Annotated in this window: 52 protein-coding genes, 1 tRNA gene and 1 pseudogene (1 of these 54 running past the window's edge); 30 read left to right on the forward strand and 24 right to left on the reverse strand. The window is 71.9% G+C overall.

The genetic code is table 11. The features are described 5' to 3' along the window. Window positions 1-153 precede the first annotated feature (153 nt). Window positions 154-2,709 (reverse strand): ABC transporter permease, encoded by a 2,556-nt coding sequence (locus ACZ4W5_RS07520; protein ID WP_465653503.1) that lies wholly within the window; start codon window positions 2,707-2,709, stop codon window positions 154-156. 44 nt (window positions 2,710-2,753) lie between these two features. Further along, window positions 2,754-3,566 (reverse strand): ABC transporter ATP-binding protein, encoded by an 813-nt coding sequence (locus ACZ4W5_RS07525; protein WP_465653504.1) that lies wholly within the window; start codon window positions 3,564-3,566, stop codon window positions 2,754-2,756. A gap of 256 nt (window positions 3,567-3,822) precedes the next feature. Between ACZ4W5_RS07525 and ACZ4W5_RS07530 the strand changes: the two genes are divergently transcribed. From ACZ4W5_RS07530 to ACZ4W5_RS07540, 3 genes are all read left to right on the forward strand, one after another. Beyond that, window positions 3,823-3,904, forward strand: a tRNA-Leu gene (locus tag ACZ4W5_RS07530). A gap of 142 nt (window positions 3,905-4,046) precedes the next feature. Beyond that, entirely contained in the window at window positions 4,047-4,913 is an 867-nt protein-coding gene (locus tag ACZ4W5_RS07535) for a Bax inhibitor-1/YccA family protein (RefSeq protein ID WP_465653505.1), read from the forward strand. A gap of 90 nt (window positions 4,914-5,003) precedes the next feature. Further along, window positions 5,004-5,372, forward strand: coding sequence for a hypothetical protein (locus ACZ4W5_RS07540; protein ID WP_360231087.1), 369 nt, complete (start codon window positions 5,004-5,006; stop codon window positions 5,370-5,372). Window positions 5,373-5,513: 141 nt separating this feature from the next. Here ACZ4W5_RS07540 and ACZ4W5_RS07545 read toward each other — a convergent pair whose 3' ends face one another. From ACZ4W5_RS07545 to ACZ4W5_RS07555, 3 genes are all read right to left on the reverse strand, one after another. Beyond that, window positions 5,514-6,470 (reverse strand): hypothetical protein, encoded by a 957-nt coding sequence (locus ACZ4W5_RS07545; RefSeq protein ID WP_465653506.1) that lies wholly within the window; start codon window positions 6,468-6,470, stop codon window positions 5,514-5,516. 290 nt (window positions 6,471-6,760) lie between these two features. Beyond that, the gene (locus ACZ4W5_RS07550) at window positions 6,761-7,981 is read right to left on the reverse strand and encodes an acetyl-CoA C-acetyltransferase (RefSeq protein WP_465653507.1); all 1,221 of its coding nucleotides are present in this window, start codon (window positions 7,979-7,981) and stop codon (window positions 6,761-6,763) included. A 64-nt stretch (window positions 7,982-8,045) separates the two neighbouring features. After that, a complete protein-coding gene (locus tag ACZ4W5_RS07555; protein WP_465653508.1) occupies window positions 8,046-9,125 on the reverse strand; it encodes an SGNH/GDSL hydrolase family protein in 1,080 nt (359 codons plus the stop codon). A gap of 231 nt (window positions 9,126-9,356) precedes the next feature. Here ACZ4W5_RS07555 and ACZ4W5_RS07560 point away from each other — a divergent pair, with 231 nt between their 5' ends. The 3 genes from ACZ4W5_RS07560 to ACZ4W5_RS07570 all read left to right on the forward strand — a co-directional run bounded on the left by ACZ4W5_RS07560 (window position 9,357) and on the right by ACZ4W5_RS07570 (window position 13,119). Next, window positions 9,357-10,757, forward strand: coding sequence for a cystathionine beta-synthase (locus tag ACZ4W5_RS07560; protein ID WP_465653509.1), 1,401 nt, complete (start codon window positions 9,357-9,359; stop codon window positions 10,755-10,757). 552 nt (window positions 10,758-11,309) lie between these two features. Next, window positions 11,310-11,642 (forward strand): hypothetical protein, encoded by a 333-nt coding sequence (locus ACZ4W5_RS07565; RefSeq protein WP_465653510.1) that lies wholly within the window; start codon window positions 11,310-11,312, stop codon window positions 11,640-11,642. A 187-nt stretch (window positions 11,643-11,829) separates the two neighbouring features. After that, window positions 11,830-13,119, forward strand: a complete 1,290-nt coding sequence (locus ACZ4W5_RS07570; RefSeq protein ID WP_465653511.1) for a L,D-transpeptidase — start codon at window positions 11,830-11,832, stop codon at window positions 13,117-13,119. A gap of 81 nt (window positions 13,120-13,200) precedes the next feature. Here ACZ4W5_RS07570 and ACZ4W5_RS07575 read toward each other — a convergent pair whose 3' ends face one another. Both ACZ4W5_RS07575 and msrA read right to left on the reverse strand, forming a co-directional pair. Continuing rightward, entirely contained in the window at window positions 13,201-13,563 is a 363-nt protein-coding gene (locus ACZ4W5_RS07575) for a cupin domain-containing protein (protein ID WP_360231067.1), read from the reverse strand. 170 nt (window positions 13,564-13,733) lie between these two features. Beyond that, entirely contained in the window at window positions 13,734-14,411 is a 678-nt protein-coding gene (gene msrA, locus ACZ4W5_RS07580; protein ID WP_360231064.1) for a peptide-methionine (S)-S-oxide reductase MsrA, read from the reverse strand. Window positions 14,412-14,548: 137 nt separating this feature from the next. Between msrA and ACZ4W5_RS07585 the strand changes: the two genes are divergently transcribed. Next, the gene (locus tag ACZ4W5_RS07585; protein WP_360231061.1) at window positions 14,549-15,703 is read left to right on the forward strand and encodes a cystathionine gamma-synthase; all 1,155 of its coding nucleotides are present in this window, start codon (window positions 14,549-14,551) and stop codon (window positions 15,701-15,703) included. Between the two features lie 3 nt (window positions 15,704-15,706). Here the strand turns inward: ACZ4W5_RS07585 and ACZ4W5_RS07590 are convergent, their stop codons facing one another. Further along, window positions 15,707-16,189, reverse strand: a complete 483-nt coding sequence (locus ACZ4W5_RS07590) for a MarR family winged helix-turn-helix transcriptional regulator (RefSeq protein WP_360231058.1) — start codon at window positions 16,187-16,189, stop codon at window positions 15,707-15,709. A gap of 122 nt (window positions 16,190-16,311) precedes the next feature. Here ACZ4W5_RS07590 and ilvA point away from each other — a divergent pair, with 122 nt between their 5' ends. The 3 genes from ilvA (at window position 16,312) to ACZ4W5_RS07605 (ending at window position 19,636) form a co-directional block, all read left to right on the forward strand. Further along, the gene (gene ilvA, locus ACZ4W5_RS07595; RefSeq protein ID WP_465653512.1) at window positions 16,312-17,523 is read left to right on the forward strand and encodes a threonine ammonia-lyase; all 1,212 of its coding nucleotides are present in this window, start codon (window positions 16,312-16,314) and stop codon (window positions 17,521-17,523) included. Between the two features lie 168 nt (window positions 17,524-17,691). Beyond that, on the forward strand, window positions 17,692-18,777 hold the full coding sequence (locus ACZ4W5_RS07600) for an ATP-binding cassette domain-containing protein (RefSeq protein WP_465653513.1): 1,086 nt from the start codon (window positions 17,692-17,694) through the stop codon (window positions 18,775-18,777). 1 nt (window position 18,778) lies between these two features. Then, window positions 18,779-19,636 carry an ABC transporter permease gene (locus tag ACZ4W5_RS07605; RefSeq protein ID WP_465653514.1) on the forward strand — a complete coding sequence of 286 codons (858 nt, stop codon included), beginning with the start codon at window positions 18,779-18,781 and terminating at the stop codon, window positions 19,634-19,636. A gap of 170 nt (window positions 19,637-19,806) precedes the next feature. Here ACZ4W5_RS07605 and greA read toward each other — a convergent pair whose 3' ends face one another. After that, complete coding sequence (greA, locus tag ACZ4W5_RS07610) at window positions 19,807-20,307, reverse strand: transcription elongation factor GreA (protein ID WP_360231046.1); 501 nt, start codon at window positions 20,305-20,307, stop codon at window positions 19,807-19,809. A 317-nt stretch (window positions 20,308-20,624) separates the two neighbouring features. Next, window positions 20,625-21,038: a DUF4307 domain-containing protein gene (locus ACZ4W5_RS07615; protein ID WP_360231043.1), complete on the reverse strand. Its 414-nt coding sequence runs from the start codon at window positions 21,036-21,038 to the stop codon at window positions 20,625-20,627. A 238-nt stretch (window positions 21,039-21,276) separates the two neighbouring features. Here ACZ4W5_RS07615 and mca point away from each other — a divergent pair, with 238 nt between their 5' ends. The 5 genes and pseudogenes from mca to ACZ4W5_RS07640 all read left to right on the forward strand — a co-directional run bounded on the left by mca (window position 21,277) and on the right by ACZ4W5_RS07640 (window position 23,492). Further along, window positions 21,277-22,182, forward strand: coding sequence for a mycothiol conjugate amidase Mca (mca, locus tag ACZ4W5_RS07620; RefSeq protein WP_360231040.1), 906 nt, complete (start codon window positions 21,277-21,279; stop codon window positions 22,180-22,182). A 48-nt stretch (window positions 22,183-22,230) separates the two neighbouring features. Continuing rightward, the gene (locus ACZ4W5_RS07625) at window positions 22,231-22,422 is read left to right on the forward strand and encodes a hypothetical protein (protein ID WP_360231037.1); all 192 of its coding nucleotides are present in this window, start codon (window positions 22,231-22,233) and stop codon (window positions 22,420-22,422) included. Window positions 22,423-22,582: 160 nt separating this feature from the next. Next, window positions 22,583-22,741 (forward strand): annotated as a pseudogene (locus ACZ4W5_RS07630) (DUF255 domain-containing protein); the annotation flags it as partial. Between the two features lie 74 nt (window positions 22,742-22,815). Beyond that, a complete protein-coding gene (locus ACZ4W5_RS07635) occupies window positions 22,816-23,178 on the forward strand; it encodes a type II toxin-antitoxin system RelE/ParE family toxin (RefSeq protein WP_465653515.1) in 363 nt (120 codons plus the stop codon). After that, window positions 23,175-23,492, forward strand: coding sequence for a helix-turn-helix domain-containing protein (locus ACZ4W5_RS07640; RefSeq protein ID WP_465653516.1), 318 nt, complete (start codon window positions 23,175-23,177; stop codon window positions 23,490-23,492). Before ACZ4W5_RS07635 ends, ACZ4W5_RS07640 begins: the two co-directional genes overlap by 4 nt. Before the next feature lie 97 nt (window positions 23,493-23,589). On the opposite strand, the gene ACZ4W5_RS07645 is transcribed toward ACZ4W5_RS07640, so the two are convergent. After that, window positions 23,590-24,483: a hypothetical protein gene (locus tag ACZ4W5_RS07645; RefSeq protein WP_465653517.1), complete on the reverse strand. Its 894-nt coding sequence runs from the start codon at window positions 24,481-24,483 to the stop codon at window positions 23,590-23,592. Between the two features lie 898 nt (window positions 24,484-25,381). On the opposite strand from ACZ4W5_RS07645, the gene ACZ4W5_RS07650 reads away from it, so the two are divergent. Beyond that, window positions 25,382-27,433, forward strand: a complete 2,052-nt coding sequence (locus ACZ4W5_RS07650; RefSeq protein ID WP_465653518.1) for a thioredoxin domain-containing protein — start codon at window positions 25,382-25,384, stop codon at window positions 27,431-27,433. A 39-nt stretch (window positions 27,434-27,472) separates the two neighbouring features. Continuing rightward, complete coding sequence (locus tag ACZ4W5_RS07655; protein ID WP_465653519.1) at window positions 27,473-28,336, forward strand: GNAT family N-acetyltransferase; 864 nt, start codon at window positions 27,473-27,475, stop codon at window positions 28,334-28,336. A gap of 48 nt (window positions 28,337-28,384) precedes the next feature. Here ACZ4W5_RS07655 and ACZ4W5_RS07660 read toward each other — a convergent pair whose 3' ends face one another. Beyond that, window positions 28,385-28,711: a hypothetical protein gene (locus ACZ4W5_RS07660; RefSeq protein ID WP_465653520.1), complete on the reverse strand. Its 327-nt coding sequence runs from the start codon at window positions 28,709-28,711 to the stop codon at window positions 28,385-28,387. A 127-nt stretch (window positions 28,712-28,838) separates the two neighbouring features. Here ACZ4W5_RS07660 and ACZ4W5_RS07665 point away from each other — a divergent pair, with 127 nt between their 5' ends. Together ACZ4W5_RS07665 and ACZ4W5_RS07670 are read left to right on the forward strand one after the other, a co-directional pair. Then, entirely contained in the window at window positions 28,839-30,509 is a 1,671-nt protein-coding gene (locus tag ACZ4W5_RS07665; protein WP_360231025.1) for an alpha/beta hydrolase, read from the forward strand. Further along, window positions 30,506-31,126 carry a hypothetical protein gene (locus tag ACZ4W5_RS07670; protein ID WP_465653521.1) on the forward strand — a complete coding sequence of 207 codons (621 nt, stop codon included), beginning with the start codon at window positions 30,506-30,508 and terminating at the stop codon, window positions 31,124-31,126. Before ACZ4W5_RS07665 ends, ACZ4W5_RS07670 begins: the two co-directional genes overlap by 4 nt. Before the next feature lie 10 nt (window positions 31,127-31,136). On the opposite strand, the gene ACZ4W5_RS07675 is transcribed toward ACZ4W5_RS07670, so the two are convergent. Beyond that, on the reverse strand, window positions 31,137-32,105 hold the full coding sequence (locus tag ACZ4W5_RS07675; RefSeq protein ID WP_360231303.1) for a hypothetical protein: 969 nt from the start codon (window positions 32,103-32,105) through the stop codon (window positions 31,137-31,139). A 214-nt stretch (window positions 32,106-32,319) separates the two neighbouring features. Between ACZ4W5_RS07675 and ACZ4W5_RS07680 the strand changes: the two genes are divergently transcribed. Further along, window positions 32,320-33,000, forward strand: coding sequence for a papain-like cysteine protease family protein (locus ACZ4W5_RS07680; protein ID WP_465653522.1), 681 nt, complete (start codon window positions 32,320-32,322; stop codon window positions 32,998-33,000). Window positions 33,001-33,008: 8 nt separating this feature from the next. Next, on the forward strand, window positions 33,009-33,875 hold the full coding sequence (locus tag ACZ4W5_RS07685; protein ID WP_465653523.1) for a hypothetical protein: 867 nt from the start codon (window positions 33,009-33,011) through the stop codon (window positions 33,873-33,875). Window positions 33,876-33,926: 51 nt separating this feature from the next. On the opposite strand, the gene ACZ4W5_RS07690 is transcribed toward ACZ4W5_RS07685, so the two are convergent. Beyond that, window positions 33,927-34,583 (reverse strand): TetR/AcrR family transcriptional regulator, encoded by a 657-nt coding sequence (locus ACZ4W5_RS07690; protein ID WP_402487073.1) that lies wholly within the window; start codon window positions 34,581-34,583, stop codon window positions 33,927-33,929. An 8-nt stretch (window positions 34,584-34,591) separates the two neighbouring features. Further along, window positions 34,592-36,124: an MFS transporter gene (locus ACZ4W5_RS07695; RefSeq protein WP_465653524.1), complete on the reverse strand. Its 1,533-nt coding sequence runs from the start codon at window positions 36,122-36,124 to the stop codon at window positions 34,592-34,594. A gap of 315 nt (window positions 36,125-36,439) precedes the next feature. Between ACZ4W5_RS07695 and ACZ4W5_RS07700 the strand changes: the two genes are divergently transcribed. Continuing rightward, window positions 36,440-37,027, forward strand: coding sequence for a hypothetical protein (locus ACZ4W5_RS07700; protein WP_465653525.1), 588 nt, complete (start codon window positions 36,440-36,442; stop codon window positions 37,025-37,027). Here ACZ4W5_RS07700 and trhA read toward each other — a convergent pair. Then, on the reverse strand, window positions 36,998-37,690 hold the full coding sequence (gene trhA, locus ACZ4W5_RS07705; RefSeq protein WP_360231008.1) for a PAQR family membrane homeostasis protein TrhA: 693 nt from the start codon (window positions 37,688-37,690) through the stop codon (window positions 36,998-37,000). The two genes, ACZ4W5_RS07700 and trhA, sit on opposite strands and share 30 nt — an antisense overlap. 285 nt (window positions 37,691-37,975) lie before the next feature. On the opposite strand from trhA, the gene ACZ4W5_RS07710 reads away from it, so the two are divergent. After that, the gene (locus ACZ4W5_RS07710; RefSeq protein WP_465653526.1) at window positions 37,976-39,802 is read left to right on the forward strand and encodes a phosphoenolpyruvate carboxykinase (GTP); all 1,827 of its coding nucleotides are present in this window, start codon (window positions 37,976-37,978) and stop codon (window positions 39,800-39,802) included. A gap of 181 nt (window positions 39,803-39,983) precedes the next feature. On the opposite strand, the gene ACZ4W5_RS07715 is transcribed toward ACZ4W5_RS07710, so the two are convergent. Next, the gene (locus ACZ4W5_RS07715) at window positions 39,984-41,198 is read right to left on the reverse strand and encodes a pyridoxal phosphate-dependent aminotransferase (RefSeq protein WP_360231004.1); all 1,215 of its coding nucleotides are present in this window, start codon (window positions 41,196-41,198) and stop codon (window positions 39,984-39,986) included. 294 nt (window positions 41,199-41,492) lie between these two features. On the opposite strand from ACZ4W5_RS07715, the gene ACZ4W5_RS07720 reads away from it, so the two are divergent. Further along, on the forward strand, window positions 41,493-42,215 hold the full coding sequence (locus ACZ4W5_RS07720; protein ID WP_465653527.1) for a prepilin peptidase: 723 nt from the start codon (window positions 41,493-41,495) through the stop codon (window positions 42,213-42,215). A 105-nt stretch (window positions 42,216-42,320) separates the two neighbouring features. Here the strand turns inward: ACZ4W5_RS07720 and ACZ4W5_RS07725 are convergent, their stop codons facing one another. Continuing rightward, on the reverse strand, window positions 42,321-43,916 hold the full coding sequence (locus ACZ4W5_RS07725) for a chitinase (RefSeq protein WP_465653528.1): 1,596 nt from the start codon (window positions 43,914-43,916) through the stop codon (window positions 42,321-42,323). Between the two features lie 376 nt (window positions 43,917-44,292). Between ACZ4W5_RS07725 and ACZ4W5_RS07730 the strand changes: the two genes are divergently transcribed. The 4 genes from ACZ4W5_RS07730 (at window position 44,293) to ACZ4W5_RS07745 (ending at window position 49,931) form a co-directional block, all read left to right on the forward strand. Next, window positions 44,293-45,087: an isoprenyl transferase gene (locus ACZ4W5_RS07730; protein WP_360230998.1), complete on the forward strand. Its 795-nt coding sequence runs from the start codon at window positions 44,293-44,295 to the stop codon at window positions 45,085-45,087. Window positions 45,088-45,402: 315 nt separating this feature from the next. Further along, on the forward strand, window positions 45,403-46,737 hold the full coding sequence (locus ACZ4W5_RS07735) for a PhoH family protein (RefSeq protein WP_465653529.1): 1,335 nt from the start codon (window positions 45,403-45,405) through the stop codon (window positions 46,735-46,737). A 450-nt stretch (window positions 46,738-47,187) separates the two neighbouring features. Beyond that, on the forward strand, window positions 47,188-47,928 hold the full coding sequence (locus ACZ4W5_RS07740; protein WP_360230994.1) for an aggregation-promoting factor C-terminal-like domain-containing protein: 741 nt from the start codon (window positions 47,188-47,190) through the stop codon (window positions 47,926-47,928). 533 nt (window positions 47,929-48,461) lie between these two features. After that, on the forward strand, window positions 48,462-49,931 hold the full coding sequence (locus tag ACZ4W5_RS07745) for an AI-2E family transporter (protein ID WP_465653530.1): 1,470 nt from the start codon (window positions 48,462-48,464) through the stop codon (window positions 49,929-49,931). On the opposite strand, the gene ACZ4W5_RS07750 is transcribed toward ACZ4W5_RS07745, so the two are convergent. From ACZ4W5_RS07750 to ACZ4W5_RS07770, 5 genes are all read right to left on the reverse strand, one after another. Beyond that, window positions 49,913-50,290, reverse strand: a complete 378-nt coding sequence (locus ACZ4W5_RS07750; RefSeq protein ID WP_402487096.1) for a hypothetical protein — start codon at window positions 50,288-50,290, stop codon at window positions 49,913-49,915. The two genes, ACZ4W5_RS07745 and ACZ4W5_RS07750, sit on opposite strands and share 19 nt — an antisense overlap. Next, a complete protein-coding gene (locus ACZ4W5_RS07755) occupies window positions 50,283-51,890 on the reverse strand; it encodes an alpha/beta hydrolase (protein ID WP_465653531.1) in 1,608 nt (535 codons plus the stop codon). The genes ACZ4W5_RS07750 and ACZ4W5_RS07755 overlap by 8 nt, the downstream gene beginning before the upstream one ends. Before the next feature lie 11 nt (window positions 51,891-51,901). Further along, window positions 51,902-52,282: a hypothetical protein gene (locus tag ACZ4W5_RS07760; protein WP_402487100.1), complete on the reverse strand. Its 381-nt coding sequence runs from the start codon at window positions 52,280-52,282 to the stop codon at window positions 51,902-51,904. A 129-nt stretch (window positions 52,283-52,411) separates the two neighbouring features. Next, a complete protein-coding gene (locus ACZ4W5_RS07765; protein ID WP_360230986.1) occupies window positions 52,412-52,954 on the reverse strand; it encodes an alkyl hydroperoxide reductase in 543 nt (180 codons plus the stop codon). 3 nt (window positions 52,955-52,957) lie between these two features. Beyond that, complete coding sequence (locus tag ACZ4W5_RS07770) at window positions 52,958-53,509, reverse strand: peroxiredoxin (protein ID WP_350506050.1); 552 nt, start codon at window positions 53,507-53,509, stop codon at window positions 52,958-52,960. A gap of 193 nt (window positions 53,510-53,702) precedes the next feature. On the opposite strand from ACZ4W5_RS07770, the gene ACZ4W5_RS07775 reads away from it, so the two are divergent. Then, on the forward strand, window positions 53,703-54,659 hold the full coding sequence (locus ACZ4W5_RS07775; RefSeq protein ID WP_465653532.1) for a LysR substrate-binding domain-containing protein: 957 nt from the start codon (window positions 53,703-53,705) through the stop codon (window positions 54,657-54,659). Between the two features lie 4 nt (window positions 54,660-54,663). On the opposite strand, the gene ACZ4W5_RS07780 is transcribed toward ACZ4W5_RS07775, so the two are convergent. After that, window positions 54,664-55,287 carry a TetR/AcrR family transcriptional regulator gene (locus ACZ4W5_RS07780; protein WP_360230982.1) on the reverse strand — a complete coding sequence of 208 codons (624 nt, stop codon included), beginning with the start codon at window positions 55,285-55,287 and terminating at the stop codon, window positions 54,664-54,666. A gap of 155 nt (window positions 55,288-55,442) precedes the next feature. Here ACZ4W5_RS07780 and ACZ4W5_RS07785 point away from each other — a divergent pair, with 155 nt between their 5' ends. After that, window positions 55,443-55,565: the start of an MMPL family transporter gene (locus tag ACZ4W5_RS07785; RefSeq protein WP_465653533.1), read on the forward strand. Its footprint extends 2,067 nt past the window's final position; only the first 123 of its 2,190 coding nucleotides appear in the window; its start codon is at window positions 55,443-55,445; its stop codon lies beyond the right edge, outside the window.

A 55,565-nucleotide genomic window follows, 5' to 3' on the forward strand; every position in this document is an offset into this window, starting at 1 on the left:
GTAAAGGAGGGGGGAGCCCCCTCCCGAAAACCTCCCAGAGGTTGTTTTTGCTTCCCCCCGTGGTGCCTTTGCTTGTGCGCGGGAGCGGGCCCGCCCCCGGTCGCGGGTGCGACCGGGGGCGGGCTGCGGCGGGCGGACCCGGCCGACGGGGCGTCAGTCGGTCTTGATGCTCGACAGGATGTCGAGCTTGGCGGCCCGGCGGGCCGGCCAGATCGCGGCCACCAGGCCGACCAGCCCGGCCAGGCCCAGGAACAGCGCCAGCTGGCCGTACGGCAGGACGGTGGTCAGCCCGCTCAGGCTGGACTTGAGCGTCCCGTTGATCGCCCAGGCGATGAAGCAGCCGAGCAGCAGGCCGATCCCGGCGCCGAAGAGCGAGATCACCACCGACTCCAGCCGGACCATCCGCTTGATGCCGCTGCGGTCCAGGCCGATCGCCCGCAGCATCCCGATCTCGCGCTTGCGCTCGAAGACCGACATGGCCAGCGTGTTGATCACACCCAGGACGGCGATCAGGACCGCCATGCCCAGCAGGCCGTACATCAGGTTCAGCGCGAAGGTGATGACCTGACTGAACTCGTCCCGGACGTCCTGCTTGGACTTGACCTCGATCACCGGGTTGGCGCCCGTGGCGTCCTTGATCGACTGCTTGAGCCCGGCGGTGGCGCCGTCCTTGCCCTTGACCAGAACCTGGCGGATGTCGGGCTTCGGGTCGTGCTTGGCGACCTCGCTGTCGGCCAGCAGGACCGAGCCGAGCACGCCGCCGTTCTCGTACACGCCGCCGACGGTGAGCCGGCCGGTGGAGTCGTCCGGGTAGGACACCTCCATCGTCGAGCCGGTGGTGACGTGGAACTTGGTCGCGACGTCCTGGTCCACCAGCAGCTGGCCCTTGCCGAGGGCCGCGGCGGAACCGCTGGTCAGCCTGATGTCGGCGATCTGGTCCAGGACGGCCGGGTTCAGCCCGGTGATGTCCTTGTAGCTGCCGTCGAGCTTCCAGGCGGAGTCGGTCATCGGCGAGGAGGCCGCCACCCCGGGCGCCTTGGCGATCTGGGCGGCCACCTGCCCGGACAGGCTCATGTTGTTGGCGGTCGAGACGATGTAGTCGGCCTTCATCGACTTGGTCACGGCCCGGTCGATGGTGTCCCCCACCGAGGTGCCGATCACGGTCAGACCGCTGACCAGGGTCAGTCCGATGGTGAGCGCGGCGGCGGTGGCCGCGGTGCGGCGCGGGTTGCGCACCGCGTTCTGCTGGGCGAGCTTGCCGGGAGTGCCGCCCAGCCCCCGCAGCAGCGGGCCGACCAGGGCGACCACCGGACGGGAGAGCAGCGGAAGCAGCACGAACACGCCGATCAGGGCCAGGAAGGCACCCGCGCCGACCGGCATCCGGCCGCTGTCGTCGCCGGTGGAGGCGCCGTAGGCGATCAGGGCCAGGCCGCCGCCGGCGAGCACCGAACCGATGGTGTTGCGGACCACCAGGCTCTTCTGACTGGTCGGCTGGTCGCCGCTGCTCATCGCCGCCACCGGCGCGATCCGGGCGGCCCGCACGGCCGGCAGCAGGGCGGACAGGACCGTCACCAGGACGCCCACCACGAGGGTCACCACGACGGTCATCGGCTGGATCACCAGCGCGCCGCTCGGCATGTTCTCGTCCAGCGAGCCGATCAGCGACTGCATCCCGGCGCCGATCCCGATCCCGGCCAGCAGACCGGCCGCCGCCGAGACGGCACCGATCAGCAGCGCCTCGATCAGCACCGAGCGGGTCACCTGCTTGCGGCTGGCGCCGATCGCCCGCAGCAGCGCGAGCTCCTTGGTGCGCTGGGCGACCAGCATGGTGAAGGTGTTGGCGATGATGAAGATGCCGACGAAGAGCGAGATGAAGGCGAAGACCAGCAGCATGGTGCGCATGCTGTCGGTGCCCTTGGTGATCTGCTCCTGCTCGTCCGCCTGCAGCTTGGCGCCCGTCTCGACGTCGAACTTCTGGGCGGCCGGGACCTTCGACTCCACCTCGGCGAGCAGCGCCTCCTGGGAGGTGCCGGGCTTGGCGGTGAGCACGACGCTGCTGTAGCGGCCCGGCTCCAGCAGGGTCTGCTGGGCGGTGGCCTTGTCGAACAGGGTGAGCGTGCCGCCGGTGTTCACCACCGGGTCGTCGGTGGTGAAGACGCCGGTGAGCTTCGCCTCGATCACCGGACCGTTGGCGGCCACCCGGACGGTGTCGCCGACCTTGTAGCCCGCCTTCTCGGCGGTCCTGCGGTCGAGGGCGACCTCCTTGGCGTTCTTCGGCCCCTGACCCTCGGTCATCGGGTAGCGCGGGTCCCGGCCGTCCTGGCCGGGGGCGAAGTTGGCGCCCTTGGCCGACCAGACCTGGCCTATCAGGTTGCCCTGCTTGTCGGCGACCCCGGTGAAGCCGCCGGCCACGCCGCGCGCGCTCGCCGCGCCGGGCAGCCCGGCCAGCTGCTGGACGATGTCGTCGGTGAGTCCGGCGCCGGCCTCGCCCTTGTGCCTGGTCGAGGAGCCGGGGCCGGCCGCGCGGTCCACGACCTGGACGGCGACGTCCGAGTAGCTCTTGGAGTTGCTGTCGCGCAGGGCCTTGCCAAAGGTGTCGGAGAAGACCATGGTGCCGGCGACGAAGGCGGTGCCGAGCATGACGGCCAGCGCCGTCATCAGCAGTCGGCCCTTGTGGGCCAGCACGTTGCGCAGTGCGGTGCGATACATGAGGTGTCCTGGGGAGGTTCGAGGGCTTCGGTCGGCTCGCTGGCTCAGCTGGTGCGGCCCTTGGCGTCGAAGCGGCGCATGCGGTCCAGGACGGTGTCGGCGGTGGGGGTGTGGAGTTCGTCGACGATCTTGCCGTCGGCGAGGAAGACGACGCGGTCGGCGTAGGAGGCGGCGACGGGGTCGTGGGTGACCATGACGACGGTCTGGCCGAGTTCGCGCACGGAGTTGCGCAGGAAGGAGAGGATCTCGGCGCCGGAGCGGGAGTCGAGGTTGCCGGTGGGTTCGTCGGCGAAGATGATGTCGGGCTTTCCGGCGAGGGCGCGGGCGCAGGCGACGCGCTGCTGCTGGCCGCCGGAGAGCTGGGAGGGGCGGTGGCTGAGGCGGCCGGAGAGGCCGACGGTGTCGACGACGCGGTCGAGCCAGGCCTGGTCGGCCCTGCGGCCGGCGATGTCCATCGGCAGGGTGATGTTCTCCAGGGCGGTCAGTGTCGGCAGCAGGTTGAAGGCCTGGAAGATGAAGCCGATGTGGTCGCGGCGCAGCTGGGTGAGCTGCTTGTCCTTGAGGCCGACGAGTTCGGTGTCGCCGATGGTGGTGGAGCCGGAGGAGACGGTGTCCAGGCCGGCCATGCAGTGCATGAGGGTGGACTTGCCGGAGCCGGAGGGGCCCATGATGGCGGTGAACTCGCCCTGGGGGAAGGTGACGCTGACGTTGTCCAGGGCGACGACCCGGGTCTCCCCCTCCCCGTAGACCTTGTTCAGACCGGTGGCGCGGGCGGCCGCCCGGCCGGTACGGACGGCGGTTGCGGTCGGCGTGGTCACGGGGGAGCTCCTTGCTGGTTCGCTGATTGGTCCCTCCATGCTCCGCTACGTGATCATGGTTTTGCGTCGCTCCCTCGAACGGTTGGCCTGACCCCCGCTGGGCGTACGGAGGTGCCGGACCCTCCTCCTGCGGTATGACGGGAACCCTGAGGACGGTGCGGTGGCCGGAATCACCGTGCTTCGTGGCCGAATCCCGAACTGTTCGTCAGATGGCAAGGAAACATGACAACTTCCCGGGCTGGGAACATGCGAAAGGGTGAGCCGGGCGACTAGTCTCAGGGGTGGTTCGCAGGACGCCCGGATGGTGGAACGCAGACACGGGCAGCTTAAAACTGCTTGGCCGCGAGGCCGTGCCGGTTCGAGTCCGGCTCCGGGCACCGCAACGACCCGCGGGGGCGCCTCCGGCGTCCCCGCCGGGAGTCGTTCACCGGATCCTCCTCGCGGCGTATCCCGGAATTTTTGCCAAGCCATTACCCTGGTGCCTGGGCGGTGCAGTGCCGCCACGGAGGGAATGAGCACATGAGAAGCAGCAACCCGGTCTTCTCGCGGGAGGGGTCCTTCACCCGCGAGCCCGGCTACGCGGGGTTCGGTGGCACCGCGCAGGCCGGGGGCCAGCACGGCAACCCGTACGCGGGCACGCCCTACGCCCAGCCGCAGGGGCAGGGCCCGCTGACGGACGACCAGCTCTACCAGATGTACAACGGGCCGTCGGCCGGCCCGGCGGCCACCGGGCGGATGACGCTCGACGACGTGGTCGCCCGTACGGCGATGACACTGCTCACCCTGGTCGCCGCCGGCGCGGTGGCCTGGTTCACGCTGCCGTTCGAGAACTTCGGCTTCGCGATCGGCGCCAGCCTGGTGGCCATGGTCGTCGGCCTGGTGGTCTCGTTCAAGAACAGCGTCAGCCCGCCGCTGATCCTGACCTACGCCGCCCTCCAGGGCTTCGCGATGGGCGCCGTCTCGCACGCCTTCAACACCATGCTGAACGGCATCGTGATCCAGGCGGTGCTGGGCACGGCGGCGGTCTTCGCGGCGATGCTGTTCGCCTACAAGAGCGGCCGGATCCGGGTCACCGCGCGCTACCAGCGGATCGGCCTGGCGATCGCTCTGGGCTTCGTGCTGCTGATGCTGGTCAACGTGATCGCGATGGCCTTCGGCGCCGACATGGGCCTGCGCTCCGGCCCGCTGGGCATCGTGGTCGGCCTGATCGGCATCGGCCTGGGCGCCTTCTTCCTGTCGCTGGACTTCGCGTCGATCGAGGAGGCCATCGCCCAGGGCGCACCGCAGCGCGAGTCCTGGCGGGCCGCCTTCGGGCTCACCCTGTCGCTGGTCTGGATCTACATGGAGATGCTGCGACTGATCGCGATCCTGCGCGGCGACGACTGACGCACCTCCCGTCCTCGCCACCCACTGCCGCCGGGCCCCGGAGCACTCGCTGCTCCGGGGCCCGGCGGCGTTTTGGTTAGGCTCCTGTGCATGCATGACGTACAGCCCCTGGTCGTAGCCGTCGACGGACTGGCGGATCGTTTCCGCTCGCTGCCGCAGAGCAAGCTGCTGGGCGCCGTGCCCGGGCACGCCTCGCGGGCGGCGGCCGTGCTGGCGCTGGCCCGGCGGCTGGCCGCGTTGGCGCTGGCCGCGGAGGGCGGGCCGGAGCGGGAGTTCCCGGACGCCGGGGCCTTCGCGGCGGGGGACCAGCTGGCCGTCGCCGGGCACGACCTGGCGGCCGCGCTCGCGGCGCTGCCCGAGGGGGCCGAGGTGGCGCTGCCGGACGGGCCGGTGGCGGTGGGCGAGCTGCTGGCCGGGGCGGTGGCTGCGGTGCGGGAGACGGCCGGGCTCTGCGCCTGACCCCCGGAGCGGGGTTCCTGAGTACGTGCCCGGAGCGGGTTCCCCGGGCACGTTTTCGGAGCCGGACACGCCGAAGGCCGCCCGGGTCGGTAACCCCGTGACCCGGGCGGCCTTCGGTCCTGCTGCGCGGCTGAGGCCTGGTCAGATGCTGGCGACCACCCGGTCGGCGAGCACGTAGACGGCCTCCTCGTCGGTGGAGAAGGTCAGCGAGTAGGAGCCGGAGAAGCGCGAGCCGCCGAGCAGTCGGACGTGCTCACCGGCACGGACCGCGTCGATCAGCCGGTAGGCGGCCTCCCGGTCGCCCGGGGCCACGCACAGCGTGGTGCCGTCGGCGAAGGCGTACACGTCCAGGGTGCCGAGCGGGCCCGGGCGGACGTCTATCAGGGCGACGGCCTCCTCGGAGAGGGCGGCGAGCCGGGTGTCGGTCCACTCCCGGGAGGGCGCCTGGCTCGGCACGAAGTCGGGGTGGGAGGGGTGGCGGCGCGGGTCGGGGGCGGCGACCGGGGCCTCCTCGACCAGCGGCTCGGCGTCCAGCAGCCCGGCCTCCAGGCCGGTGGCCAGCAGGTCGGCCTCGCGGCGGGCGCGGGCGTCCGGGGCGGTCTCGCCGACCGGGTGGCCGGGGCGCAGCGGGGCGCCGCCCTCGGTGCCCGGCTCGGCCGGGCCGGTGCCGCCCTCGGTGATCAGGTCCTCCAGCGCGGAGCGCAGCGCCTCGCCGAACTCCGGGTCCATCGTCCCGGCGTTGTCGGCGGCGTCCTGCGGGCCGGTGGGGCGGGGGAAGAACAGCGGCCACTCGTCGGTGCCGGCCAGCGCCTCGGTGAAGGGCGCCCCGGGGAACGGGGAGTCGAACAGCGGGGCGTCCTCGGCCGCCCGGGCCTCCTGCTCGGCCCAGAACGCCCGGGCCTCGGTGATCTCCCGCTCGCGGTCGGCGGCCAGTGCCTCGGCGACGGCCCGGCGTATCGCGGCCTCGTCCACCGGTGCGGGCCCGGCCGGGGCCGCTGCCTGTGCGTCCAGCCGCCGGGAGATGCCCCGGAGGCGCAGCAGCACGGCGGTCGACACGGTGATCAGGATCAGCAGCAGGATGGTGTAGACGGCGCTCACGGAACGTACTCCTAGCGAGGAGCGGAACGGGGTTACGTGTCCACACTGCCCCATCCGGGGCTGTTACCGCAGTGGCGAATGTCTAATTCGTCCGGGACTTTCGCTCTTGTCCCCAAATTGTTAGGTAACACCGTTCTACGCAGTGGAGTTGATCCGCTCCGCAGTGTCGATCTCCGGACCGGAAACGACCGCGAAGAGGGCCGGATCGACCTCTCGGTGTGATCCGGCCCTCAATTACGCACGGTCACTCCAAATGGGTGGTCCAGACCCTTCGGAGCGTGCGGGGAGCGTCAGCTGAGGCGCTCGATGACCATCGCCATGCCCTGGCCGCCGCCGACGCACATGGTCTCCAGACCGAACTGCTTGTCGTGCCACTGCAGGGAGTTGATCAGCGTGGTGGTGATCCGGGCGCCGGTCATGCCGAAGGGGTGGCCGACGGCGATGGCGCCGCCGTTGACGTTCAGCTTGTCCAGGTCGATGCCGAGGTCGCGGTAGGACGGGATGACCTGGGCGGCGAAGGCCTCGTTGATCTCGACCAGGTCGATGTCGTCGATGGTCAGGCCGGCCCGTCGGAGCGCCTGCTTGGAGGCCTCGACCGGGCCGTAGCCCATGATCTCGGGGGAGAGGGCGCTGACGCCGGTGGAGACCACCCGGGCGAGCGGGGTGATGCCGAGCTCGCGGGCCTTGGTGTCGGACATGATGACCAGCGCGGCCGCGCCGTCGTTCAGCGGGCAGCAGTTGCCGGCGGTGACGGTGCCGTCGGGGCGGAAGACCGGCTTGAGGCCGGAGACGCCCTCCAGGGTGACGCCGGCGCGCGGGCCGTCGTCGGTGCTGACCACGGTGCCGTCCGGCAGGGTGACCGGGGTGATCTCGCGCTCCCAGAAGCCGGCCTTGATGGCGGCCTCGGCGAGGTTCTGCGAGCGGACGCCGAACTCGTCCTGGTCGGCGCGGGTGATGCCCTTGAGCGCGGCCAGGTTCTCCGCGGTCTGGCCCATCGCGATGTAGGCGTCCGGCAGCAGGCCGTCCTCGCGCGGGTCGTGCCACTCGCCGCCGCCCTCCTCGGCGCGCTTGGCGGTGCGGGCCTGGGCCTCGTCGAAGAGCGGGTTGGTGGTGCCGGGCATGCCGTCCGAGGTGCCCTTGACGCTGCGCGAGACGGTCTCGACGCCGGCCGAGATGAAGACGTCGCCCTCGCCGGCCTTGATCGCGTGCAGTGCCATCCGCGTGGTCTGCAGCGAGGAGGAGCAGTAGCGGGTGATGGTGGCGCCGGGCAGGTAGTCCATGCCCATCTGCACGGCCACGATGCGGGCCAGGTTGTGGCCCTGCTCGCCGCCCGGGAGGCCGCAGCCGAGCATCAGGTCGTCGATCTCGCGCGGGTCGAGCTGCGGGACCTTGGCCAGGGCGGCCTGGATGATGTGGGCGGTCAGGTCGTCCGGGCGGACGTCCTTGAGGGAGCCCTTGAAGGCCCGGCCGATCGGCGAACGGGCGGCGCTGACGATGACGGCTTCGGGCATTGCAGGCTCCTCGCTGGGTGACGGCGGACCTGGCGGTCCGGGAGGAAAGCTACCGCTTGGTAGCTCAGTCGTCACCGGCCCCGGTGTGTGAGCTGGCCGACGTGTTCCCGGGCACCGGGCCGGGCTCCCGGACCGCGTCCGGGCCGACCCGCAGCCGGTGGCGCAGCAGTGCCCAGCGCCGGCCCGGGCCCTCCGGGTCCACGGCCGCGACCTCGGTGCCCGCCCGGCCGGCCGCAGCCGCGGCGGCCACCGCGACCGGCAGCACCGTCTCGCCCGGCAGAGCCGCCCCGCCGGGGCGGGCGGCGCTCGGGCGCTCCTCCTCCGGCCACAGGCCCAGCGCGGCGCAGACCGAGGGCAGCACGGCCATCGCGGCGGTGGCGTAGCCCTGGGCCGAGGGGTGGTAGCGGTCGGCGGCGAACATCTCCGGGCGGCCGGCGAACTCCGGGCCGAGCAGCGAGCCCAGCGAGACGGTGCGCCCGCCCGCCTCCACCACCGCGATGGTCTGCGCGGCGGCCAGCTGGCGGCTCAGCCGCCGGGCCACCCAGCGCAGCGGCGGGCGCACCGGCTTGATCGTCCCGAGGTCCGGGCAGGTGCCCACCACCACCTCGCAGCCGTTGGCGCGCAGTGCGGCGACGGCCTCGCCGAGCTGGCGGACGGCGAGCTGGGCCGGACTGTGCCGGGTCACGTCGTTGGCCCCGACGATGATCACGGCGACATCCGGGCGGTGTCGCAGGGCCCGTTCCAGCTGGCCGGGGAGGTCGGCCGAGCGGCCGCCGGAGCGGGCCACGTTGACCAGCCGGACCGGGCGCTCGGCGATCGAGGCCAGACCGGAGGCCAGCAGCGCGCCCGGGGTCTCGCGGCCGCGGGCCACGCCCAGGCCGGCGCCGGTGGAGTCACCGAGGACGGCCAGCACGAGCGGCGGCCGCGGCGGTGCGCCGCGGTCGGCGAAGTCCTCGCCGTAGACGCCGTCGGCCTTGGGCGGGACGGTCTCCAGGACGCCGATGGCCTGGACGGCGAGTTTGCTCTCGGTCAGCAGCAGGCCGACCAGGCCCACGCCGAGCAGTCCTAGCCCGCCCCCGCCGTACGCCGCCGCGGTGGCGATCCGACGGGCCACCCGGGCCCGCGAGTCCTGTGCCCCTGGCATCCGGTGCCCCCTTCGCGTCCTCGTGCCGTCCCCTCCGGGGACACGGCCATCCCTGCACAGCGCTCTTACCCGCGCGGAGGGCCGGAGTACCGGGGCGCGGGCCGGGGTGGGCCATTGGGGGAGCGCGGCGGCGGTGGGGGGAGTGCGGGAAGGGAGGGCTGGGGTGCGTGGCACGCCCTAGGCTTTGCAGTACCGAATGCACTCGCATGCCCATAGACCGGGAGGACCCCCGTGCGGTACCACAACTCGATCATCGACCTGGTCGGCAACACGCCGCTGGTCAAGCTGAACAAGGTCACCGACGGCATCACCGCGACAGTGCTGGCCAAGGTCGAGTACTTCAACCCCGGCGGCTCGGTGAAGGACCGCATCGCGATGCGCATGATCGAGGCCGCCGAGGCCTCGGGCGCCCTCAAGCCGGGCGGCACGATCGTGGAGCCGACCTCCGGCAACACGGGCGTCGGGCTGGCGATCGTGGCCCAGCAGAAGGGCTACAAGTGCATCTTCGTCTGTCCGGACAAGGTGTCCACCGACAAGATCAACACCCTGCGCGCGTACGGCGCCGAGGTCGTGGTCTGCCCGACCGCCGTCGCTCCGGAGCACCCGGACTCCTACTACAACGTCTCCGATCGCCTGGTCCGCGAGACCCCGAACGCCTGGAAGCCGGACCAGTACTCCAACCCGGACAACCCGGCCTCGCACTACTACTCCACCGGCCCGGAGCTGTGGGAGCAGACCGACGGGAAGATCACCCACTTCGTGGCGGGTGTCGGCACCGGCGGCACCATCTCCGGCACCGGCAACTACCTCAAGGAGGCGTCCGGCGGCAAGGTCAAGGTCATCGGCGCCGACCCGGAGGGCTCGGTCTACTCGGGCGGCACCGGCCGTCCGTACCTGGTCGAGGGCGTCGGTGAGGACTTCTGGCCGACCGCCTACGACCGCGGCGTCGCGGACGAGATCGTCGCCGTGTCCGACAAGGACTCGTTCCAGATGACCCGCCGCCTCGCCAAGGAGGAGGGCCTGCTGGTCGGCGGCTCCTGCGGGATGGCCGTGGTGGCCGCGCTGGAGGTCGCCAAGAAGCTCGGGCCGGACGACGTCGTCGTGGTGCTGCTGCCGGACGGCGGCCGCGGCTACCTGTCGAAGATCTTCAACGACGACTGGATGGCCGACTACGGCTTCCTGCCCTCGGCCACCGACGAGGCCCACATCAGCGAGGTGCTGGTCCGCAAGGAGGGCATCGAGCAGGGCGGCGTCCCGCAGTTCGTCCACATGCACCCCAACGAGACGGTCGCCGAGGCGGTCCGGGTGCTGCGCGAGTACGGCGTCTCGCAGATGCCGGTGGTCTCCCCGGGCGCCGGGCACCCGGACATCATGGCCGGCGAGGTGATCGGCTCGGTGGTGGAGAAGCTGCTGCTGGAGGGCATCTTCGCCAAGGAGATCGAGCTGACCGACACGCTGGACAAGGTGATGTCCAAGCCGCTGCCGGTGGTCGGCTCGGGCGAGACCGTCACCAACCTGATGACCGTGCTGGAGAAGGCCGATGCGGCGGTCGTGCTGGTGGAGGGCAAGCCGCAGGGCATCGTCACCCGCCAGGACCTGCTGGGCTTCCTGACCACCCGTGGCGCGCACTGACGCCCGCTCACCCCGCCCGCCCGCGGCCGGATTCGGAGGATTCGTCCACGCGCGAAGTGGTACACCGGCGTCACCTGCCCGCAGCACGCGGTTAACACGGCTCCGGCATCGTGGTGGTCAACGGCAAGACGCCGAGCGAGACGGCAGTGGTCCACCGGGAGCGGCTCCCCGGCGGCCGCGGTCGGCTCCGGTCACGTCGGACGGTCCTGACCCGGCCGCCGTGTCCGCCCTCCCCGACCGTTGTTCGGAGGGAGGGGCCCCTCCGTGGGGGCGCCGTCGTCCCGACCCTGCCCGGCTCCGGCCGGTCGACAGGGTGCGGCGGCTCCCACGGACGATCACCGCGCCGTCACGGCGCGGCTCCGCGGCTCCCGGGTGGGGGAGCCGGTTCGGAGCACGGTGGGGCCGGTCCTGTTCCGAAGGACCGGCCCCCTCCGTGTGTCCGGGCCTCCCGCCCGCGCCCCGGCTCCCTGCCGCCCCGCTGCCGCGCTTCCCCCGGGCGCCCTGGGCTTCCCGTGCACGCCGGGGGCCCGCCGTTCCCGTACGCTCGCTGGCATGACCAGCACTGAAACGACCGACGCGCCGCGCTACGTCAAGCTCAAGATCGAGCTCATCGCGGAGATCACCGACGAGGGCGCGCTCAAGGCCGCGGCCCTGCAGCAGGTCGCCGAGGACGAGTACCTCGACGACGAGGAGCGCGCCCAGTCCGTCGACGCCATCGAGGTGGACCCGTCGGGTTCGCTCGCCCACTTCATCGACCCGGTCGCGCTGCTCGGCGACGTCCCGGGCGTGGAGCTCGCCTCGGCGACCTGGGAGTCGGCGCAGACCGAGTTCGACCCCGAGAACGACGAGTGGGACGAGTACTCCGTGGAGGAGTCCGCCGAGTAACGGCCGTTCCTGCCGTGACCACCCGTGAACACCCGGTCCGCCGACGGCGGACCGGGTGTTTTGTCCATGAACAGCGGGAGTTGGGTCATCTCATACGATCGCCTACCCTTCGGTGATGGAACCGTGAGCGGCCGGATTGCGTTTCTGTATCCGTAATTGCCCGGGATGATCAGCAGGGAGACGCGACGTGACGGCACGGGACGGTCAGGGGCGGGTGGCCGGAGGCAGCTGGAGCCGACGCGGGGTGCTCGCAGGCCTGATCGGTGCGCCGGTCCTGCTGCTCGCGGCCTGCAACGACAACAGCGGTGGCGGCAGCGGTGGCAGCGGCGGCTCCGGCAACGGTGGCGCCGGCAACGGCGGCGGCACCCCGGGATCCGGCGGTGGCAGCAGCGCGCCGAAGACCTCGACGGCCGTGATCACCGTCACCCCCGCGGACGGCACCACCGGCGCCAGTTTCAGCGAGCCGGTCAAGGTCACCATCGCCAACGGCACCCTGAGCAACGTCAAGGTCACCGACTCCACCGGCAAGGAGCTGGCCGGCCAGCTCTCCAGCGACAACACCAGCTGGACCTCGGCCGCGGCCCCGGCCAGCGGTACCAAGTACTCGGTGACCGCCAGCGGCGTCGACAAGGACAAGCTGGAGGCGGACGCCAACGCCAGCTTCACCACGGCGACCCCGGCCAACACCTTCGTCGGCTACTTCACCCCGGAGGACGGCTCGACGGTCGGCGTCGGCATGCCGGTCTCGATCAACTTCAGCAAGCCGATCACGGACAAGAAGGCCGTCCAGTCGGCGATCACCGTGATGGCGGAGCCGGGCGTCGAGATCGTCGGGCACTGGTTCTCCAGCACCCGCCTCGACTTCCGGCCGCAGGAGTACTGGGCCAAGGGCACCAAGGTCACCCTCAAGCTCCGGCTCAAGGACGTCGAGGGCGCGAAGGGCGTCTACGGCACCCAGTCCAAGGACGTCGCCTTCACCATCGGCCGGGCCCAGACCAGCGTCGCCGACCTCGCCACCAAGAAGCTCACCGTCACCACGGACGGCCAGGTCAGCGCCGTCTACAAGATCTCCGGCGGCTCCTCCGAGCACACCACCTGGGGCGGCAAGATGGTGATCTCCGAGCAGTTCACCCAGACCCGGATGAACTCGCAGACCGTCAACCTGGGCAGCGAGTACGACATCGCCGACGTGCCGCACGCCCAGCGCCTCACCACCTCGGGCACCTTCATCCACGGCAACTACTGGTCCTCGCCGTCGATCTTCGGCGGGCAGAACACCAGCCACGGCTGCGTCGGCCTCCAGGACGCCAAGGGCGCCCAGGACAGCAGCACGGACGGCTACAAGTTCTACAAGTCCTCGATGGTCGGCGACGTCGTCGAGGTCCGGAACTCGGGGGACAAGACGGTCGCCCCGGACAACGGCCTGAACGGCTGGAACCTGAGCTGGGCCGAGTGGAAGGCCGGCAGCGCGGTCTGACCCGCTCCCGCCCCGCCCGAACTCTCTGCGCCGCCGTCTCCGCCCGCCCCTCGGCCCGTACGAGGCGGCGGGCGGTCGCGCTCACCGCTTCGCGTAGTCCGTGAAGCCCTGCCAGTCCACGACCACGCACGGCTCGTCGCCCAGGATCCAGGCGTCGTGGCCGGGCGGGCAGATCATGAAGTCGCCCGGGCCGTAGTCGGCCTGCTCGCCGTCGTCCATGACGATCCGCATCCGGCCGGAGACCACGTACCCCAGGTGTGCCGCCTGGCAGCTGTCCGTCCCCGCGATCGGCTTCACGTGCTTGGACCACTGCCACCCCGGCTGGAACACGGCCCGGCCGACCGGGCCGGCGTCCAGATTGACCAGCCGCAGCTCCCCCGAGCCGTCCTCGAACGGGCGGACCTCCTCGGGAGCCTCGAAACTCATGCGGACCAGACCGGACATGACGCACTCCTCTCACGAGGAACGGCCCGGCCGCCGGCAGGTGGCCGGGCCGCCCTTGCTGGCCCTTTCAGTCTGCGCCCGCCCCCGGCAACGGTCACCTCGGATAGCGGGCGCCCGCACCGCCCGGCGCCCTGACCGGCCCGGCGGTGGGGCGGTCCGGCGGCGGGCGGTCAGCCCTGGGTGCGGGCCACCCCGATCGGGCAGGAGGCGCCGGTGCCGCCGAGCCCGCAGTAGCCGTTGGGGTTCTTGGCGTCCGACAGGTACTGCTGGTGGTACGGCTCGGCCGGGTAGAACGGGCCGGCCTCGGCGATCTCGGTGGTGATCGGGCCGTGACCGAGCGCGGTCAGGGCGGGCTGGAAGGCGTCCCGGGTGGCGACCGCGGCGGCGGCCTGGGCGGGGGAGTGGGTGTACAGCGCGGAGCGGTACTGGGTGCCCACGTCGTTGCCCTGGCGGTTGCCCTGGGTCGGGTCGTGGGCCTCCCAGAAGGCCTTCAACAGCCGCTCGTAGGACACCACCGCGGGGTCGAACACCACCCGGACCGCCTCGGTGTGCCCGGTCAGCCCGCTGCACACCTCCTCGTACGTCGGGTTCGGCGTGTAGCCGCCCTGGTAGCCGACCAGCGTCGTCCAGACGCCGGGCAGCCGCCAGAACGTGCGCTCGGCGCCCCAGAAGCAGCCCAGCCCGAAGTCGGCCACCTCCAGCCCCTCCGGGTACGGGCCGGTCAGCGGGTGGCCGAGGACGGTGTGCGGCTCGGTCAGGGCGAAGGCCGGGGCCGGGCGGCCGGGCAGCGCCTGGTCGGCGGGGACGAGCGAGGTCTTGTGGCGGTTGAACAGCACGGCCTGCTCCATCGGGGTAGGGAGGGTTGCCCAGGATTCAACGCACCGGACGGCCCGCGGATTCCGGCCCGGCCGACTCCGGGGATCCGGTCCGGGAGGTCCGGGCATTCCGGCGGGCGCACGGCGGTACGGCCGTTAGGCTCGGAGCCATGACCGAGCACCAGCTTCCCCAGGGCTTCGAGACCCTCGCCATCCACGCGGGTCAGGAAGCAGACCCCCAGACCGGGGCCGTCGTCACGCCGATCTACCAGGTGTCCACCTACAAGCAGGACGGGGTGGGCGGCCTGCGGGGCGGCTACGAGTACAGCCGCAGCGCCAACCCCACCCGCACCGCGCTGGAGGAGTGCCTCGCGGCCCTCGAAGGCGGCGCCCGCGGCCTCGCCTTCGCCTCCGGCCTGGCGGCCGAGGACACCCTGCTGCGCACCATCCTCAAGCCGGGCGACCACATCGTGATCCCCAACGACGCCTACGGCGGCACCTTCCGGCTGTTCGCCAAGGTGCTGACCCGCTGGGGCGTCGAGTTCTCCGTCGCCAACACCCAGAAGCTGGACGACGTCCGCGCCGCGCTGCGCCCCAACACCCGCGCGGTGTGGGTCGAGACCCCGTCCAACCCGCTGCTCGGCATCACCGACCTGGCCGGGCTGGCCGAGGTCGCGCACGGTGCCGGGGCGCTGCTGGTGGTCGACAACACCTTCGCCAGCCCGTACCTGCAGCAGCCGATCGCGCTCGGCGCGGACGCCGTCGTGCACTCCACCACCAAGTACATGGGCGGCCACTCGGACGTGGTCGGCGGTGCGCTGGTGCTCGCCGAAGAGGGCCTCGGCGAGGAGGTCGCGTACCACCAGAACGCGATGGGCGCCGTCTCCGGGCCGTTCGACGCCTGGCTGGTGCTGCGCGGCATCAAGACCCTGGGCGTCCGGATGGACCGGCACAGCTCCAACGCGGAGAAGGTCGCCGAGCTGCTGGCGGGCCACCCCAAGGTCAGCCAGGTGCTCTACCCGGGCCTGCCCGAGCACCCCGGCCACGACATCGCCGCCAAGCAGATGAAGGCCTTCGGCGGCATGGTGTCGTTCCGGGTCGCCGGCGGCGAGGAGGCGGCCGTCGAGGTCTGCAACCGCGCGCGGCTGTTCACCCTGGGCGAGTCGCTGGGCGGCGTGGAGTCGCTGATCGAGCACCCGGGCCGGATGACCCACGCCTCGGCGGCCGGTTCGCCGCTGGAGGTGCCGGCCGATCTGGTGCGCGTCTCGGTCGGCATCGAGTCGATCGACGACCTGCTGGCCGACCTCACCCAGGCGCTGGGCTAAGGGTCACTGACCCTGCTGGTCCGCCGTGTACGACTCCATCGCGAGGTTGAAGCGGGCCAGCAGGGCGCAGAACGCCTGTTGCTCCTCGGGCGGCCAGTCGGCCGTCAGGCGGCGGGTCAACTCGGCCCGGCCGTCCCGGACTTCGGCGAGCCGGCCGGTGCCGCAGGCGGTCAGCGCGAGCCGCACCGCGCGGCGGTCGGCCGGGTCCTGCACCCGGCCGACCAGCCCGGCCGCGACCAGCGGGGCGACCTGGCGGGTCACCGTGGAGGAGTCCACGCCGAGCGCGTCGGCCAGCGCCTTGACGTTGGCCGGCCCGTGCCGCTCCAGGCGGTCGAGCAGCAGGTAGGCGGCCCGGTCCAGCGCGGCCAGGCCGCCGCCGGAGGTTCGGACCTGTTCCATCCGGCGGGCGAACACCGCCAGCTGGTACTGGAGTTGGGTGTGCACGGGCTCGGTTCGGTCGGTGGCCTGGGGCGAGGTCGTCGTCATCGCGGCTCACGATCGTCATGCGGTGAGAGAAGCTCAGAAGCAGCAGCGTACGCGGGCGGAGCGGGCCCGGGAACAGGCCCGACGTCCCGGGTTGGCCGCGGCGGCGGACCTACGCTGGGCTCATGCACAACTGGCCGATCACCCTCGACGACGTCCGCGGTGCCCAGAAGATGCTCGCCGGGGTCGCCCGGGTGACCCCGATGGAGGGGAGCCGGCACCTGTCCGGGCTGATCGGCGCGCCGGTCCACCTCAAGTGCGAGAACCTCCAGCGCACCGGCTCCTTCAAGCTGCGCGGGGCGTACGTGCGGATCGCGGGGCTCTCGCCGGTGCAGCGGGCCGGCGGGGTGGTCGCGGCGAGCGCCGGTAACCACGCCCAGGGGGTGGCCCTGGCGGCCTCGCTGCTGGGGGTGCGCTCGACCGTGTTCATGCCGGTCGCGGCGCCGCTGCCGAAGGTCGCCGCCACCCGGGAGTACGGCGCCGAGGTCCGGCTGCACGGCGCCACCGTGGACGAGGCGCTGCAGGCCGCGCAGCGGTACTCGGAGGCGACCGGCGCGGTGTTCATCCACCCCTTCGACCACTGGGACGTGGTCACCGGCCAGGCGACCGTCGGCCTGGAGATCCTCGAGCAGTGCCCCGAGGTGCGCACCATCCTGGTCGGGGTGGGCGGCGGCGGGCTGCTGGCCGGGATCGCGGCGGCGGTCAAGCCGCTGCGGCCGGACGTCCGGGTGGTCGGGGTGCAGGCGGCGGCCGCGGCCGCGTACCCGCCCTCGCTGGCGGCCGGGCGGCCGGTCTCGCTGGAGCACTTCGCCACGATGGCCGACGGGATCATGGTCGGGCGTCCCGGGGACATCCCGTTCGAGGTGGTCAACACGCTGGCGGACGGCATCCGCACGGTCTCCGAGGACGCGCTGTCCCGGGCCCTGCTGCTCAGCCTGGAGCGGCTCAAACTGGTGGTCGAACCGGCCGGGGCGGCCCCGATCGCGGCGCTGCTGGAACAGCCGGACTCGTTCGAGGGCCCGGTGGTGGCGGTGCTCTCCGGCGGCAACATCGACCCGCAGCTGATGCAGCGGGTGCTGCGGCACGGCCTGGCGGCGGCCGGGCGCTACCTGTCGCTGCGGGTGCGGCTGGCGGACAAGCCGGGCTCGCTGGCGGACCTGCTGGGGGTGCTGACCGCGGTGGACGCCAATGTGCTGGACGTCGCGCACGTGCGGATCGACCCGCGGCTGGGGCTCACCGAGGTCGAGGTGGACCTGCATCTGGAGACCAAGGGGCCGGAGCACTGCGCGCTGGTGGTGGGGGAGCTGCGGGACGCGGGGTACGTGGTCTCCGGCTGAGCCCCGCGGGCGGTTCCTCGAATTCGCTTGACGCGATGTATCGCGAGTTGCCATGCTCGCGATACATCGCGTTCTGTGTCGGTGGCCGAGAACCGAGTCGCCCATGCGCCCGAACGGGGGGCAAAGTGGGACAGATCGCTCCATTCGTCCGAGGAGATGAGGCAGGCCATGGCGCCAGCCATCCAAGCCGAGAACCTGGTGAAGACCTTCGGCGACGTACGAGCCCTGGACGGCGTCAGCCTCGACGTCCCCGAGGGCACGGTGCTCGGGCTGCTCGGCCCGAACGGCGCCGGGAAGACCACCACCGTGCGCGTCCTCACCACCCTGCTCCGTCCCGACTCCGGCCGCGCGGTGGTGGCCGGGGTCGACGTCCTCAAGCACCCCAACGAGGTCCGCAGCCGGATCGGGCTGTCCGGCCAGTACGCGGCGGTCGACGAATACCTGACCGGCTTCGAGAACCTCACCATGGTCGGCGAGCTCTACCAGATGAGCACCCGCAGCGCGAAGGCCCGCGCGCTGGAGCTGCTGGAGTGGTTCAACCTCACCGAGGCCAAGGACCGCACCGCCAAGACGTACTCCGGAGGCATGCGCCGCCGCCTCGACCTCGCCGCCGCGCTGGTCGTCCGGCCGCCGGTGATGTTCCTGGACGAGCCGACCACCGGGCTCGACCCGCGCAACCGGCTCGCGCTCTGGGAGGTCATCGAGACCCTGGTCGAGCAGGGCACCACGCTGCTGCTCACCACCCAGTACCTGGAGGAGGCCGACCGGCTCGCCCACGACATCGCCGTGGTCGACCACGGCCGGGTGATCGCCCGGGGCACCGCCGACCAGCTCAAGGCGCAGATCGGCGGCGAGCGGATCGAGGTCGTGGTGCACGACCCGGGCCTGGTCACGGACGCGGTCGCGGCCCTGTCCGGGTACGCGCTGGGCGAACCCGCGGTGGAGAAGAACACCCGGAGGATCACCGTGCCGGTCAGCGGCGGCGCCCGGGTGCTCGCCGACGTGATCCGCGAACTGGACGGCCGGGGCATCGAGATCGACGACATCGGCCTGCGCCGTCCGACCCTGGACGACGTCTTCCTCACCCTCACCGGCCACGTCGCCGAGTCGGTCGAGGAGGACGGCGGCGCTGCCAAGGGCCGCGGCCGGGGCGGTCGCGGCCGCGGCTCCTCGGGCGACGGCGGGGACGGCGCCGACGGCGGGGGCCAGGGGCCCGACCAGCAGCAGGCCGTCGTGGCCGGAACGGAGCGTTGAGATGAGCACCGCCACCGAGCACGCCATCGGCGCGGCCATGCCGACGCCCCGCCGGGGCCTGTCCGCGACCCTGCACGACTCCTGGGTGGTCGCCAAGCGCAACCTGCGCAGGATGTCCCGGATCCCCGAGATCGTGGTGTTCGGGCTCATGCAGCCGGTCATGTTCGTGCTGCTGTTCTCGTACGTCATGGGCGGGGCGATCAAGATCCCCGGGACGAGTTCCAGCTCCCACACGTACATCCAGTTCCTGATGGCCGGCATCTTCGCCCAGACCGTCACCTTCGCCGTCGCGGGCGCCTCGGCCGGCATCGCGGAGGACATGACCAAGGGCCTGGTGGACCGCTTCCGCTCGCTGCCGATGGCCCGCTCCGCGGTGCTGGTCGGCCGCACCCTCGCCGACCTGTGCCAGACCGCCTTCACGCTGGTCGTGCTGGCGCTGGTCGCGCTGCTGGTCGGCTGGCGGATCCACGACGGGCTGCTCAAGGCGCTCGGCGCCTTCGGGCTGCTGCTCCTGCTCGGCTACGCCTTCTCCTGGATCGGCGCGCTGATCGGCCTCTCGGTGCGCAGCCCCGAGGCGGCCACCTCGGCCGGGCTGATCTGGCTGTTCCCGCTGACCTTCATCTCCAACGCCTTCGTGCCGGTCAGCTCGATGCCGGGGTGGCTGCAGGGCGTCGCCTACTGGAACCCGTTCAGCGCGACCGTGCAGGCCTGCCGGGACCTCTTCGGCAACCAGGTCGGGCCGGTGGACAGCGCCTGGCCGATGCAGCACGCGGCGCTGGTGTCGGTGCTCTGGTCGGTGGTGATCACGGCGGTGTTCTCGTGGCTGTCGGTGCGCAAGTACCGCTCGGCGGCGGGCTGAGCGGCGGCGCTTCCGGTCCCGGTCCTGGTTCCGGACCCAGCCCCGGGCTTCTCGCCTCCGTCGGCCGGAGACGGGTGAGGGGGGGGGGGGGGGGGGGGGGGGGGGGGGTTTTCTCCCCCCCCCCCCCCCCCCCCCCCCCCCCCCCCTCGGCGGTGCTGCTCAGGGTCGGGTCAGCCGGCGTGCGGCACGACCTTGACGATCTTCACCATGGCGGGCTTGCCGTTCGGCAGCTCGTAGGTGGCCTCGTCGCCGATCTTCTTGCCGTCGATCGCGCGGCCCAGCGGCGACTGCGGCGAGTAGACATCGATGTTGTCGGAGCCCGCGACCTCGCGCGAGGCCAGCAGGAACTCCATCAGGTCGTCCTCGTCACCGTCGAAAGCGACCGTGACGACCATGCCCGGGGCCACCACACCGGAGTCGGCCGGGGCCTCGCCGACCTTGGCGCGCTCCAGCAGCTGGGTCAGCTGGCGGATGCGCAGCTCGTACTTGCCCTGCTCCTCCTTGGCCGCGTGGTAGCCGGCGTTCTCCTTGAGGTCCCCCTCCTCGCGCGCCGCCTCGATCTTCTGGGCGATCTCGATGCGCCAGGGCCCGGTCAGGTGATCCAGCTCTGCCTTGAGCTGGTCGTAGCCGGCCTGAGTGAGCCAGGTCACGTTCTCGCTGGTCTGGGTCACGGGTGCTCCTCGTAGGTGCTGGGGCTGAGCTGAGGGTGTGAGTCGTCAGCAGGGTCGACGATGATATTGGTCGTAACTACAAAGCAACGCCCGCTCCCGTACCATCCGGTGCGGAAGGGGCGAAACCACGAGCCTAACAAGTCCTGCCGACAAGCGGGAGGGCCGTTGTCGCGGCGTTGACGGCGGCATTGCGCCATGGTGTACGGCAACCGGCTGCGGGACTTCCTACGGATGCCCGTTCCGGTGGGCGAATATGCCTCGGGGGCGCTCCGGGCCCGCTCCGCCGGGTGTCCCCGGGTGCTCCGCCGCTACCGCGCCTACTTCGCCGGGGTGCAGCCGAGCAGCTCGGCGGTGGTGCCGCGGGCGGTGGTGCGCAGGGTGACAGTGGCCTCGTAGCTGGACCCGGCCGCGGGGACCGGGAAGTCGGCCACCCCGACCACCGCGTGGTCGTCGCCCTGCGAACGGACCGTGCAGGTGCCGGCCGTCCCGTCGCTCTTGCGCACGGTGAGGTGCAGCTGGACCTCGGAGTCGGAGAGCACCTGGAAGGTCGGCACCGAGCCGTTGATCTTCGACTCGCGCAGCAGGTAGGAGCCGCCCAGCCAGGCGATCAGCCCCAGGCCGAGCACGCCGCAGACCGCGCCGACCACCTTGAGCCGACGGTCCGACTCGCCGTCGCCCCTCCGGCCGTAGCGCCCCTCGGGCAGCTGCGTCGCGGTGCTCTGTGCAGTCATCGGACTCCGTCCTCTCCTCGGGAGGGACCGCGTGGGTGGTGCGGGGAATGCGACGGACCTCCAGTCCGTCACTATAGGAGGGGCACGCCCGCGGCCGGTCCGGCGGGGGCGGGGCTCGGCCGCACCGGAGACCGGCGCAGGCCGGCCTTGCGGCGACGCGGTCCCGAAGTGAGCGGTTCGTACGGTGGGCAGACCGGACTTCGCGGAACGCCCGACGATGTGGAAGGAACGCAAGGCGTTGACTGAGCAGTTGCGACTGATGGCGGTGCACGCCCACCCGGACGACGAGTCCAGCAAGGGCGCGGCCACCATGGCCATGTACGTCGAGCACGGTGTGGACGTGCTCGTGGCCACCTGCACGGGGGGCGAGCGCGGGTCGGTCCTCAACCCCAAGCTGCAGGGGGACCCGTACATCGAGGAGAACATCCACGAGGTGCGCCGCAAGGAGATGGACGAGGCGCGGGCGATCCTCGGCGTCAAGCAGGCCTGGCTGGGCTTCGTGGACTCCGGCCTGCCGGAGGGCGACCCGCTGCCCCCGCTGCCCGAGGGCTGCTTCGCCCTGCAGGACGTCAAGGAGGCGGCCGAGCCGCTGGTCCGGCTGATCCGCGAGTTCAAGCCGCAGGTCATCACGACCTACGACGAGAACGGCGGCTACCCGCACCCGGACCACATCATGACCCACAAGATCACCATGCTGGCCTTCGACGCCGCCGGCGACCCGGATGCCTACCCCGAGGCCGGCGAGCCTTGGCAGCCGCTCAAGCTCTACTACAACCACGGCTTCCCGATGGGCCGCATCCGCGCCCTGCACCAGTACCTCACCGAGCACGGGCACGACTCCCCGTACGGCGAGTGGATCGCGGGCTGGGAGAAGAGCGGCCGCCAGGAGCGCGAGATCACCACCCGGGTGCGCTGCGACGACTGGTTCGAGACCCGCGACCGCGCGCTGATCGCCCACGCCACCCAGATCGACCCGGACGGCCCGTGGTTCCGCGTCCCGCTCGACGTCCAGCGCGAGGTCTGGCCCACCGAGGACTACGAGCTCGCCCGTACCCTGATCGACGTGGACCTCCCGGAGGACGACCTGTTCGCCGGACTTCGCACCCCCAGCCTGGCGGCCGAGGCCGCCGACACGCGCGACTGACCCACCCCCGACGGCCCGGCTCGGCGTGAGCCGGGCCACCATAGAGATATGAGCGCCCCCGTGAACCTCGTCCACCTCGCCGCTGACCTCGCCGTCGACGACGCCAAGGTCACCCCCGGTCTCCTCGGCTTCGTCGTCTTCGCCGCCCTCGCCGTGGCGACGTGGTTCCTGGCCAAGTCCATGAACCGGCAGTTCAAGAAGGTCGACTTCACGGAGGAGCCGGAAGCCCCCAAGGAGTAGCCCCTCCCGCCCGGGGCCGTTAGGGCGTGTCTTAGGCCCCGGGTGGGGGCGCGGCGCCCCCACCCGCCCGGCCGCGGGGAAGCCGGCCCGGCCCTGGGGAAGCCGGCCCGGCGGGGCGGCCTGACGCCTGCGGGGCCTGTCATGCGGGAGGATGGGCGGCATGCCGAACCGTCTCGCGGACGCGACCTCGCCGTACCTGCTGCAGCACGCCGACAACCCGGTCGACTGGTGGCCCTGGGGGCCGGAGGCCTTCGCGGAGGCCGAGCGGCGGGGGGTGCCGGTGCTGCTGAGCGTCGGGTACGCGGCTTGTCACTGGTGCCAGTGAACTCGCAAACGCAGTAGTCCTCCGTTCGTCGCCCACGAGTGAGGTATAGGTATCGCTATACTTCTCTCGTGGGCGACGAATGGCAGATCTTCCTTGTCGATGAGGTGCGTGAGTGGATCGACGGCCTTGACGGGCAGGCGCACGCCAGGGTGGTCCAGGCGCTGGATGCGCTGGCCGAGGGCGGTCCAGGGCTGGGACGCCCCCTCGTGGACACTATTCGGGGCTCATTCATGGCGAACCTGAAGGAACTGCGGCCGGGCACGGTCCGGATCCTCTTCGCCTTCGATCCGTGGAGATCCAGCATCCTGCTGGTCGCCGGCGACAAGTCGGGGCGATGGAGTGAGTGGTACCAGGAGGCGGTTCCCCTGGCTGAGCAGCGGTACGAGATCTACGTCAAGGAACGGGCCCAGATAGAGGGAGGACAGCCGTGAGCAGCTACACACGCTGGCAGGACATTCGTGCTGAGCACGTTGCCCGGGCTGGTGGCGAAGAGGCGGTGCGGGCGGGGCGGGAGGAGCTTCTCGCCGAGGTGACCGGGTACCGCCTTGCGGAGCTGCGGCGGTCCCGTGGGCTCACTCAACAGCAGGTTGCTGACCGCATGGGGGTCACCAAGGGGCGAGTCTCGCAAATCGAGCGGGGACGTATCTCCAGCCAGGATGTGCTTGCCCGATACGCCGCTGCCCTCGGAGGGCGCCTGCATCAGGCCATCTACTTCGACGACGGCTACGTTGCGGCTATCGCCTGAGCCGAATGCTCGAATCTCCGTGCGAAACGCTGCTGCCCATCGTTGCTGTGGTGTTCGAGCTTCAACGCCTCCGCGTCCTGTCATAATCCGCGGCGATCTAGAGATCCCTGGGAAGCACTTGTACAGGCTGGGGCATCCTTTCTCCGCGCTGGAAACGGAGCTGCTTGACCGGTTTCTGGAGTACCCAGGCGTTCCATGCCTTCAGGTAAAGGCCCAGTTGTCCGCGGGAGTCGCTGCGGCGTCGGCCGCTGGATCCTGTTCCCAGCGAAATCAGCGCGTTTCGAAGAGCGAGTCGAGGATCCCCTGGTGAGAGGTCGGCGCCTGTGGTCACACCACGCACCCAGGACTCCTGATCCACGTTCGGCGATGCTTCGGCTGTGGTGTAGTAGCCGACTGCTGCGACCGTAGGGATGATGAGTCGATCTTTGCTCATGAGTCGCGCGATCTCGCAGGCTTTCGCCACCTTCTCTCGGTTCGCATCCAGGAAGGTGAGTACTTGGGTATTGGTGACCCGAGAGGAATGCCCTTTCCACTCCGCATCAGGCATTTTCTTGAAGAGGTGAATATGCCTGATAGCTGCAGCCACCAGTGCCGAATCATTTTCGCCCTGCATCATGAGGACTGCCGCTGCCGAGCGAGAGCGTCCGGTGTCCATCACCGAGAACGTCTCGACGGGAACATTCTCAAACACGAGCACTGGAACGCTTTGCCCCGACTGACGGATGGCTTCCAGGCGATGCTGTCCGTCCAGTAGGCGACTGTCCTCCCAGGAGCCTGCAAAGGCGATCCCCTGATGGCTGACGAGCCATTCTCCCCTCTGGATCGCGTCCCGGATGAGTGCGACGGTGCTCCTATCCAAGCGGCGATTCTCATGATTGCGAGTCAGCATCTCTGCGGCGACACCTGGTGAAATGTCCATGATGTGAGACGTGATCGGAAACGCTTGAAGCGACGTCATGTTGGTCAGTGTTGCATAAGGCTTGGCGTTCATGCTCTCTATTGCCAAACGTTGTGGAAGTGGTCAGTTTCAAGTATTCAGGTGAGCTAAGAGATGCGCTATGTGATCGATAGTGGCTGTTTGAGTTCATGTCGTGCGGTTGCGGGCGCGCCCTGGAGAGCCGCAGGTGCGTACTGTGAGGTTCAGGGGTGCGGCGAGCGCGCGCTGGCGCGTCGCGTCGCGCCAGCGGAGGCGACAGGGGGCTGGTGAGAGGAGCGCCATTCCGCTGGGTGTGAATCGCCGTCGATGGTCGGGACAGTGAGCCCCAGCGCTAGGCGTTCTCACGGGAGGCGAGTGTGTGCGTATGCGCCCGGAGCTTCATGATGGGGTCGGTCGAGCGCCTCTGAGAGAGCGGTCTGCCCTGTCTCTAGTGGGAAGGCCTGTGGGCTGCCACTCTGGGGCGTCGGGGGTATATGCCAGCGGGTCCGGTCTTCTCGTGTGATGTCACGCTCGATGTGCGCTCAGGCAGTGTTCAAAGGCGGTTGCGCACAGGCGGACGACGTAGACGGGATCGCTATGGCAAGCGTCCAGAGCGCGAAGTAGGCAGGGCCGTGGTGGAAGCCGGTGGTGTCGGCAGCGCCCAGGACGGCGGCAAGTCGCTGGTGGGTCCATCTGCTGGTCGGTGCGGGCCACTGCCCTTACACGCCAGAGGCCGCCGAGGAGCATCGCGTGCTGGCGCCGACGTTCCGGTCATGATTCGTACCAGCCTACGGCCCGCCCTGTAGCGGGTCGGAGAGAGCGAGCTTCGCGCTCAGGCCGTGGGCAGAGTGATGTCGTGGGCGAAGACGATCTTCAAGCCCAGTCAGATGAGGGCGCCGTCCGTCGTGGTCGCCCCCGGCGTGTTCGGAGAGATGGTCTCCGCAGGGCAGCAGGCTGCTGGGATACTCCCCGCATGGTGAACCGCCTGGCCGATGCCACCTCCCCGTACCTTCAGCAGCACGCCGACAATCCCGTGGACTGGTGGGAGTGGGGGCCGGAGGCCTTCGCGGAGGCCGAGCGGCGGGGGGTGCCGGTGCTGCTGAGCGTCGGGTACGCGGCTTGTCACTGGTGCCATGTGATGGCGCACGAGAGCTTCGAGGACGCGGAGCTCGCCGGGTATCTGAACGAGCGGTTCGTCGCGGTCAAGGTGGACCGGGAGGAGCGGCCGGACGTCGACGCGGTGTACATGGAGGCCGTGCAGGCGGCGACCGGGCAGGGCGGGTGGCCGATGACGGTCTTCCTCACGCCCGGCAAGGAGCCGTTCTACTTCGGCACCTACTTCCCGCCCGCCCCGCGGCACGGGATGCCGTCCTTCCGGCAGGTGCTGGAGGGAGTGGACGCGGCCTGGCGGGACCGGCGGGAGGAGGTCGGCGAGGTCGCCGCACGGATCCGGGTCGACCTCGCCGAGCGCGCCGCCGTCTACTCGGCCGGCGCCCACCACCCGCCCGCCGAGGCCGACCTGCACCAGGCGCTGGTCACCCTCGGCCGGGAGTTCGACCAGGCCCGCGGCGGCTTCGGTGGCGCCCCCAAGTTCCCCCCGGCCATGGTGATCGAGTTCCTGCTCCGCCACCATGCCCGGACCGGCTCCGAAGCCGCCCTGGAGATGGCCGCCCGCACCGCCGAGGCGATGGCCCGCGGCGGCATCCACGACCAGCTCGGCGGCGGCTTCGCCCGCTACGCCGTGGACGCCGGCTGGGTGGTGCCGCACTTCGAGAAGATGCTGTACGACAACGCCCTGCTGCTGCGCGCCTACCTGCACCTGTGGCGGGCCACCGGCTCCGCGCTCGCCCGCCGGGTCGCGCTGTCCACGGCCGACTTCCTGCTGCGCGAACTCCGCACGCCCGAAGGCGCGTTCGCGTCCGCCCTGGACGCCGACAGCCTCGACGAGGAGACCGGCGTCTCCACCGAGGGCGCCTACTATGTATGGGAGCCCGGCCAGTTGGTGGACCTGCTCGGCCCGGCCGACGCGGCCACCGCCGCCCGGCTGTTCACCGTCACCGCCGAAGGCACCTTCGAGCACGGCACCTCCGTGCTCCAACTCCTCACCGACCCGGCGGACTTCGCCGAGTACGAGGAGATCCGGCAGCGGATGCTCCAGGCCCGGGCGGCCCGGCCCGCACCCGCCCGCGACGACAAGGTGGTCGCCGCCTGGAACGGCCTCGCCATCGCCGCCCTCGCCGAGACCGGCGCCCTGCTGGAGCGCCCCGACCTCGTCGAGGCCGCCGAACGCGCCGCCGACCTGCTGCTCGCCGTCCACCTCACCCCCGACGGCCGGCTGCTGCGCACCTCCCGGGACGGCCGCCCCGGCACCAACGCCGGCGTCCTGGAGGACTACGCCGACACCGCCGAGGGCTTCCTCGCCCTCTACGCCGTCACCGGCGAGACGGAATGGCTCCAGCTGGCGGGCGGCCTGCTCGACACCGTGCTCAAGCACTTCACCGACGAGGCCTCCGGCGCCCTCTACGACACCGCCGACGACGCCGAGGAACTCATCCGCCGCCCCCAGGACCCGACCGACAACGCCACCCCCTCCGGCTGGACCGCCGCCGCCGGCGCCCTCCTCGGCTACGCCGCGTACACCGGCTCCGAGCGGCACCGCACCGCCGCCGAACGCGCCCTCGGCATCGTCGGCGCCCTGGCCGGCCGGGCCCCCCGGTTCATCGGCTGGGGCCTCGCCGTCGCCGAGGCCCTGCTCGACGGGCCGCGCGAGGTCGCCGTCGTCGGCCCGGCCGACCACCCGGCCACCGCGGCGCTGCGCCGGGCCGCCCTGCTCGGGACCGCTCCCGGGGCGGTGGTGGCGGTGGGTGCGCCGGGGGAGACCGAGGTGCCGCTGCTGGCGGACCGCCCGCTGGTCGGCGGGGCGCCCGCGGCGTACGTCTGCCGGCACTTCGCCTGCGAGGTGCCCACCACCGATCCGGCCGTGCTCGGCGAACGGCTCGGCGCCGTTGCGGTCGTAGGCGAATAACCGTTGGCGCGTGGGCGTCGAGCGGGGTGAGGATGGGCCATGACCTGGACGCTCAGCACCTCGCTCGACGACTTCCGCCGCCACGCGGGCGACTTCCTGGCGGCCCACCCGGCCGAGAACACCGTCCTGCTCACCGTCGCCCACCGGCTCGCCGGATCCGGCCTCGACACGTTCGGGGAGCAGCCGCCGGTCTTCGGCTGGTGCCAGACCGCACCGGGCGGCCCGGTCGAAGGCGCGTTCCTGCAGACCCCGCCGTTCGCCCCCAGGCTCTCCGCCATGCCCCCGGCCCGGGCCGCCGAGCTGGCGGTCCGACTGGCCGAGGCCGGCCCCGGGTTCACCGAGGTCGCCGGAGTCGGCGGCGGGGCCGAGCCGGTCCGCGCCTTCGCCGAGGCCTGGACGGCCGCCACCGGCACCGAACAGTCCGTCCGGGTCGAGGAGCGGCTCTACCGGCTCGGCCGGCTCACCGACCCGCCGCGCCCGCCCGCCGGCCGGCCCCGGCTCGCGGGACCGGCCGACCGGGAACTGGCCATCCGCTGGTACGAGGAGTTCATGAGCGAGGTCGACGTCACCCCCTCCGACGCGGCCCGGGCCGTGGACGACAAGTTGGCCTCCGGCGGCCTCCACCTCTGGGAGGACGCGGGCACCCCCGTCGCCCTGGCCGCCACCAGCCCCGTGCTCGCCGGAATGTCCCGCATCGGCCCGGTCTACACCCCCGCCGACCGTCGCGGCCGCGGCTACGCGAGCGCCGTCACCGCGGCCGCCTCCGCCCATGTGCTCGGACTGGGGGCGGAGGAGGTGCTGCTCTACACCGACCTCGCCAATCCGACCAGCAACTCCATCTACCAGCAGATCGGCTACCGGCCGGTGGAGGACTGCCTGGTGGTGGACTTCCTTACGCCGTAACGGAGTTGCGCGTTACCGGGGAGGTGGGAGGCGGAAAGGCGGAAGGCGTCAGGCGTCCCTGGTGAGATGGACGCCGGCCACCCCGACCACCTTCGTCTCGAAGGGGTCGTGGGCCGCCGCCGTGGTCGGCGGCGGCAGGTGGTCGGCGTTCTGGTAGTCGTGCGCGCAGGTGATCAGGTGGCCCCCGGCGGCCTTCATGTCGGCGGCGAGCCCGTCCAGCAAGGTCTTCCACGCGCTGCTGCACCCCGTCAGCGCCGCCCCGCTCTGCCACCCGGCCAGGCACCCGGCGGCCGTGGCGCTCGGCTCCGCCAGCTTCGCCGTCTCCTCGGGGACCTTGCCGGCGACCGTCAGCGCGTTGTTCCCGGCGGCGGTCAACTCGCCTGGTTTGACAGTGAATCCCGGGTCCTGTCCCATCGGTTTCCCCCTGACATCCGTGTCGGCCGCGGACGTTATGGTAGCTGTGAGTGTCGTGGGGGGCACAGGGCACACAGGGGGTGCGGGGATGGACATCGCAAGCCTGCGGAACGCCAAACCGGCGGACCTGTACACGGCGGCGGGGGCGTACGACACGCTGTGCAAGGCCATGGCGCAACACGCCACGGACTGGAAGAGCGGGACCGCCGACCGGGCCCACGGCTCCCAGTGGTCGGGACCGGCGGCCGACGCCGCGATGCCGGTGCTCGACGGTTTCACCGGCAAGATGCGTGCGGCGGTGACGGAGCTCGGCCTGATCGGCAAGGAGATCCGTGACTGCGCCGACGCCATGACATTGGCCCAAGGCAGGCTCATCAAGGCGCTGTCGGACGCACAGGCGAAGGGCTTCACGGTCAGTGACGCCGGCGCCGTGAGCTGGCCCGCGTCGACCAACCCGTACCAGGCGCCGGACTGGGAGGCCAAGCAGAAGTCGGCCGCCGACGGGATCAGCAAGCAGATCGCCAAGGCGCTGGCCGACGCGGCCGAGGCCGACGACGCCCTGACCGCCGGGCTCAACAGGTTCGCCGGGCACGCCAAGGACAAGTCGGGCCTGGACGAGAAGACGGCCGGCGCCGACGCGTACATGGAACAGTTCGGCGATGCGTCCAACCCGGAGTGGCGGCGGAGCATGCCGCTCAAGGGCGCGCCCGCCACCGAGGTCAACTTCTGGTGGAAGGGGCTCGATCCGCAGGGCCAGCAGTGGTTCCTCAGCCACCACCCGGAGGCGCTCGGGAATCTGGACGGCATTCCGGCGGAGGTGCGGGACAGGGTGAACCGCGACCAACTGGACTCCCTGATGAGGGACATCAGGGACAAGAAGCCGGGGGACCTGAACGCCAGCGAGAAGCACTACCTCTCGCTCTACGGGCCCATCGACAAGCGCCTCTCGGAGCACACAGGGGAGCCGCCGATCTACTTGCTCGGTCTCGGAAGTGAGGGCCAAGGGCGGGCGATCCTCTCCTACGGGAACCCCGACACCGCCACCGACATCTCCGCGTACGTTCCGGGGATCACCACCACCATGGCCAGCCTCGGGCCCGGGGAGAACGACGGGACCAACGAGGCGGAGAACGGTCTGAACCTCTACCGCGCCGCGAGCAGCAAGGCCCCGGCCGGCCACTCCGTCGCCTCGGTGGTCTGGCTCGGTTACGACTCGCCGGGGATGGACCTCGGCGCCGCGTCGACGAAGGCGGGCAAGGACGGCGCCCCGGCGTACGCGAACTTCCTGAGCGGGGTGCGGGCGAGCCACGAGGGCACCCAGCCCCCGCACGTCACCGCGGTCGGGCACAGTTACGGGTCCTACCTGGTCGGCCAGGCCACCAAGCTCGCCACCCAGCCGGGATCGCCCTACGTGCCGCCGGACGACGTGGTCTTCATCGGCAGCCCGGGTGTCGGCGTGGACAAGGCCGCTGACCTCAGGATGCCTGCCGGTCACGTCTGGGTGGGTGCCGCTGACAACGACGTCGTGACGCACGCCCCGTCGAAGTTCAGCCTCGACCCGGACGAGCGCTGGTACGGACGGGATCCGTCCAGCAAGCACTTTGGTGCCAACCGCTTCACCGTCGACGACTGGAGCCGTGGCAACCCCATCGACGCGCACACCAAGTACCTGAACGGGCGGGGCGGGCCCTCGCTGGACAACATCGCGGCCGTCGTCACGGGCAGCGGGGGCGTCAAACTGCAGGGTCAACGCGGGTGAAGCGGCCGCGGCGCGTACTGGGCTGTTCCGTGGCGGCGGTGGTCGTCCTGGCCACCGGGGTGGGGCTGTTCCACAACGGGTACGGTCCGATGGCCCTGATGGACCGGGGCGCCGACCTGCTGAGCCCGAGTGAGGCGAAGGCGCGACTCGACGGGACCCTGCGGGCGGCCATGGCAGCGATCACCCCGCCGCTGTCCTACTCCGGCGGTTTCTACGTCGTGGACCGACGTCAGGAGCACGCCGACGGCGAGCCGAGCCTGCGCTCCGATGTCCGCGAAGTGGCGTCGGCCCGGACGAAGGTGGCGCCCTCGAAGGTCCCGGTGCTGCTGGACGGGATGGCGCGGTTCTGGAACGGGGACTGCCGGCGGTCCGACACCACCACGGGCAGCCAGGCGACGCACTACACCCAGCTTCACTGCTCCGGGCGCGGGGACACCCTGTTCACGATCTCGGTGGCCACGGTCACGGCCGACTCGGCCGTGACGGTGACCCTGAGCGCGGATGCCTTCGGGGTGCACTACCAGCCGGAGAAGGACTACGGCGCCCCTCCGATCGGCGAGCGACAGACCGGCCGGGCTCCCGCCCCCGACCTCGACGACCCGTACTGGTCGCACTGACCGCTCCGCCTCACTCCCAGTCCCACCGGATGCCCAGGATGCACGGCCGGATCGCCGTGGCGACCAGGTGGACGCAGTGGTGGCCGTCGAGGGTGAGTTCCTCGGTCTCGTAGGGGGGCGCGCCGGGGGAGTGGAGGGCGATGCGGTGGCAGCGGACGGGGAGGGCGCTGGGGTGGAAGGTGATCTGGAGGACGTACTGGCCGGCGCCGGAGTTGAAGCCGCGGACGTATTCGCAGCTGGGGGTGGGGGAGGGGGCGTCGTCGAAGCCGTAGCCGAGGAGGTGGGTGTCGCCCGCGCGCAGGCGCCGGTCGAGGAGGAGTTCGGCGGCGAGGAGGTGGTGGGCCTGGTCGCGGCGGATGCGGCCGGGGCGGCAGTTCTCCTCGGCGCGGACGCCGACGAGGGCGGTGTCGCTGCCGGGGTCGCCCTGGTGGAGGGCGAGGTAGCGGTCGATGCCGTCGCGGTGGGCGCGCAGGGCGTGTTGGGAGTCGCGGCGGGTGAGTTGGCGGTCGGGGCCGACGCGGATGCGTTCGATGTGGGTGATGGTGTGCAGGCCGGTGTCGCGGGGGCCGGCGAGGGTGGCGAGCAGGCCGTCGACGGCGGTGGGCGGGGAGATCAGGTCGCGGTAGGGGCGGACGGGGGGTCCGGCGGCCGGAGCGGTGCGGCGGGGGCCGAGGAGCCGGGTGAGGGAGTGTTCGGGGAGGTCGAGGACGTCTTCGAGGGCGGCGACGGCGCGCAGTGATTCGGGACGTTCGGGCCGTCGTTGCCCCTGCTGCCAGTAACTGAGGCTGGTGAGGCCGACGTTGACGCCGCGCAGGGCGAGGTGGCGGCGGATGCGGTGCAGGGTGAGGCCGCGGGTGGCGATGGCGGTGCGCAGGGCGAGGTGGAACGGGCCGGTGCGCAGGGCGGCGGCGAGGTCGGCTGGGTCGCTTCGGTGGATGGCGGCCTCCTGGCGGGCACGGACCGGGTTTTGACCGTGAATATTCACATCCGTGCGGCGGTTTGTCACCGGTCCGGGCAGCTCGCGCCGGGGTTTCCCGGGTGCCGTTCACATCCGCGCGGGCCCGTTCACACCGCGGTCGGGGCCCTTCCGGGGCCGTTGACCGGGCCCGGAGTGCGGCGCGATGCTCGGGGCGCGATCCGGACCGCGCCCCCACACAGCACCTCGCTCCACTCGTGCAAGGAGGCATTCCCCCATGCCAGTTCCACGGATACGGCTGCGCCGCGCGGTCTCGCTGTTGGCCCTGGGTGTGCTGGGCCCGGCGCTGACCGCCGCGGTGAGCACCCCGGCGGCGGCCACCCCCACGGCCGCCCCCGCCCCCGCCCCCGCCCTCCACCGGGCCGCGCACCAGGCCCGCCCGGCGGCGGCACCCGGCAGCACGGCCGATCTGGCCGGCACCTTCAAGAAGCTCAACATCACCATGCAGCAGCAACAGCAGACCAACTGGTGCTGGGCGGCGAGCGGGAACACCATCGCCACCTGGTTCGGCTACAACTACAGCCAGAACCAGTTCTGCAACGCCGCGTTCGGCCGCTCGGTCGACTCCAGCTGCCCGAACAGCCAGGCCTCGCTGGCCGACGTGCAGAACGGGCTGGACTGGGTCGGCATCAACTCGGGTTCGTACGTCACCGGGTACCTGCGCTACAGCACGGTGCAGTCCGAGGTGGACGCCAACCGTCCGATCGAGACGCGCATCCAGTGGAGCTCGGGCGGCGGGCACATGCACGTCCTGTACGGGTACGACACCGGCAACAACTGGGTCTACTGGGGCGACCCGTGGCCGTCCAACTACCGCTACAACTGGGCGGACTACTGGTACTACGTGAACAACAACACGTTCTCCTGGACCCACTCCCTGTACCGGATCGGCGCGTGAGGACGACCATGACCGAGCTCAGTACGGCCCGCCGGGCCGCCGTCACCGCCCTGCTCGCCGCCGGCCTCGCGCTGGCGCTCGCCCCGGCCGCGCAGGCCGACGCACCAGGCGCTTCCGGCGCACCCGGCGCCCCCGCACCGGTGCCCGCCGCCGACCTGGCCGGGGCCCGCAGCGCCGTCCAGGACCCCGCGGTACTCGACAAGGTCGGCCACTTCTTCGCCCGCAAGGGCGTCCCGCCGACGCAGCAACTGACCATCGGTGCCGCCGAGGAGGCGAAGGCGGCGAGTGACGCGGCGCCCCGCCTGGCCGGTGACACCGTGCCGGTCTACACCCTGGACGCCGGTTTCGTGTCCGGCACCCCGGGCGCACCGGTGGCGAAGGCGGAGTTCACGGCGAGCAAGGTGGTCGCGGCGGACGGGCAGACCGCCTCGGTCTGGACGGTCCGCCAGGGCGACTCCTGGCGGGTCGTCAACATCGCCTCCGGCGGCGACGAGAGCGACTACGCGGCGAAGGCGGCCGGCAGCGGCGGCGGTACGGCCTTCCGGGAGCCGCAGGTCAACGCCTGGTACGTGCTGCGGGACGGCCGGGTGCTGCCGCTGGACGACGAGGCCCGGCGCTCGGTGGGCGCGGACGGGGTGTCGCTGGCCGGGTACCAGCAGCTGGTGCACCAGCGGTACGGGGACAAGCTGCCCGGCTCGGCGTACGACCGGGAGGGCAAGGGCGGCGGCTACGAGCTGAACGCCTCCGGAACCTCCGCGGCATCCGGAGCGGACGGCGGCTCGGGGCTCCCGGCCGTGACGGCGGCCGCCGCGCTCGGCGCCACCGCGCTGGTGGGTGCCGGTGCGGTACTGCGGCGCAGGCGGGGCAACCGCTGAGACCGCGACGGGGCCCGGCTCTGCACCGAGCCGGGCCCCGTCACCGTGTGCTCACACCCCGGCGAAGCCGCTCTCCAGCAGCGCGAAGGTGCGGTCGACCAGGTCGGCGATGTCCTCCCGGCCGTCCTGTGCGGCCCACTGGAGCACCGCCTCGACGGTGGCGGCGCCGATGGCGGCGGCCGTGACCCGCATCTCGTACGTGGGGTGCTCGACGCCCGCCCGTCGGGTGAGGACGGAGAGGTAGAGCTCGTGCGGGCTGTTGCCGGCCCGGAACAGTCCGGCCCGCAGCGCGGGGACTTCGGTGACCAGCCGCATCCGGGTCAGCAGTTCCTGGCGCTCGTGCTGGAGCAGGGCGCGGATCAGGCCGATCAGGGCCTCCCGGCAGGACCGCAGGAAGGGTTCACCGGCCGGCCGGTCGAGCAGGGCGGCGGTGATCACCGGGTCGTACTCGTCGGTCAGGACGAGGTCCTCCTTGGTGGCGAAGTACCGGAAGAGGGTGGAGGGGGAGATCTCGGCGGCGGCGGCGATCTGCTCGAGCGTGGTGTTCTCGTAGCCCTGCTCGGCGAACAGGCGGTACGCCTCGCGGCGCACGGTCTGCCGGGTCTTCAACTTCTTCCGCTCGCGCAGCGACAGCGGCGCCTCCAGTCGGGCCTGGACCGGGTTGGTCGGGGCGTCCGGGAGGGCCGCGGTCGGCTGCTCGCTCTTCATGGCCCCGATTATCGGTGATCTCCGGCGGTGGCGGGTTCGGGCCGGTCGGCGGGGGTGCCCCGGGTGGGTTCCCCGGCCGGCATCCGGGCCGCGACCAGGACCGCCGAGACCGCCGCGACCAGCCCGGCGACCAGCAGCACGAGGCCCATCCCGTGCACGTACGCCACGTGTGCCGCGGCGCCGAGCGCCGGCCGCCCGGTCTCCCGGGCGACGGCGTCGGCGGCGACCACCGACGCCTCGGCTCGGTGCGCGGCCTCCGCGGGGAGCCCGCCGGTGTCCAGCGCGCCCCGGTAGGACCCGGCCAGCAGGCTGCCGAAGGCGGCGATCCCGATCGCGCCGCCGACCTGCCGCAGGGTCTGGAGCAGTCCGGAGCCGACGCCGGCCCGGGCGGGCGGCAGGGTGATCAGGGCGGAGCCCTGGGCGGTGATCAGCGCCAGGCCCATGCCGAGGCCGAGGACGGTGAGCCAGGCCGCGGCCCGCCCGTACCCGTCGGCGCTGCCGGTGCGGCTGCCGAACAGCAGGGCGGCGGCGAGCAGGGCCAGGCCGAGGGTGATCACGGCGCGGGCGCCGAGCCGTGTCACCAGCCGTTCGCTGAGCCGGGCGGCGACGAGCAGGCCGAGCATCATCGGCATCAGCCGCAGTCCGGAGCCGAGGGCGTCGGCGCCGAGCACGCTCTGGAAGTAGAGCGGCAGGACGAAGAAGGCGCCGAACAGGACGAGCGAGATCAGGGTGGCGGCGACCGAGGACCAGCGGAAGGCCGGGTCGGCGAGCAGGGTGAGGTCGAGCATCGGGTCGCTGCGGTGGCGGCTGCGCAGCACCAGGGCGGTGAGCAGGACCACCGAGCCGATCAGGGTGGTGAGCACCAGGAGGTCGGCCCAGCCGCGGTCGGAGCCCTCGATGATGCCGTAGGTGAGCGCGCCGAGGCCGGTGGCGGCGAGGACGGTGCCGGGCAGGTCGATCCGGGGTGCGGCGGGGTTGCGGGTCTCGGGCAGCAGCAGGAGGCAGGCGCCGATGCCGAGCACGGTGAGCGGGACGTTGACGGCGAAGACCGAGCCCCACCAGAAGTGCTGGAGCAGGAGGCCGCCGATCAGCGGCCCGAGCGGGGCGCCGCCGGCGATCGCGGCGGAGAGGATCGCGGTGGCCCGGCGGCGTTCGCCGGCCGGGAAGATCCCGGGGATGACCGCCAGCGACATCGGCATGACGAGGGCGGCGGCCAGGCCCATCGCGGCGCGGGCGGCGATCAGGGTGGCGGGCGAGTCGGTGAGCATGCCGACGGCGGAGGCGAGTCCGAACAGGGCGAGGCCGACGGTGAGCGTGCGGCGGCGGCCGTAGCGGTCGCCGAGCAGGCCGGCCGGGAGCATCGCGGCGGCGAAGACCACGGTGTAGGCGTCGACGATCCACTGCTGCTGCCCGGTGGTGGCCTGCAACTGCGAGGCCAGGGTGGGGAGGGCGACGTTCAGGATCGTCATGTCGAAGCTGATCACCAGGACGCTCAGGGCGACGGCGACCAGGGCGAGCCAGCGGCGCGGGTCGGCGGGCACGGCGACCTCCAGGGGGGCTGAGATTTGAGAAAGCTTCTGTCAAATGACAGTAACTCTCAAAAGATGCCGACCGTCAATTCAGGAATGGTGCGACGATCCGATCACTCTCCGTGGTGTGTCCTGGAAGTGCTGCTTCCGCACGAGGAATTGACGCAACGTTGATCTGTCGTTCGCCGCCTCGGGGCGGCTCCGGGTGACTGTCGGTAGATACCATGTGGCAATCGGTCAGTGCTGGCCGGACGCGTGCCGAGAGCGGAGAAGGGGTGGGGCGGCAGGAGCCGACCACGAGCCCGGCGCCGGGAAAGGGGAGCCGAAGTGGCCGACAGTGACGACAGGCAGGCGCGGGCCCAGGCGTGGGGCGCGGTCGTGGTGGTGGGTTCCGCGCTGGCCGTGGTCGCGGCCTACCTGGTCAGCGGGGCGCCACTGGTGCTCGTGGTCGCCGGGATCGAGACGCTGCTGGTCATGGTGTACGTCGGCCGCCGCTGGCAGGCGGCGCACCGGCGGCCGTCCCGGGCCGGGCACCGGCCGCGGCGCGGCATCCCGGACGCCGCCCACTGCGAGCGCTGCCGCCGGGCCCGGGAGGCACTGGACGAGCGGCAGGCGCGCGGACGGACCGGGGCGGAGCCGCCGGAGTCCGCGGCGGCGGTGCGCTCCTCACGGTCGCAGGCAGAGCAGGCAGAGCAGGCAGAGCAGGCAGAGCAGGCACAGCCGGTCGACCGCCAGTCGGAGTCGGAGGCGGAGCCGGGTGCCGCTGACCACCCGCCGTACCTGCGCCGCCCGCAGGGCCGGGCCGCGTACGAGCGGCCCTGGACAGCCGAACGGGCGGCCACCCGGTCCACGGACCGGACGGCCGCCCGTCGGGGCGCGCCGGGTTCAGCCGGCCGCGCTGTACGCCACCAGTGAGACGCCGACGTACTGCACGATGAAGGCTCCGAGGGTGAAGGCGTGGAACACCTCGTGGAAGCCGAACCAGCGCGGTGAGGGGTTGGGCCGCTTGAGCCCGTACACCACGCCGCCGATGCTGTAGAGCACCCCGCCGACGATCATCAGCACCAGGACGGCGACGCCGCCGGTGCGCAGGAAGTCCGGCAGGAAGAAGGCGGCGGCCCAGCCCAGCGCGATGTACACGGGGGTGTACAGCCAGCGCGGGGCGCCGACCCAGAACACCCGGAAGGCTATTCCGGCGAGCGCCCCGCCCCAGGCGACCCAGAGCAGTATCTGCTGGTCGGCGCCGTTGAGCAGCAGGATCGTGAACGGTGTGTAGGTGCCCGCGATGATCAGGAAGATGTTCGCGTGGTCCAGCCGCCGGAGCACGGCGTCCCCGCGCGGGCCCCAGTCGAAGCGGTGGTAGACCGCGCTGACGCCGAACAGCAGCCAGGCGCTGACCGAGTAGACCGCGCAGGCGATCTTGGCCGGCGTGGAGTCGGCCAGGCAGATCAGCACGATCCCGGCGGCGACGGTGGCGGGGAACATCGCGGCGTGCAGCCAGCCGCGCCACTTCGGCTTGTCCTCCCGGCTCTCGGCCGGGCTCTCCCCAGTGCTCTCCGCGAGCGCAGCAGCAGTCATGGGCAGCATGCTACCCGCTACCTACGGGACCGTAGGTTACTGATGCGTAAGGAAGTGGTGCTCATCACTCTTGGACGTTTTGGAGCAATCGGAGTGTGGCGCCGCGCACTCCGTCCGGGACGTGAACGACGCAATACTGGTCAGTAATCATACTTACTGTAGTAAAAGATGCGTCAATTTCGCCGCAGCGCCGCATTGGGGGCCAGGAGCCGGGTCTACGCTGCAAGCACCCTCAGACCACCGCTACGCCGTCTCCCCGCCGGGACGGCGTGAAACGGAGCGATCGTGTCGTACGAGATCTCTGCTCTCAGCGCATCCGCGCCCACCCGCCACAAGCAGCTGCTCGCTTGGGTGAGCGAGATCGCCGAGCTCACCCAGCCGGACCGCATCGAGTGGTGCGACGGTTCCGACGAGGAGTACCAGCGCCTCGCGGACCTGCTGGTGGCTCAGGGCACCTTCAAGAAGCTGAACGAGGAGAAGCGCCCCAACTCCTACTACGCCGCCTCGGACCCGTCCGACGTCGCGCGCGTGGAGGACCGCACCTTCATCTGTTCCGAGCAGGAGAAGGACGCCGGACCGACCAACCACTGGAAGGCCCCCGCCGAGATGCGCGAGGTCTTCCAGGGCGAGCAGGGCCTGTTCCGCGGCGCGATGAAGGGCCGCACGATGTACGTCGTGCCCTTCTCGATGGGCCCGGTCGGCTCCCCGCTGGCCGCGTACGGCGTCGAGATCACCGACTCCGCCTACGTCGCGGTGTCGATGCGCGTGATGACCCGCATGGGCAAGGCCGTGCTCGAGCAGCTCGGCGAGGACGGGGACTTCGTCAAGGCCGTGCACACCGTCGGCGCCCCGCTCGCCGAGGGCGAGGCGGACGTGCCGTGGCCGTGCAACAGCACCAAGTACATCTCGCACTTCCCGGAGACCAAGGAGATCTGGTCCTTCGGCTCCGGCTACGGCGGCAACGCCCTGCTGGGCAAGAAGTGCTACGCGCTGCGCATCGCCTCGACCATGGCCCGCGACGAGGGCTGGCTGGCCGAGCACATGCTCATCCTCAAGCTCACCCCGCCGTCCGGTGAGGTCAAGTACGTCGCGGCCGCCTTCCCGTCGGCCTGCGGCAAGACCAACCTGGCCATGCTCCAGCCGACCATCCCGGGCTGGAAGGTCGAGACCATCGGCGACGACATCGCCTGGATGCGCTTCGGCGCGGACGGCCGCCTCTACGCGATCAACCCCGAGGCCGGCTTCTTCGGTGTCGCCCCCGGCACCGGCGTGGACACCAACGCCAACGCCATCGACACCCTCTGGGGCAACACCGTCTTCACCAACGTCGCCCTCACCGACGACGGCGACGTGTGGTGGGAGGGCCTCACCGAGGAGCCCCCGGCGCACCTCACCGACTGGCGCGGCAACGACTGGACCCCCGAGTCCGGCACCCCCGCCGCCCACCCGAACGCGCGCTTCGCCGTCCCGGCCGCGCAGTGCCCGACCATCGCCCCCGAGTGGGAGGACCCGGCGGGCGTGCCGATCTCGGCGATCCTGTTCGGCGGCCGCCGGGCCACCGCCGTCCCGCTGGTCACCGAGTCCTTCAACTGGCAGCACGGCGTCTTCCTGGGCGCCAACATCGCCTCCGAGAAGACCGCCGCCGCCGAGGGCACCGTCGGCGAGCTGCGCCGCGACCCGTTCGCGATGCTGCCGTTCTGCGGCTACAACATGGGCGACTACTTCGCCCACTGGCTGAAGGTCGGCGCCCAGGCGGACGCCGCCAAGCTGCCGAAGATCTACTACGTCAACTGGTTCCGCAAGAACGCCGAGGGCAAGTTCGTCTGGCCCGGCTACGGCGAGAACAGCCGCGTGCTCAAGTGGATCGTCGAGCGCCTGGAGGGCACCGCCGACGGCGTCGAGACCCCGATCGGCGTGCTGCCGAAGGTCGAGGGCTTCGACCTGGGTGACCTCAAGCTGTCCGAGGAGGACCTCGACCTGCTCTTCACCGTGGACGCCGACATCTGGCGCCAGGAGGCCGCGCTGGTGCCGGCCCACCTGGAGCTGTTCGGCGACCACACCCCGAAGGAGCTGTGGGACGAGTACCGGAGCCTGGTCGCGCGCCTCGGCTGAGCCTGAGCCTCAGCCGAGCGAGAGGTCGGCGCGCGGCACGAACCGCGCGCCGACCGAGTGACGGGACGGCCGGAGTTCCGCCGGGTGGTCTTTCCCCGACCAAGGAGACCACCAGGGCCGGGACTCCGGCCGTAGTGTTTCCCCCTCCTGTGGGGAGAAAGCGCCCCTCCGGCAGGAGGGGTCAGGGCTGGGTGTAGCCGCTGAGGAAGTCGCCGATCCTGGTCACCGCGTCGGTGATCTCCTCCGGCCGCGGCAGCGTGACCAGTCGGAAGTGGTCCGGCTCGGGCCAGTTGAAGCCGGTGCCCTGGACCAGCAGGATGCGCTGGGAGCGCAGCAGGTCCAGCACCATCTGGGCGTCGTCCTTGATCTTGTAGACCTTCGGGTCCAGCCGGGGGAAGGCGTACAGAGCGCCCTTCGGCTTGACGCAGCTCACGCCGGGGATCTGGTTGAGCAGCTCGTACGCGGCGTCGCGGGAGGCGAGCAGCCGGCCGCCGGGCAGTACCAGGTCCTTGATCGACTGTCGTCCGCCGAGCGCGGCGGCCACCGCGTGCTGGGCCGGCATGTTGGCGCACAGCCGCATCGAGGCGAGCACGGTCAGGCCCTCGACGTAGCTGCGGGCGCGCTGCCGGTCGCCGGAGAGCACCATCCAGCCGGAGCGGAAGCCCGCGACCCGGTACGCCTTGGACAGTCCGTTGAAGGTGACGCAGAAGAGGTCCGGGGCCAGGGTGGCCAGCGGGACGTGCTCGGCGTCGTCGTAGAGGATCTTGTCGTAGATCTCGTCCGCGTAGACCACCAGCTGGTGCCGGCGGGCGATCTCGGCGATGCCCTCCAGCACCTCGCGCGGGTAGACCGCGCCGGTCGGGTTGTTCGGGTTGATCACCACGATGGCCCTGGTCCGGTCGGTGACCTTGGCCTCGATGTCGGCGAGGTCCGGGTACCACTCGGACTGCTCGTCGCAGCGGTAGTGCACCGCGGTGCCGCCGGCCAGCGAGACCGAGGCCGTCCACAGCGGGTAGTCCGGCGCCGGGACGAGCACCTCGTCGCCGTCGTCCAGCAGCGCGGTCATGGCGAGCTGGATCAGCTCGGAGACGCCGTTGCCGAGGAAGACGTCGTCGACCGAGAGCCCGTGCAGGCCGCGCTCCTCGTAGTGCATCACCACGGCGCGGCGGGCCGAGAGCAGGCCCTTGGAGTCGCCGTACCCGTGCGCGTTCGCGAGGTTGCGCAGGATGTCCTGGAGGATCTCCGGGGGCGCCTCGAAGCCGAAGGTGGCCGGGTTGCCGGTGTTGAGCTTGAGGATGCGGTGGCCCTGTTCCTCCAGCCGCATCGCCTCGTCGAGCACCGGGCCGCGGATGTCGTAGCAGACGTTGGCGAGCTTGCTGGACTGGATGACCTGCATGCCTGCCTACTTTAGGGGCACGCCGGGGCCCGGCGCCGGGTGTCCGGGGGGACGGCTCGCCGAGCCCGGAAGGGCCTCCTTGGATCACCAGGCGGGGGTGTCGAACGGCCTTCCAAACCGCTGCCCGGATGTCCGGAATGCTCGCGTATGCGAGGAACGCCGTCGATCCCTGCGGCGGATTCTCCGCCGGAACGAGACGGACGGCACACCGGCCGCCCGCCCCGGGCGGGAAGATGGGGCCGGTCGGTCGCCGGAGAGAAGCCGACAGAGCGAAGCTGACAAGGAGAAGGGGGAGTGCCGGTGGTGACGGTCGTGGCCGGGGCGGTGCTGGTCGCCCTCCTGCTGGCTCCCGTGCTGCGCGCGCTGGTCGCCCGCTTCGCCGTGCCCGAGGGTGAACCCTGGTGCGAGGCCTGCCCGTTGTGCGGGCGCCCGGTGGGGCGGCTGCTGCCGCCGACCGGTCGCTGCCCGGGCTGCCGGGGGCGGCTGGGGGCCGGGCCGGGGGCGGTGGAGGCGGTCGCCGCGGCGGTCGCGGTCGCGGTCGCCTGGGCGGCGGACGGCCCGCAGGCGGCGGCGCTCGCCTGGGCGGGCGCGTTCGGGGTGGCGCTCGGCTTCACCGACGCCCGGGTGCGCCGGCTGCCGTACCGGCTGACCGGGCCGCTGCTGGCCGGGGTGGCCGTGCTGCTGGCGGTGGCGGCGCTGGCCGAGGGGCGCCCGGGGGTGCTGCTGCGCTGCCTGCTGGTCGCGCTGGCCGTCGGCGCACTGCTCGAAGTCGCCGTCCAGATCGGCGCGTTGGGCCCCGGGGACTCACCGCTCGGGCTTGCCCTGGGCGGGCTGCTGGGCTGGTACGGCTGGTGGGTCGCGATCGGTGGGCTGGCCGCGGCCGTGGTGCTCGCCGGCCTGTGGGGCACCCTGCGGGTCGCCGCCCTGCTGGTCCGCCGGAGCCCGTGGCGCGGACTGGAGGTCCCGGTCGGCCCCTTCCTGCTGCTCGGTGCGCTCACCGCGGTGCTGGCGCGGTAGCGGCGGGGCCCGCCGTACCGGACCGGTACGACGGGCCCCGCCGTCGGCGCGCCGGCCCCACCCTCAAGGAGTGGCGCGCCGAGGGGAGTTGGGCCTGGAAGCGGCTCAGGGCAGCTTGTGGACGAACGGGCCGACCGTGTTGGAGAAGGCGTTGCCGTTGTTGGCGTCCCAGTTGGTGGACCAGGTCATCGCGCCCCGGATGGTGGGCCACTTGGCCGGCGGCACGAAGCTGCCGCAGTTGTTGCCGGTGGCCAGGCAGTTGAGCGCGTTGTTCACCACCGACGGGTCGACGTAGCCGCCGCCGGCCGCCTTGGCGGAGGCCGGGACGCCGATGCCGACCTGGTCGGGCCGCAGGCCGCCCTGGATGTGGGTGCAGACCTGCGAGGTGATGAAGTCGACCGTGCCCTGGTTGTAGACCTTGCCGTCGCAGCCGTTCATCCCGCCCGAGTTGTAGAACTGGGTGTTGACGACGGTCAGGATGTCCTTGGTGGCCAGCGCCAGCTGGAAGTAGGCGCCGGAGGTGCTGTACATCCCGATGGTCTCGGGGGCCATGGTCAGCACGAAGCCGGGGCCGACCTTGGCCTGCAGGGAGTGCAGCGCGGCCCCGAGCGGGCCGGCCTGGACGCCGTTCTCCAGGTCGACGTCGATGCCGTCGAAGCCGTAGTCCTTGATGATCGCGTAGGCGCTGTCGGCGAAGTTCGCCCCGGCGGTGGCGTCGCCGACGGTGATCGCGCCGTTCTGGCCGCCGATGGAGAGGACGACCTTCTTGCCGGCCGCCTGCTTGGCCTTGATGTCGGCGCGGAACTGGGCGTCGGTGTAGCCGCCGAGCGCCTTGGACAGGCCCGGGTCCAGGGTGAAGCTGATCGCGCCGGTCCGGGTGGGCACGGCGTCGGCGAAGGAGACCGCGATGATGTCGTACGCGCTCTGCACGTCGCCCAGGCGCTGCGGGGTCGAGCCGTTGTCGAAGTTCTGCCAGTAGCCGGTGACCGCGTGGGCCGGCAGGCCGGTGGCCGGCGGGGTGGTGGCGGTCGGGGTCGGCGTGGCCGTCGCGGTAGGCGTCGCGGTGGGCGTCGCGGTGGGGGTCTGGGTCGGGGTCGCCGTGGCGGTGGCCGTCGGCGTCGGGGTCGGCGTCCGGGTGGGGGTGGCCGTCGGGGACGGCGTGGAGGTGCCGCCCGGTCCGACCAGCGCGACGTCGTCGGCGAGGTAGGCGCCCTGCCCGTACCAGCCGTGCAGGTAGACGGTGACGCTGGTGGCGTTCGCCCCGGTGGTGAAGGTGCTGGTCAGCTGGTTCCAGCTGCTCTGGTTCGACCAGGTGGACGGGTCCGTCCCGCCGGTGCCGCGCGCACCGAGGTAGACGTACGGGCCCTGCACCCAGGCGCTCAGGGTGTAGCTGGTGTTGGGCAGCACGCTGATGGTCTGGGTGCACTCCGCGGTGTCGCTCGCACCGGGGGCGGCCTGCAGCGCGCCGGTGCCGGAGTGGGTCGGCGAGGACACCGCGGTCGCGCCGCCGGTGCAGGACCAGCCGGCCAGTCCGTTCTCGAAGCCGCCGTTGCCGACCAGGTTGCCGTCCGCCGCGCTGGCGCCGCCGGCGAAGAGGGCGAGGCCGCCGCCGGCCAGGGCGAGGGCGGTGGCGCCGGCCGCGAGGGCCGGGAGGGGGCTGCGCCGGCGCCGGTGCGCGGGCTGCTGCGGGGTACGGGCCATGGGGTGACGCTCCTGGGGGAGGAGCGGCCGCCGCGGTGGGGGGCGCGGCGGCCGCGTGTGGGGGAGGGGAGGTCCGCGGGTGACTCCGGGGGGCGGGATCGTTTCGTTCCGCCTCGGGTCAAAAGCTGGACTAGACCATTGCCGGTCGTCAAGGACGCAACATCCGGCTTACGGCTCCCTTAAGGAATCGGAGACCGTTCCGTGTCCACCCCCGGCACACCGCCCCGCAGGCCGTGACGCGCCCGTCGCGACAGACTTCGCACAGGACCGTGACCAGACCGCTACCTGCGGCTTTACCGCGTGCCTGCGCGCGGGAGTAGGCTGCGCCGGGGCGGTGACGCACCAGCCTGAACGAGTACGGAGGGGCCGGGAAACCATGGGTCTGCGCGATGTCGCCGAACGGACGCCGGGGCTGCGCACCCTGTTGGGCGGGCTGTACGGGCTCTACGGCCGACGGGTCGAGGTCCACCTCGCGCGCACCCCGCACCACATCGGCGTGATCCTGGACGGCAACCGCCGCTGGGCCAAGGCCGCCGGCGGCTCCACCGCGTACGGCCACCAGCGCGGCGCCGACAAGATCAGCGAGTTCCTCGGCTGGTGCGACGAGACCCACGTCAAGGTCGTCACCCTGTGGATGCTCTCCACCGACAACCTGGACCGCCCCGCCGACGAGCTGGTCCCGCTGCTCGGCATCATCGAGGACGCCGTCACCGGCCTGGCCGCCGCCCGCCGCTGGCGGGTCAACCCGGTCGGCGCGCTGGACCTGCTCCCGCAGCACACCGCCGACGTGCTCAAGCGCGCCGCCGAGGAGACCGCCGGGATCGACGGCATCACCGTCAACGTCGCGGTCGGCTACGGCGGCCGGCACGAGATCGCCGACGCCGTCCGCTCGCTGCTCCAGGAGCACGCCGGGCGCGGCACCCCGATCGAGGAACTGGCCGAGATCCTGACCGTCGAGCACATCTCGGAGCACCTCTACACCGCCAACCAGCCCGACCCGGACCTGATCATCCGCACCTCGGGCGAGCAGCGGCTGTCCGGATTCCTGCTCTGGCAGAGCGCCCACAGCGAGTTCTACTTCTGCGAGGCGTACTGGCCGGCCTTCCGCAAGGTCGACTTCCTGCGCGCGCTGCGCGCCTTCGAACAGCGGCACCGGCGGCTCGGCCTCTGATCCGGCGCCCGCCCGGCCCGCCGGTGGGCCCACCGGGCCTCCCGCCGGGCTCGCCGGGGGCGCCCGAGCGGCCGTTCCCCGAGCGGATCCCGGCCCCTCGGCCGTGCGTCCGGGCGAAATGACCGCCGTAGGCCTGGCCTACCCGGGCCGCGCGCGAGGCCAAACGTTCACCGGCAATGATCCGTCAGTTCGCCGGGGGCGCGAATGCACCGCTCCCCGCCTGGGAATACTCCAGTCAGTCCGGTCCCGAGGCCACCGGGGCAGCGGGGGCCGGCTTGCCGCGGATGACGCAGGGTCATCCGCTCTGGAGGCCTAGTGGTCAGTTCCAAGAGCCGCCGGACACCAGACCGGCGCACGTACGTTCTCGACACCAGCGTGCTCCTGGCGGACCCGCTCGCCATGACCCGCTTCGAGGAGCACGAGGTCGTCCTCCCGGTGGTGGTCGTCACCGAGCTGGAGGCCAAGCGCCACCACCCCGAGCTGGGCTACTTCGCCCGCCAGGCGCTGCGCCTGCTCGACGACTACCGCATCCGCCACGGCCGGCTCGACGAGCCGATCCCGGTGGGCGAGCTGGGCGGGACGATCCGGGTGGAGCTCAACCACTCGGACGTCTCGATACTGCCGGTCGGCTACCGGGCGGGCGGAGGCGAGGCGGACACCCGGATCCTGGCGGTCGCCCGCAACCTCCAGGCCGAGGGCTACGACGTCACCGTCGTCTCCAAGGACCTCCCGCTGCGGATCAAGGCCAGCTCGGTGGGCCTGCTCGCGGAGGAGTACCGGGCCGAGCTCGCGATCACCTCCGGCTGGACGGGCATGTCCGAGCTGCACGTCGCGGCCGACCAGGTCGACGCGCTGTTCGCGGCCGGCCAGGACGCCGCCGTGGACATCGACGGGGTCGACGAGCTCCCGGTGCACACCGGTCTGGTGCTCACCTCGGAGCGCGGCCGGGCACTCGGCCGGGTCACCGGCGACGGACGGGTCCGGTTGGTGCGCGGCGAGCGCGAGGCCTTCGGGCTGCGCGGGCGCAGCGCCGAGCAGCGGGTGGCGCTGGACCTGCTGCTCGATCCGGACATCGGCATCGTGTCGATGGGCGGCCGGGCCGGGACGGGCAAGTCGGCGCTGGCGCTGTGCGCCGGGCTGGAGGCGGTGCTGGAGCGGAGGCAGCACCGCAAGGTGATGGTCTTCCGGCCGCTGTACGCGGTCGGCGGCCAGGAGCTCGGCTACCTGCCCGGCAGCGAGGCGGAGAAGATGGGCCCTTGGGCCCAGGCGGTCTTCGACACCCTCTCGGCGGTCACCACCCCGGACGTGATCGAGGAGGTCATCGGCCGGGGGATGCTGGAGGTGCTGCCGCTGACCCACATCCGGGGGCGTTCGCTGCACGACGCCTTCGTGATCGTGGACGAGGCCCAGTCGCTGGAGCGGAACGTCCTGCTGACGGTGCTGTCCCGGATCGGCCAGGGCTCGCGGGTGGTGCTCACCCACGACGTGGCGCAGCGGGACAACCTCCGGGTCGGCCGGTACGACGGCGTGGTGGCCGTGGTGGAGAAGTTGAAGGGGCATCCGCTCTTCGCGCACATCACGCTCACCCGCTCGGAGCGGTCGCCGATCGCGGCGCTGGTCACGGAGATGCTGGAGGACATCCACCCGTGAACCGTCCCTGAACGGGACATAGTCGGACAATAGGTTCAACTTGCTGTACGGGGCCCGCTCCTGACGGAGCGGGCCCCGTCCCTTTCATCACATCGAGTGCTTTCTGTCCGGAGAACTTCCGTACGGTGAATGTGACATGCGCCACGCAGGCGGGAATTGCGTCGACAGTGCCCGGTGCGGCATGGTGTGGGTTCTGTCAGGCCCCGCGTACGGCGCGGCAGGACCTCCGCCCGTCGGAGGCCCGGCCCCGGAAGGTCCGCCAACTCCGGTCGGTGGACACACAATTGAAGACCGTTGAGCCGTACGCCGCCCGATTCCAACGCCCGGTCGCCGCAATCCGACCGGACGCCGGGCCAGTACCTCCCGTGACCAGAGCACCTGCGGAGGTCCGTGCCAAGGGGCATGTTGCGTCCGCACGGTCACGCGTGGGCGATGCTGGAAGGAATCCATGTGACTCGGATCTCGGTCCGGGGAGTTGCTGTGGCCTCTGCCACCGCGGTCACCGCTGTCGGTGCCGTCGTGGGCATGGCCTCGGGCAGCGAGGGCAAGACCACGCAGACGGTCGACGTCGCCGGCGCGACCCTGCTCGCCGAAGTCCCCTCTGGCTCCCAGGCACAGGCCATCAGTGACAACATCGGCCAGCAGGCGACCGCCCAGCAGGCCTCCGCCGACGCCGCCGCCAAGGCTGCCGCCGAGCAGAAGGCCGCCGAGGAGGCCGCGCGCCAGAAGGCCGCCGCGGACGCCCAGGCGAAGGCCGACGCCCAGGCCAAGGCCGACGCGGACAAGGCCGCCAAGGCCGCCGCCGACCAGCGGGCCGCCGCCGACGCCGCCGCCAACCGCTCCAAGGCGCGGTCGGCGATGTCCGCGGTGGACAACAGCGCGCCCCCCGTCTCGGTCAGCCCCGGCTCCGTCCAGGACATGGCCCGGCAGATCGTCGGCAACGACACCCAGTTCCAGTGTTTCAGCCAGATCGTGAAGCGCGAGAGCGGCTGGGACTACACCGCGACCAACAGCGGCTCCGGCGCCTACGGCCTGGTCCAGGCGCTGCCCGGCTCCAAGATGGCCTCGGCCGGTGCCGACTGGCGCACCAACCCGGCCACCCAGATCAAGTGGGGCCTCAGCTACATGAACAGCCGCTACGGCAGCCCCTGCGGCGCCTGGTCGTTCTGGCAGGCCCACAGCTGGTACTAGGAGGACCCGCCGCCCCCGGGTGGCGCGACTCCCCGCGGCCTCCGGCCGCTCGTCCCCTTCGACGAGCAGCCGGGGGCCGCGGCGTTCCCGGGCGCGCCGGGTGGGGCGGCCGGGAAAGGGCGGGCCGCGCCGCCCGGGCTGCGCTGACCAAGGCGCCCACGGGCGGTGCGGTCCTGGTGCGGACGCGGGGCGCGGGGAGGGGTCCTGGTAGCTCCCCGCACCGGCCGGTCCGCCGGCGGTTGGCTCACATGGGATGGATGGGTTGATCCGGACGACCGGGCCCTACGGCACCGGTCGGCCCGATGGGACGACTCGGTATCCCGTTCGAAGTCCTCCCCCGTCGCGCCGGGGCGAAACCACCTGGAACCTGGCGTTTTGTCCTGTTTCGTGGGGTGAAGCGATCGAAGCCGAACCCCACGGCGGGCGGACTCGCCCCGTCCCCGCCGGGTAGCGTCATCCCTGACGGCCGTGGTGCGACCCACGGCGTTGCCGCCGGGCTCGGCGGATCCGGCAGGGAAGCGGTGGTAGCGAGGATGGCGCGGGGCGGAAAGGCTTTCAAGGCCGTGGCCAAGGGCATGGCCGTGGTGGCGAGTGCGGCCGCCGTGATCGAACGGCGCCGGCGCGCCGCGATGGCGGCCGACCCGCACGAGCTCCCCGTACCGGCCCTCGCCGAGGCGCCCGGCCCCGTCCCGGTGCCGCGCACCGACCCCGCGCCGGCGGCCGCGCCGCTCGCCGCCGGGGTGGCGCCCGCGGCCGAGGCCGATGCCGAGGCCCCGGCCCTTCCCCCGGCGCCCGCGACCGTGACGGCCACGCCCCCCGCTCACAGCGGATTCGGCCGCGAGTACCACCCCGGCCGGCCCGCCACCCCCGCCGAGGCGGTGCCGTGGGGCCTGCGGGTCGCCGCCGAGTCGACCTGGCGGCTGCTGCTGCTCGGCGCCGCGCTCTACGTCGTCTTCTACGTCGTCGACATGCTGCGGCTGGTCGCCTTCTCGGTGCTGGCCTCGCTGCTGATCACCGCGCTGCTGGAGCCCTCGGTCTCCTGGCTGCGCCGGCGCGGGGTGCCGCGCTCGCTCGCGGCCGGCGGGGTCTTCCTCAGCGGTCTGGCCGGGATCGGACTGGTCGGCTGGTTCGTGGTCTGGCAGGTGTCCACCAACCTGCCGGACGTCACCGCCCAGGTGAAGGACGGCGTCAACCAGCTGCGGGACTGGCTGATCACCGGGCCGCTGCACCTGACCCAGCAGCAGATCAAGGACTTCGCCGACCAGATCACCAAGGCGATCACCACCAACACCGATCAGCTCACCTCGGCCTCGATCACCGGCGCGCAGATCGCCGTCGAGATCCTGACCGCGCTTCTGATGACCTTCTTCACCACCTTCTTCCTCCTCTACGACGGCTCCAGGATCTGGAACTGGGCGCTGCGCGGCCTGCCCCGGCAGTCCCGCTTCGCGATGGCCGGAGCCGGGCCCAAGGCCTGGACCACGCTCACCGCGTACGTGCGCGGCACCGTCTGCGTGGCCTTCATCGACGCGCTCTGCATCGGCATCGGCGTCGACCTGCTGGGCGTGCCGCTGGCCATGCCGCTGGCCGTGATCATCTTCCTGGGCGCCTTCGTCCCGCTGGTCGGCGCCCTCGTCACCGGCACGGTCGCCGTCCTGATCGCCCTGGTCACCCAGGGGCCGTGGACGGCGCTGATGGTGCTGGTCGTCCTGATCGCCGTGATGCAGGTGGAGAGCCACATCCTCCAGCCGCTCATCCTCGGCCGCGCCGTCCGGGTCCACCCGCTCGGCGTGGTCCTCGGCGTCGCGGCCGGCGGCATCATCGGCGGCATCGGCGGCGCGGTCGTCGCCGTGCCGCTGATCGCCGTCACCAACACCGTGGTCGGCCACCTGCGCCGCCGCAACGAGGCCGGCCAGGCGGTCTTCACCGCCCTCGAAGCCGCCCGCGAGGCCGCCGAACGCACGGCCGCCACCCGGCCGGCGGCTCAGCCGGCCGCCGACTGACCGAGGGCGGACAGGGCGGACAGTACGGCGGCGCCGGCCGCCACGACCGCCAGCCCCACCACCGCGCCGGTCGCGACCACGGCCTCCCGCACGGCCCAGTGCCAGCGGCCCGGCGAACCGCGCCGCAGCGCCCTGCGGGTCAGCACGGCCCCGAGCACCGGACCGCTCCAGGGCAGCCCCACCGCCCAGAGCAGTCCGTAGTACCCGTGCCAGGGCGGGGCCTCGGAGGCGAACGCCGTCCAGACCACCGCGACGAGGCAGACCGCTGCCCAGAGGAGGGTGACCAGCACCGTCCACCAGCCTCCGCCGGACTGTGGCTGCCGCGGCTCCCGCGGGGTGCCGGGGCGAAGGTCAGTCATGACGTCCGGCCGCCGGGGTGATCCGGCTGGCGTGGCCGCTGACGATCCGTCCGATGTTGTCGACCGAGGTGCGGTCCTCGCCCGGGCCGTCGTCCCAGTAGGACGAGTGCGCGGTGAAGTCGGGGGACCCGCCGTCCACGGCGAAGCGGTGGGCGCCGAAGTCGACGCTCGCCGGATCCCTGGTGAACCAGCCCAGGTGCGAGATGTGGTCCCAGGAGGCGGCGCCGACGTAGGTGTGATCGGCTCCCACGGAGAACTCGGAGGCGTGGAAGGCGTCGGTGCCGGGACTGCCGACCAGGATGACGTCGTCGGCCGCGATCCCGGTCGGTTTCCTCGCGGCGAGGCCGACCAGGAGCGAACCGAAGCTGTGGCCCTCGGCCGTGACATGGGCCGGTGCGCCCTGGTGGGTGACGCGCTGCCCTTCGAGGAACCTGCGGTAGGCGTCGACGCCGCCCTGCGCGCGGCTCAGGTCGCCGGCCTCCGGGAAGCTGAGCGGCGCGTCGTACCCCAGCCAGGCGATGGACGCGGTGCTGCGGGTCGGGTCGGCGCGCTGGGCCGCGTCGTACACGGCTTTCGCCCGGTCCGCGTCGCCGCCGCCGATGCGCTGGAGGTCGGTGCCCAGGCCGCCGACCAGGGAGGTGACGTCGTCGGCGGTGTCGGGGTTGCCGAAGGAGATGATGCCGCGCCCCTGGCCTTCCCCACTGATGCCGAGCAGGAAGACCGGCGGTTCCGTTCCGTCGGTCCGGCGCAGTCGCTCGGCGATCCTGCGGTACCCGGCCAGCCTCAGCTCGTCGTGCGGATCGGACGACCGGCCACCCCGCTCGTACTCGGCGATCAGTCTCGGCAGGAGGATCCGGTTGGCCTGGTTCCTGGCGACCGCGGGGACGCCGTCGCGGTTGCCGACCAGGTCCGGGTGCTCGTGGATGAGCCACTGCTGCTTGTCGGGGGGCAGCGCATTCCACCAGGCATTGACCTCGGTGGGCGGTGCATCGTCCTTGGGGACGCTGCCGAGCAGCAGGCCGTCCGGGGCGAGGGTGGGGTCGAGCCGGTCCCTGAGGGCGGCGCCCGAGTCGAGACCCGTGCCGTCCTGGGCACGATCGACGTAGTGCTGGAGCCGGGCGGCGATGGCCTGATCGACGGCTTCGGCCTCGGTCAGGGCGGTCGAGATGCGGGCGGCGAGGGCTTTGGCGACGCGCTCACAGCTCCTCCGGTACTCGGGGTCGTGCTGGTCGGCGTAGCTGCCGGGCGGCCAGGAGACCGCGCCGTGGGCGTCGACGGACAGGCCGGCCTTCTGCGCGTCGGTCAATGCCGTGCGCAGCGCGGACTGGGCGAGGGCCAGTGCGTCGGCGCCGACGCGGATGCTCCTGCCGATCTGCCCGATCTCACTGTGGGCGGCTTTCAGCTCGCCGGTGCTGCGGCGCAGCGCCGGCCGGGCCGCGTCGGAGGAGGGGCCGGCCCAGTCGGCGGCCGCGATGCGGCCGTCGACGGCATCGCGCCACGTGTCCACGTGCTGCCCGAAGGCGCTGTGCAGCTTGTCGTAGGCATCGGCCGCCGCGTACAGGTGGCTCAGGTCGGTGTCGCGCAGTGTGGCGAGGTCCATGCGGTCGCCCCCTAACCGAAGTGCAGCACGAAGTTGTGCTTCTGCTGTGCGGTCGGGCCCGCCGGGACGGTACGGGTGTCCGGGCCGAACGCCGTGCTGATCTGCTGGTCGGTGCTGCCGTAGCCGAGGCCCGCGTCGATCAGGCCTCGGCCCTGTCGGCCCAACGTGGTGTGCAGGTCTGTCAGCAGGGTGTTCCAGGCGTTTGTGCAGGCGCCGAGTGCGGTGCCGCACCGGAGGCCGGCCAGTCCGGAGGCGGACTGGTTCGAGGCCTCGAGCAGGGCTTTGAGCTCACCGGGGATCTGCCCGGCCGTTTCGAGGGCGGTGCCACCGGTCTGCTGGAGTTCGTCCGGGTTGGCACGGAAGCCCCCGCCGTTCTCCGGATGGTCGGACATCGCGGCTCCCCCTCGGACCGAATGTCGTGCACGGATCGCCTTGCACTGTAGCCGAGTTGGGCTTGCCTGGGGCCGGAAACGCCGAGGGGCCCCTCCGTGCGGAGGGGCCCCTCGGGTGGTGCGGGTGGGTCAGGCGTTGACGTCGGCGAGGGCGGCCTCGGAGTCGAGGACGCCGGCCACGGCCTGGAGGACGGCGGCGATCTTCATCGAGGCCTGGATGACCTCACGGTCGACGCCGGCCTTGCGCAGCACGGCCTCGTGCGAGTCGAGGCACTGGCCGCAGCCGTTGATGGCCGAGACGGCGAAGCACCAGAGCTCGAAGTCGATCTTCTCGACGCCCGGGGTGCCGATGATGTTCATCCGCAGACCGGCCCGCATCGTGCTGTACTCCTTGTCGGAGAGCAGGTGCAGCGTCCGGTAGTAGACGTTGTTCATCCCCATGATCGCGGCCGCGCCCTTGGCGGCGGTGTACGCCTCCGGGGAGAGGTTGGCCTTGGCCTCGGGCTCCAGCTCGCGCAGCAGGCCGGGGCTGCGGGTGGCCATCGCGCAGGACAGCACGGTGCCCCAGAGCTGCTGGGCGGGGAGGTCGGAGTTGCCGATGACCGAGCCCAGGTTGAGCTTGAGGTCCTTGGCGTAGTCCGGAAGGGCGGCCTTCAGGTCGTCGAGGGCCATGGGTCAGCCCGCCAGGAGGGCCTGGGCGTCGAGGGTGTCCTCGCCCTTGTTCCAGTTGCACGGGCACAGCTCGTCGGTCTGCAGGGCGTCCAGCACCCGCAGGACCTCCTTGGGGTTACGGCCGACGGAGCCGGCGGTGACCATGACGAACTGGATCTCGTTGTTCGGGTCGACGATGAACACGGCGCGCTGGGCGGTGCCGTCCTCGCCCTCGACGCCGCAGGCGCGCATCAGCTCGTGCTTGATGTCGGCCAGCATCGGGAAGGGCAGGTCGCGCAGGTCCTTGTGGTCCTTGCGCCAGGCGTGGTGCACGAACTCGGAGTCGCCGGAGACGCCGAGGATCTGGGCGTCACGGTCGGCGAACTCGTCGTTCAGCTTGCCGAACGCGGCGATCTCGGTCGGGCAGACGAAGGTGAAGTCCATCGGCCAGAAGAAGACGATCTTCCACTTGCCCTCGTAGGTCTTGTGGTCGATGTCGGCGAAGGCGCTCGCGGCATCCAGGTCGACACAGGCCTTGAGGTCGAACTCGGGGAACTTGTCGCCGATCGTGAGCACGTTCGCTTCTCCTGAGGATGAGACTGCGGGGAGTTTTGTCCGGATTCCGGACGGCACCCACCATTCCACATCGTGGACTGATCAGGGAAATAGCTACACTTGATGTGTCTGATCGGAGATTGCTATCAGTACTGAACCACCCCTCTCTCGGCCCGCCCGGCGCGGGGCCGCCGCCGCCAAACCCGAGGCGGCTGTGGGGAGCACCACAGTCCGTACCCCGCGCACACCGACGGTCGCCCAGCTCAAGGCCTTCGTCGCGGTGGCGGAGCACCGGCACTTCCGGGAGGCCGCCGCCGCCACCGGGACCAGTCAGCCGGCGCTGTCCGGGGCGGTCGCGGCGCTGGAGGAGTCGCTGGGCGCGCAGCTGGTCGAGCGTACGACGCGCAAGGTGATCGTCACTCCGCTGGGGGAGCGTGTGCACGAGCACGCCCGCCGGGTGCTCGCCTCCTTGCAGGCCCTCACCGAGGAGGTCGACGCCGCCCGCCGTCCGTTCACCGGACCGCTGCACCTCGGGGTGATCCCGACCGTCGCACCGTACCTGCTGCCCACCGTGCTGCGGCTGGTCCGCGACCGCTTCCCGGAGCTTGAGCTGCACGTCCACGAGGAGCGCACCCCCTCGCTGCTGGAGGGCCTGGCCGCCGGGCGGCTGGACGTCCTGCTGCTCGCGCTCCCGGCCGGCGGCTCCTCGCCGACCCGGGACATCCCGCTGTTCGACGAGGACTTCGTCCTGGTCACCCCGCCCGGGCACCCGCTCGCCGGGCGGATCGACGTGCCGCGCGACGTGCTGCTCGACCTGGACGTGCTGCTGCTGGAGGAGGGCCACTGCCTGCGCGACCAGGCCCTCGACATCTGCCGCGAGGTCGGCGCCGACCCGGCCGGCTCCCCCACCCGCGCGGCGGGCCTGTCCACCCTGGTCCAACTCGTCGCCGGGGGGCTCGGGGTGACGCTGCTGCCGGCCACCGCGCTGGACGTCGAGGCCGGCCGCACCGACCGGCTCGCCGCCGTACGGTTCGCCGCCCCGGCGCCCGGCCGCCGGATCGGGCTGGCCGTCCGGCCGGGTTCGGCCCGCAGTGCCGAGTACGAGCGCTTCGGTGCGGCGCTGCGCGAGGTGCTGGCCGAGCTGCCGGTCCGGATCGTCGACGGGCCCTGAGGCGTCAGTGCGCCGCCGGCGCGCCGAGGCAGAGGCCGACCGTGGTCGCCACCAGCAGGTCCAGCGCCTCCAGGGTGTCCGGCGCGGGCGCCTCGCCCGGCAGGCTCCGGATCAGGTGGCGGGCCGTCAGGCCGTCGAAGCCGGTCAGGAAGTGGGCGGCGATCCGGTCGGCGGGCAGCGCCAGGGTCAGCCCGTGGGCGCCGGCGAGGGCGGTGAGCATCTCGGTGGCGGTGCCCTCCATGGCGTGCTGCAGCCCGAGCATGATCTCCCGGACGTCCGGGTCGCGCATCGCCAGCGTCTCGAACTCGCTGAGCAGGATGCACCGCCCGTCCTCGCCGGTGGCGGCCTCCCAGAGGGCGTGGACCAGGGTGCGGATCTGGTCGCCGAAGGGCCCGTCGCCGGGTGAGGCGGCGCGCACCTGCTCGATGAACTGGGCGGTGACCTCCTCGACGACGGCCCGGTAGAGGTCCTTCTTGGTGCCGAAGGTGTAGTGCACCGTCGCCTGTGCCACGCCCAGCTCCGCCGCGATCGCGCGGGTGCTGCCGGCGGAGACCCCTTCCCGGGTCATCAGGTCGATCGCGGCCCGGACCAGCTGCGGTCGGCGTTCGGAGGCGGGGACATGAGCCATTCAGCCAGGGTAGCGCCATGGTCGGGCAACTGTGTCGATCGATTTGGTCGGTCAACTTTGTCACCTGACAAAGTTGGGTCTACCGTGGGAGGGGTTCGCTCAGGCACCCGCCTGGCATCCACCCGTCCGCCGACCGCACCGCGAGGGGTCAGACCTTGGCCACGTACCTGTACCGACTGGGCCGTTACTGCTTCCGGAGAAGGCGCGCCGTGCTGGCCGTCTGGGTCGCGCTGCTGATCGCCGTGGGTGGGGCCGCGGGCGCCCTCGCGGGCAGCACC

The organism is Kitasatospora sp. NPDC029367 (genome assembly GCF_055569135.1).

Excerpts from the sequence above, each read along its gene's own strand:
- ACZ4W5_RS07520 (WP_465653503.1), bottom strand. The coding sequence starts at position 2,709 with ATGTATCGCACCGCACTGCGCAACGTGCTGGCCCACAAGGGCCGACTG.
- ACZ4W5_RS07525 (WP_465653504.1), bottom strand. The coding sequence starts at position 3,566 with ATGGAGGGACCAATCAGCGAACCAGCAAGGAGCTCCCCCGTGACCACG.
- ACZ4W5_RS07535 (WP_465653505.1), top strand. The coding sequence starts at position 4,047 with ATGAGAAGCAGCAACCCGGTCTTCTCGCGGGAGGGGTCCTTCACCCGC.
- ACZ4W5_RS07540 (WP_360231087.1), top strand. The coding sequence starts at position 5,004 with ATGCATGACGTACAGCCCCTGGTCGTAGCCGTCGACGGACTGGCGGAT.
- ACZ4W5_RS07550 (WP_465653507.1), bottom strand. The coding sequence starts at position 7,981 with ATGCCCGAAGCCGTCATCGTCAGCGCCGCCCGTTCGCCGATCGGCCGG.
- ACZ4W5_RS07555 (WP_465653508.1), bottom strand. The coding sequence starts at position 9,125 with ATGCCAGGGGCACAGGACTCGCGGGCCCGGGTGGCCCGTCGGATCGCC.
- ACZ4W5_RS07565 (WP_465653510.1), top strand. The coding sequence starts at position 11,310 with ATGACCAGCACTGAAACGACCGACGCGCCGCGCTACGTCAAGCTCAAG.
- ACZ4W5_RS07575 (WP_360231067.1), bottom strand. The coding sequence starts at position 13,563 with ATGTCCGGTCTGGTCCGCATGAGTTTCGAGGCTCCCGAGGAGGTCCGC.
- msrA (WP_360231064.1), bottom strand. The coding sequence starts at position 14,411 with ATGGAGCAGGCCGTGCTGTTCAACCGCCACAAGACCTCGCTCGTCCCC.
- ACZ4W5_RS07585 (WP_360231061.1), top strand. The coding sequence starts at position 14,549 with ATGACCGAGCACCAGCTTCCCCAGGGCTTCGAGACCCTCGCCATCCAC.
- ACZ4W5_RS07590 (WP_360231058.1), bottom strand. The coding sequence starts at position 16,189 with ATGACGACGACCTCGCCCCAGGCCACCGACCGAACCGAGCCCGTGCAC.
- ilvA (WP_465653512.1), top strand. The coding sequence starts at position 16,312 with ATGCACAACTGGCCGATCACCCTCGACGACGTCCGCGGTGCCCAGAAG.
- ACZ4W5_RS07600 (WP_465653513.1), top strand. The coding sequence starts at position 17,692 with ATGGCGCCAGCCATCCAAGCCGAGAACCTGGTGAAGACCTTCGGCGAC.
- ACZ4W5_RS07605 (WP_465653514.1), top strand. The coding sequence starts at position 18,779 with ATGAGCACCGCCACCGAGCACGCCATCGGCGCGGCCATGCCGACGCCC.
- ACZ4W5_RS07615 (WP_360231043.1), bottom strand. The coding sequence starts at position 21,038 with ATGACTGCACAGAGCACCGCGACGCAGCTGCCCGAGGGGCGCTACGGC.
- ACZ4W5_RS07625 (WP_360231037.1), top strand. The coding sequence starts at position 22,231 with ATGAGCGCCCCCGTGAACCTCGTCCACCTCGCCGCTGACCTCGCCGTC.
- ACZ4W5_RS07645 (WP_465653517.1), bottom strand. The coding sequence starts at position 24,483 with ATGAACGCCAAGCCTTATGCAACACTGACCAACATGACGTCGCTTCAA.
- ACZ4W5_RS07650 (WP_465653518.1), top strand. The coding sequence starts at position 25,382 with ATGGTGAACCGCCTGGCCGATGCCACCTCCCCGTACCTTCAGCAGCAC.
- ACZ4W5_RS07655 (WP_465653519.1), top strand. The coding sequence starts at position 27,473 with ATGACCTGGACGCTCAGCACCTCGCTCGACGACTTCCGCCGCCACGCG.
- ACZ4W5_RS07665 (WP_360231025.1), top strand. The coding sequence starts at position 28,839 with ATGGACATCGCAAGCCTGCGGAACGCCAAACCGGCGGACCTGTACACG.
- ACZ4W5_RS07680 (WP_465653522.1), top strand. The coding sequence starts at position 32,320 with ATGCCAGTTCCACGGATACGGCTGCGCCGCGCGGTCTCGCTGTTGGCC.
- ACZ4W5_RS07685 (WP_465653523.1), top strand. The coding sequence starts at position 33,009 with ATGACCGAGCTCAGTACGGCCCGCCGGGCCGCCGTCACCGCCCTGCTC.
- ACZ4W5_RS07690 (WP_402487073.1), bottom strand. The coding sequence starts at position 34,583 with ATGAAGAGCGAGCAGCCGACCGCGGCCCTCCCGGACGCCCCGACCAAC.
- trhA (WP_360231008.1), bottom strand. The coding sequence starts at position 37,690 with ATGACTGCTGCTGCGCTCGCGGAGAGCACTGGGGAGAGCCCGGCCGAG.
- ACZ4W5_RS07715 (WP_360231004.1), bottom strand. The coding sequence starts at position 41,198 with ATGCAGGTCATCCAGTCCAGCAAGCTCGCCAACGTCTGCTACGACATC.
- ACZ4W5_RS07725 (WP_465653528.1), bottom strand. The coding sequence starts at position 43,916 with ATGGCCCGTACCCCGCAGCAGCCCGCGCACCGGCGCCGGCGCAGCCCC.
- ACZ4W5_RS07730 (WP_360230998.1), top strand. The coding sequence starts at position 44,293 with ATGGGTCTGCGCGATGTCGCCGAACGGACGCCGGGGCTGCGCACCCTG.
- ACZ4W5_RS07745 (WP_465653530.1), top strand. The coding sequence starts at position 48,462 with ATGGCGCGGGGCGGAAAGGCTTTCAAGGCCGTGGCCAAGGGCATGGCC.
- ACZ4W5_RS07750 (WP_402487096.1), bottom strand. The coding sequence starts at position 50,290 with ATGACTGACCTTCGCCCCGGCACCCCGCGGGAGCCGCGGCAGCCACAG.
- ACZ4W5_RS07755 (WP_465653531.1), bottom strand. The coding sequence starts at position 51,890 with ATGGACCTCGCCACACTGCGCGACACCGACCTGAGCCACCTGTACGCG.
- ACZ4W5_RS07760 (WP_402487100.1), bottom strand. The coding sequence starts at position 52,282 with ATGTCCGACCATCCGGAGAACGGCGGGGGCTTCCGTGCCAACCCGGAC.
- ACZ4W5_RS07765 (WP_360230986.1), bottom strand. The coding sequence starts at position 52,954 with ATGGCCCTCGACGACCTGAAGGCCGCCCTTCCGGACTACGCCAAGGAC.
- ACZ4W5_RS07780 (WP_360230982.1), bottom strand. The coding sequence starts at position 55,287 with ATGGCTCATGTCCCCGCCTCCGAACGCCGACCGCAGCTGGTCCGGGCC.